This window comes from Streptomyces sp. NPDC001157, from assembly GCF_053598255.1.
In genome coordinates this window covers 57,302-113,731 of sequence record NZ_JBSFJW010000023.1, presented here as the reverse complement: position 1 = coordinate 113,731, position 56,430 = coordinate 57,302, and the positions used below count along the sequence as shown (strand labels likewise).

Annotated in this window: 51 protein-coding genes (1 of these 51 running past the window's edge); 19 read left to right on the top strand and 32 right to left on the bottom strand. The window is 69.9% G+C overall.

What is annotated here, in order from left to right; all coding sequences use genetic code 11:
* Positions 1-402: 402 nt before the first annotated feature.
* Together ACWDAG_RS31915 and ACWDAG_RS31910 are read right to left on the bottom strand one after the other, a co-directional pair.
* Positions 403-1,461 (bottom strand): aspartate-semialdehyde dehydrogenase, encoded by a 1,059-nt coding sequence (locus ACWDAG_RS31915; RefSeq protein ID WP_450699009.1) that lies wholly within the window; start codon positions 1,459-1,461, stop codon positions 403-405.
* Entirely contained in the window at positions 1,461-2,738 is a 1,278-nt protein-coding gene (locus ACWDAG_RS31910; RefSeq protein WP_450699008.1) for an aspartate kinase, read from the bottom strand. Before ACWDAG_RS31910 ends, ACWDAG_RS31915 begins: the two co-directional genes overlap by 1 nt.
* A 304-nt stretch (positions 2,739-3,042) precedes the next feature.
* Between ACWDAG_RS31910 and ACWDAG_RS31905 the strand changes: the two genes are divergently transcribed.
* The 3 genes from ACWDAG_RS31905 (at position 3,043) to ACWDAG_RS31895 (ending at position 5,686) form a co-directional block, all read left to right on the top strand.
* On the top strand, positions 3,043-3,456 hold the full coding sequence (locus ACWDAG_RS31905; protein WP_450699007.1) for a hypothetical protein: 414 nt from the start codon (positions 3,043-3,045) through the stop codon (positions 3,454-3,456).
* Between the two features lie 173 nt (positions 3,457-3,629).
* Positions 3,630-4,319, top strand: coding sequence for a response regulator transcription factor (locus ACWDAG_RS31900; RefSeq protein WP_450699006.1), 690 nt, complete (start codon positions 3,630-3,632; stop codon positions 4,317-4,319).
* Complete coding sequence (locus ACWDAG_RS31895; RefSeq protein WP_450699005.1) at positions 4,316-5,686, top strand: sensor histidine kinase; 1,371 nt, start codon at positions 4,316-4,318, stop codon at positions 5,684-5,686. Before ACWDAG_RS31900 ends, ACWDAG_RS31895 begins: the two co-directional genes overlap by 4 nt.
* On the opposite strand, the gene ACWDAG_RS31890 is transcribed toward ACWDAG_RS31895, so the two are convergent.
* A complete protein-coding gene (locus ACWDAG_RS31890) occupies positions 5,652-6,152 on the bottom strand; it encodes an SgcJ/EcaC family oxidoreductase (RefSeq protein WP_450699004.1) in 501 nt (166 codons plus the stop codon). The two genes, ACWDAG_RS31895 and ACWDAG_RS31890, sit on opposite strands and share 35 nt — an antisense overlap.
* A gap of 148 nt (positions 6,153-6,300) precedes the next feature.
* Between ACWDAG_RS31890 and ACWDAG_RS31885 the strand changes: the two genes are divergently transcribed.
* On the top strand, positions 6,301-7,020 hold the full coding sequence (locus ACWDAG_RS31885) for a TSUP family transporter (protein WP_450699038.1): 720 nt from the start codon (positions 6,301-6,303) through the stop codon (positions 7,018-7,020).
* A gap of 194 nt (positions 7,021-7,214) precedes the next feature.
* On the opposite strand, the gene ACWDAG_RS31880 is transcribed toward ACWDAG_RS31885, so the two are convergent.
* The 9 genes from ACWDAG_RS31880 to ACWDAG_RS31840 form a co-directional block, all read right to left on the bottom strand.
* On the bottom strand, positions 7,215-7,595 hold the full coding sequence (locus ACWDAG_RS31880; protein WP_450699003.1) for a hypothetical protein: 381 nt from the start codon (positions 7,593-7,595) through the stop codon (positions 7,215-7,217).
* Positions 7,592-7,822, bottom strand: a complete 231-nt coding sequence (locus ACWDAG_RS31875) for a plasmid partition protein ParG (protein ID WP_450699002.1) — start codon at positions 7,820-7,822, stop codon at positions 7,592-7,594. The genes ACWDAG_RS31880 and ACWDAG_RS31875 overlap by 4 nt, the downstream gene beginning before the upstream one ends.
* 278 nt (positions 7,823-8,100) lie before the next feature.
* Positions 8,101-9,117: a hypothetical protein gene (locus ACWDAG_RS31870; RefSeq protein ID WP_450699001.1), complete on the bottom strand. Its 1,017-nt coding sequence runs from the start codon at positions 9,115-9,117 to the stop codon at positions 8,101-8,103.
* A 268-nt stretch (positions 9,118-9,385) separates the two neighbouring features.
* Positions 9,386-9,568: a DUF397 domain-containing protein gene (locus tag ACWDAG_RS31865; protein WP_450699000.1), complete on the bottom strand. Its 183-nt coding sequence runs from the start codon at positions 9,566-9,568 to the stop codon at positions 9,386-9,388.
* Positions 9,565-10,383, bottom strand: coding sequence for a helix-turn-helix domain-containing protein (locus tag ACWDAG_RS31860; RefSeq protein WP_450698999.1), 819 nt, complete (start codon positions 10,381-10,383; stop codon positions 9,565-9,567). Before ACWDAG_RS31860 ends, ACWDAG_RS31865 begins: the two co-directional genes overlap by 4 nt.
* A 112-nt stretch (positions 10,384-10,495) precedes the next feature.
* On the bottom strand, positions 10,496-10,864 hold the full coding sequence (locus ACWDAG_RS31855; protein ID WP_450698998.1) for a peptidase inhibitor family I36 protein: 369 nt from the start codon (positions 10,862-10,864) through the stop codon (positions 10,496-10,498).
* A 185-nt stretch (positions 10,865-11,049) separates the two neighbouring features.
* Positions 11,050-11,712, bottom strand: a complete 663-nt coding sequence (locus ACWDAG_RS31850) for a DUF5063 domain-containing protein (RefSeq protein WP_450698997.1) — start codon at positions 11,710-11,712, stop codon at positions 11,050-11,052.
* Entirely contained in the window at positions 11,705-12,304 is a 600-nt protein-coding gene (gene recR, locus ACWDAG_RS31845) for a recombination mediator RecR (protein ID WP_099930378.1), read from the bottom strand. Before recR ends, ACWDAG_RS31850 begins: the two co-directional genes overlap by 8 nt.
* A 60-nt stretch (positions 12,305-12,364) precedes the next feature.
* Entirely contained in the window at positions 12,365-12,709 is a 345-nt protein-coding gene (locus tag ACWDAG_RS31840; RefSeq protein ID WP_232649307.1) for a YbaB/EbfC family nucleoid-associated protein, read from the bottom strand.
* 303 nt (positions 12,710-13,012) lie between these two features.
* On the opposite strand from ACWDAG_RS31840, the gene ACWDAG_RS31835 reads away from it, so the two are divergent.
* Both ACWDAG_RS31835 and ACWDAG_RS31830 read left to right on the top strand, forming a co-directional pair.
* Positions 13,013-13,762, top strand: coding sequence for an SLATT domain-containing protein (locus ACWDAG_RS31835; protein WP_450698996.1), 750 nt, complete (start codon positions 13,013-13,015; stop codon positions 13,760-13,762).
* Between the two features lie 185 nt (positions 13,763-13,947).
* Positions 13,948-16,665, top strand: a complete 2,718-nt coding sequence (locus ACWDAG_RS31830) for an ABC transporter substrate-binding protein (RefSeq protein WP_450698995.1) — start codon at positions 13,948-13,950, stop codon at positions 16,663-16,665.
* Positions 16,666-16,710: 45 nt separating this feature from the next.
* On the opposite strand, the gene ACWDAG_RS31825 is transcribed toward ACWDAG_RS31830, so the two are convergent.
* Together ACWDAG_RS31825 and ACWDAG_RS31820 are read right to left on the bottom strand one after the other, a co-directional pair.
* Positions 16,711-18,114 (bottom strand): M20/M25/M40 family metallo-hydrolase, encoded by a 1,404-nt coding sequence (locus ACWDAG_RS31825; RefSeq protein ID WP_450698994.1) that lies wholly within the window; start codon positions 18,112-18,114, stop codon positions 16,711-16,713.
* A gap of 90 nt (positions 18,115-18,204) precedes the next feature.
* On the bottom strand, positions 18,205-20,091 hold the full coding sequence (locus ACWDAG_RS31820) for a protein kinase domain-containing protein (RefSeq protein ID WP_450698993.1): 1,887 nt from the start codon (positions 20,089-20,091) through the stop codon (positions 18,205-18,207).
* Positions 20,092-20,298: 207 nt separating this feature from the next.
* On the opposite strand from ACWDAG_RS31820, the gene ACWDAG_RS31815 reads away from it, so the two are divergent.
* The 5 genes from ACWDAG_RS31815 (at position 20,299) to ACWDAG_RS31795 (ending at position 26,985) form a co-directional block, all read left to right on the top strand.
* Positions 20,299-21,654: an aminotransferase class III-fold pyridoxal phosphate-dependent enzyme gene (locus tag ACWDAG_RS31815; RefSeq protein ID WP_450698992.1), complete on the top strand. Its 1,356-nt coding sequence runs from the start codon at positions 20,299-20,301 to the stop codon at positions 21,652-21,654.
* Positions 21,655-21,905: 251 nt separating this feature from the next.
* The gene (locus tag ACWDAG_RS31810) at positions 21,906-22,607 is read left to right on the top strand and encodes a GntR family transcriptional regulator (protein ID WP_450698991.1); all 702 of its coding nucleotides are present in this window, start codon (positions 21,906-21,908) and stop codon (positions 22,605-22,607) included.
* Entirely contained in the window at positions 22,604-25,120 is a 2,517-nt protein-coding gene (locus ACWDAG_RS31805; protein WP_450698990.1) for a dolichyl-phosphate beta-glucosyltransferase, read from the top strand. The genes ACWDAG_RS31810 and ACWDAG_RS31805 overlap by 4 nt, the downstream gene beginning before the upstream one ends.
* Positions 25,121-25,292: 172 nt before the next feature.
* On the top strand, positions 25,293-25,943 hold the full coding sequence (locus ACWDAG_RS31800; protein ID WP_450698989.1) for a hypothetical protein: 651 nt from the start codon (positions 25,293-25,295) through the stop codon (positions 25,941-25,943).
* An 88-nt stretch (positions 25,944-26,031) separates the two neighbouring features.
* Positions 26,032-26,985: a hypothetical protein gene (locus tag ACWDAG_RS31795; protein WP_450698988.1), complete on the top strand. Its 954-nt coding sequence runs from the start codon at positions 26,032-26,034 to the stop codon at positions 26,983-26,985.
* Positions 26,986-27,087: 102 nt separating this feature from the next.
* Here the strand turns inward: ACWDAG_RS31795 and ACWDAG_RS31790 are convergent, their stop codons facing one another.
* Positions 27,088-27,378, bottom strand: a complete 291-nt coding sequence (locus ACWDAG_RS31790; RefSeq protein WP_450698987.1) for a hypothetical protein — start codon at positions 27,376-27,378, stop codon at positions 27,088-27,090.
* A gap of 192 nt (positions 27,379-27,570) precedes the next feature.
* Between ACWDAG_RS31790 and ACWDAG_RS31785 the strand changes: the two genes are divergently transcribed.
* Positions 27,571-28,428 (top strand): NmrA family NAD(P)-binding protein, encoded by an 858-nt coding sequence (locus ACWDAG_RS31785; RefSeq protein ID WP_450698986.1) that lies wholly within the window; start codon positions 27,571-27,573, stop codon positions 28,426-28,428.
* Between the two features lie 16 nt (positions 28,429-28,444).
* Here the strand turns inward: ACWDAG_RS31785 and ACWDAG_RS31780 are convergent, their stop codons facing one another.
* Positions 28,445-30,271 carry a bifunctional metallophosphatase/5'-nucleotidase gene (locus ACWDAG_RS31780; RefSeq protein ID WP_450698985.1) on the bottom strand — a complete coding sequence of 609 codons (1,827 nt, stop codon included), beginning with the start codon at positions 30,269-30,271 and terminating at the stop codon, positions 28,445-28,447.
* Between the two features lie 156 nt (positions 30,272-30,427).
* Positions 30,428-31,711 (bottom strand): adenylosuccinate synthase, encoded by a 1,284-nt coding sequence (locus ACWDAG_RS31775; RefSeq protein ID WP_450698984.1) that lies wholly within the window; start codon positions 31,709-31,711, stop codon positions 30,428-30,430.
* 195 nt (positions 31,712-31,906) lie between these two features.
* Between ACWDAG_RS31775 and ACWDAG_RS31770 the strand changes: the two genes are divergently transcribed.
* Positions 31,907-32,734, top strand: a complete 828-nt coding sequence (locus ACWDAG_RS31770) for a diacylglycerol kinase (protein ID WP_450698983.1) — start codon at positions 31,907-31,909, stop codon at positions 32,732-32,734.
* Here the strand turns inward: ACWDAG_RS31770 and ACWDAG_RS31765 are convergent.
* From ACWDAG_RS31765 to ACWDAG_RS31755, 3 genes are read right to left on the bottom strand one after another with little or no spacing between them, the layout of a single operon-like run.
* The gene (locus ACWDAG_RS31765) at positions 32,726-33,328 is read right to left on the bottom strand and encodes a Uma2 family endonuclease (protein WP_450698982.1); all 603 of its coding nucleotides are present in this window, start codon (positions 33,326-33,328) and stop codon (positions 32,726-32,728) included. The genes ACWDAG_RS31770 and ACWDAG_RS31765 overlap by 9 nt on opposite strands.
* Positions 33,329-33,363: 35 nt before the next feature.
* On the bottom strand, positions 33,364-34,134 hold the full coding sequence (eutC, locus tag ACWDAG_RS31760; protein ID WP_450698981.1) for an ethanolamine ammonia-lyase subunit EutC: 771 nt from the start codon (positions 34,132-34,134) through the stop codon (positions 33,364-33,366).
* Complete coding sequence (locus ACWDAG_RS31755) at positions 34,131-35,525, bottom strand: ethanolamine ammonia-lyase subunit EutB (RefSeq protein WP_450698980.1); 1,395 nt, start codon at positions 35,523-35,525, stop codon at positions 34,131-34,133. Before ACWDAG_RS31755 ends, eutC begins: the two co-directional genes overlap by 4 nt.
* 191 nt (positions 35,526-35,716) lie before the next feature.
* Here ACWDAG_RS31755 and ACWDAG_RS31750 point away from each other — a divergent pair, with 191 nt between their 5' ends.
* On the top strand, positions 35,717-37,228 hold the full coding sequence (locus ACWDAG_RS31750) for an APC family permease (RefSeq protein WP_450698979.1): 1,512 nt from the start codon (positions 35,717-35,719) through the stop codon (positions 37,226-37,228).
* On the opposite strand, the gene ACWDAG_RS31745 is transcribed toward ACWDAG_RS31750, so the two are convergent.
* Entirely contained in the window at positions 37,229-37,726 is a 498-nt protein-coding gene (locus ACWDAG_RS31745) for a GbsR/MarR family transcriptional regulator (RefSeq protein WP_450698978.1), read from the bottom strand.
* Between the two features lie 83 nt (positions 37,727-37,809).
* On the opposite strand from ACWDAG_RS31745, the gene ACWDAG_RS31740 reads away from it, so the two are divergent.
* Positions 37,810-38,697 carry an ABC transporter ATP-binding protein gene (locus tag ACWDAG_RS31740; RefSeq protein ID WP_450698977.1) on the top strand — a complete coding sequence of 296 codons (888 nt, stop codon included), beginning with the start codon at positions 37,810-37,812 and terminating at the stop codon, positions 38,695-38,697.
* Positions 38,694-40,262 (top strand): ABC transporter permease, encoded by a 1,569-nt coding sequence (locus ACWDAG_RS31735; RefSeq protein ID WP_450698976.1) that lies wholly within the window; start codon positions 38,694-38,696, stop codon positions 40,260-40,262. The genes ACWDAG_RS31740 and ACWDAG_RS31735 overlap by 4 nt, the downstream gene beginning before the upstream one ends.
* Positions 40,263-40,272: 10 nt before the next feature.
* Here ACWDAG_RS31735 and ACWDAG_RS31730 read toward each other — a convergent pair whose 3' ends face one another.
* The 11 genes from ACWDAG_RS31730 to ACWDAG_RS31680 form a co-directional block, all read right to left on the bottom strand.
* Entirely contained in the window at positions 40,273-40,866 is a 594-nt protein-coding gene (locus ACWDAG_RS31730) for a Uma2 family endonuclease (RefSeq protein WP_450699037.1), read from the bottom strand.
* An 87-nt stretch (positions 40,867-40,953) separates the two neighbouring features.
* A complete protein-coding gene (locus ACWDAG_RS31725; protein ID WP_450698975.1) occupies positions 40,954-42,159 on the bottom strand; it encodes a cytochrome P450 in 1,206 nt (401 codons plus the stop codon).
* A gap of 42 nt (positions 42,160-42,201) precedes the next feature.
* The gene (locus ACWDAG_RS31720; RefSeq protein ID WP_450698974.1) at positions 42,202-42,702 is read right to left on the bottom strand and encodes a GNAT family N-acetyltransferase; all 501 of its coding nucleotides are present in this window, start codon (positions 42,700-42,702) and stop codon (positions 42,202-42,204) included.
* A gap of 88 nt (positions 42,703-42,790) precedes the next feature.
* Positions 42,791-44,368: a hypothetical protein gene (locus ACWDAG_RS31715; protein WP_450698973.1), complete on the bottom strand. Its 1,578-nt coding sequence runs from the start codon at positions 44,366-44,368 to the stop codon at positions 42,791-42,793.
* Positions 44,369-44,959: 591 nt separating this feature from the next.
* The gene (gene hisG / locus ACWDAG_RS31710) at positions 44,960-45,808 is read right to left on the bottom strand and encodes an ATP phosphoribosyltransferase (RefSeq protein WP_450698972.1); all 849 of its coding nucleotides are present in this window, start codon (positions 45,806-45,808) and stop codon (positions 44,960-44,962) included.
* A gap of 44 nt (positions 45,809-45,852) precedes the next feature.
* Complete coding sequence (locus tag ACWDAG_RS31705) at positions 45,853-47,292, bottom strand: hypothetical protein (protein ID WP_450698971.1); 1,440 nt, start codon at positions 47,290-47,292, stop codon at positions 45,853-45,855.
* On the bottom strand, positions 47,289-48,353 hold the full coding sequence (locus ACWDAG_RS31700) for an ATP-grasp domain-containing protein (protein ID WP_450698970.1): 1,065 nt from the start codon (positions 48,351-48,353) through the stop codon (positions 47,289-47,291). The genes ACWDAG_RS31705 and ACWDAG_RS31700 overlap by 4 nt, the downstream gene beginning before the upstream one ends.
* The gene (locus ACWDAG_RS31695) at positions 48,350-49,558 is read right to left on the bottom strand and encodes an ATP-grasp domain-containing protein (protein WP_450698969.1); all 1,209 of its coding nucleotides are present in this window, start codon (positions 49,556-49,558) and stop codon (positions 48,350-48,352) included. The genes ACWDAG_RS31700 and ACWDAG_RS31695 overlap by 4 nt, the downstream gene beginning before the upstream one ends.
* A complete protein-coding gene (locus tag ACWDAG_RS31690; RefSeq protein ID WP_450698968.1) occupies positions 49,551-50,753 on the bottom strand; it encodes an MFS transporter in 1,203 nt (400 codons plus the stop codon). Before ACWDAG_RS31690 ends, ACWDAG_RS31695 begins: the two co-directional genes overlap by 8 nt.
* Positions 50,750-51,952: an ATP-grasp domain-containing protein gene (locus ACWDAG_RS31685; RefSeq protein ID WP_450698967.1), complete on the bottom strand. Its 1,203-nt coding sequence runs from the start codon at positions 51,950-51,952 to the stop codon at positions 50,750-50,752. Before ACWDAG_RS31685 ends, ACWDAG_RS31690 begins: the two co-directional genes overlap by 4 nt.
* Positions 51,949-53,010: a pyridoxal-phosphate dependent enzyme gene (locus ACWDAG_RS31680; protein ID WP_450698966.1), complete on the bottom strand. Its 1,062-nt coding sequence runs from the start codon at positions 53,008-53,010 to the stop codon at positions 51,949-51,951. Before ACWDAG_RS31680 ends, ACWDAG_RS31685 begins: the two co-directional genes overlap by 4 nt.
* Before the next feature lie 121 nt (positions 53,011-53,131).
* Here ACWDAG_RS31680 and ACWDAG_RS31675 point away from each other — a divergent pair, with 121 nt between their 5' ends.
* The 3 genes in view from ACWDAG_RS31675 to ACWDAG_RS31665 are tightly spaced (at most 14 nt apart) and all read left to right on the top strand, a layout consistent with a single transcriptional unit that may run on beyond the window.
* Positions 53,132-54,907, top strand: coding sequence for a non-ribosomal peptide synthetase (locus ACWDAG_RS31675; RefSeq protein WP_450698965.1), 1,776 nt, complete (start codon positions 53,132-53,134; stop codon positions 54,905-54,907).
* A 14-nt stretch (positions 54,908-54,921) separates the two neighbouring features.
* On the top strand, positions 54,922-55,692 hold the full coding sequence (locus ACWDAG_RS31670; RefSeq protein WP_450698964.1) for a thioesterase II family protein: 771 nt from the start codon (positions 54,922-54,924) through the stop codon (positions 55,690-55,692).
* A 13-nt stretch (positions 55,693-55,705) separates the two neighbouring features.
* On the top strand, positions 55,706-56,430 hold the 5' portion of the coding sequence (locus tag ACWDAG_RS31665; RefSeq protein WP_450698963.1) for a cytochrome P450. The gene runs 580 nt beyond the window's last position; only the first 725 of its 1,305 coding nucleotides appear in the window; its start codon is at positions 55,706-55,708; its stop codon lies off the right edge, out of view.

Below are 56,430 nucleotides of genomic sequence, written 5' to 3'. Positions count from 1 at the left end.
TGCCGGGCGTCACTTTTGCGTCATGTGCCGCACTCGGCCGTCCGGTGTCAGGCAGCGCAACTGACCGTGCGTCAAACGCCCTCATGCCTACCCGCTCTTCCCCTATGTCACGAATGTTCGAGGCGTCCCCACGCCTCGCCGCGCATCCCCCGTGCCCCCGAAGGGCGCTCGCAAAGACGCTCCCCGCCCTTCGCGCGGTTGCGGAGAGCGGGGAGGGAAATCTTCGGACGTCTTGGTGGCCTGGGGCAAGTGGTACGAACCATTGACCGGGCCACACGCCGCCCACAGATCCTACAAATCAAACAGGCCACGGCCAGGGCTTTTCCGGCAGAAACCCCTTACTTGTACATGTGTTGCACGCAACACGGCACGTCATGGGAGCGCGACCACCGTCACGGCCCGTCACCTGAACTCGGTCGCCACCAGCTCCGCGATCTGTGCGGTGTTGAGGGCGGCGCCCTTGCGGAGGTTGTCGCCGCAAACGAAGAGTTCGAGCGCCGTGGGGTCGTCGAGCGCGCGCCGCACCCGGCCCACCCAGGTCGGGTCCGTGCCCACGACATCGGCGGGCGTGGGGAACTCGCCCGCGGCCGGGTCGTCGAAGAGGACGACTCCGGGGGCGGTCGCGAGGATCTCCCGAGCCCCGTCGACGGTGACCTCGCCCTGGAAGCGGGCGTGGACGGTGAGGGAGTGCGTGGTGACCACGGGTACCCGTACGCAGGTGACGGCGACGGGCAGCTTGGGCAGGCCGAGGATCTTGCGGGACTCGTCCCGCACCTTCATCTCCTCCGAGGACCAGCCGTCCTCGCGCAGGGATCCGGCCCACGGTACGACGTTCAGCGCGACCGGCTCCGGAAACGGCCCGGTGTTGTCGCCGACGGCCCGCCGCACATCCCCGGGGCTGGTCCCCAGCTCCGTACCGGCGACGAGGGACAGCTGCTGCCGCAGGGTCTCCACCCCGGCACGTCCCGCCCCGCTGACCGCCTGGTAAGAGGAGACCACCAGTTCGCGCAGCCCGAACTCGGCGTGCAGCGCGCCCAGGGCCACGATCATGGAGAGGGTCGTGCAGTTGGGGTTGGCGATGATCCCGCGGGGCCGGCGGCGGGCGCAGTGCGGATTGACCTCCGGGACGACCAGCGGCACCTCCGGGTCCATCCGGAAGGCGCCCGAGTTGTCCACCACCACCGCGCCCTTGGCGGCGGCGATCGGCGCCCAGTGCGCGGACACCTCGTCGGGTACGTCGAACATGGCGACGTCGACCCCGTCGAAGGCCTCCTCGGTGAGGGCCACCACCTCGACCTCCTGACCGCGCACGGCCAGCTTGCGGCCGGCCGAGCGCGGTGAGGCGATCAGGCGGATCTCGCCCCAGATGTCCGCGTGCTGGGACAGGATCTGGAGCATGACCGTGCCGACGGCTCCGGTCGCTCCCACGACCGCGAGCGTCGGCCGTACGGGCCCGGGCATCAGCGTCCGGTGCCGCCGTAGACGACCGCCTCGGCGGTGTCGGAGTCGAGGCCGAAGGCGGTGTGCACGGCGCGCACGGCCTCCGGCACGTCGTCGGCGCGGGTGACGACCGAGATACGGATCTCCGAGGTCGAGATCAGCTCGATGTTCACGCCGGCGTCGGACAGCGCCTCGAAGAAGGACGCCGTGACACCCGGGTTGGTCTTCATACCCGCGCCGACCAGCGAGATCTTGCCGATCTGGTCGTCGTAGCGCAGCGAGTCGAACCCGATGGCCGTCTTCGCCCGCTCCAGGGCGTCGATGGCCTTGCGGCCCTCGGTCTTGGGGAGGGTGAAGGAGATGTCCGTCAGCCCGGTGGAGGCGGCGGACACGTTCTGCACGACCATGTCGATGTTGATCTCGGCGTCGGCGATGGCGCGGAAGATCGAGGCGGCCTCGCCCGGCTTGTCCGGGACGCCGACGACCGTGACCTTGGCCTCCGAGGTGTCGTGCGCGACACCGGAGATGATGGCCTGCTCCACCTTCTTGTCCCCTTGCTCGATCGGCTCACTGCTGACCCAGGTGCCCTGCAGTCCGCTGAAGCTGGACCGGACGTGGATCGGGATGTTGTAGCGGCGGGCGTACTCCACACAGCGGTGGAGCAGCACCTTGGAGCCGGAGGCGGCGAGCTCCAGCATGTCCTCGAAGGCGATCCAGTCAATCTTCTTCGCCTTCTTCACCACACGCGGGTCGGCGGTGAACACGCCGTCGACGTCGGTGTAGATCTCGCACACCTCGGCGTCGAGGGCCGCGGCCAGCGCGACGGCGGTCGTGTCGGAACCACCGCGACCGAGCGTGGTGATGTCCTTCTTGTCCTGGCTGACGCCCTGGAACCCGGCGACGATGGCGATGTTGCCCTCGTCCACCGAGTCACGGATACGGCCGGGCGTGACGTCGATGATGCGGGCTTTGTTGTGAACGGAGTCGGTGATGACGCCTGCCTGGCTGCCGGTGAAGCTCTGGGCCTCGTGACCCAGGTTTTTGATCGCCATGGCCAGCAGTGCCATGGAGATCCGCTCTCCGGCGGTCAGCAGCATGTCGAACTCACGCCCGGCCGGCATCGGAGATACCTGCTCGGCGAGATCGATCAGCTCGTCCGTCGTGTCGCCCATCGCGGAAACGACCACGACCACCTGGTGGCCGTTCTTCTTCGCTTCCACGATCCGCTTGGCGACGCGCTTGATGCCCTCGGCATCGGCTACGGAGGAGCCTCCGTACTTCTGCACGACAAGGCCCACGTGCGCTCCTCGCTCAGTCCGTGTCTTTCCGCACGTACGCATGAGTACGGCGGTCGGTTCAGTCTAACGAGCGTCCGAAAACGACCTTGGGGATACCAGATGGTGAGATTCGGGCGCTCCGGGAGGGCATCTGCCCGGTCGCAGGCCCCGTACGCGGGAAGTGGTGCAGGTCACCTCACCCCTCCCCGCACCTTCGGATCGAACAGAATCCAGCAAACCTGGATCTTGGCCGGAAATTCCCCCGTACTGATGATCGAAATTCTGTATCGTCCGAGCCGACCATCACTGAACGGGGGAGATCTCCATGATTCGTCGTGTCTCGCTGGCCGTCGCCGCCTCTGCGGCCGTCGGTTTCTCGCTTCTCTCGGTTCCGGCTCACGCAGTCGGCACCCAGGCGCCCACCCCGGTGGCGCAGAGGTCGGGAGACCATGTCAAGTGCACCTCGCTGGACAACGGGCAGCTCTGCATCGTCATGCAAAACAGTCCGCAGTCCATCACCACCATCTACACCAAGAAGGACGGCGACTCCATCAAGGCGCACCTGGGGTACCGCATGCGCGGTACGTCGACGTACGACAAGCTGGAGAAGATCGACAAGAACGACCGCGCCACCAGCACCTGGACCATGAGCTGGCCCTGCAATTCGGCCGTCGGCCTGCTCAAGCTCGAGAACGGCAAGGTCTACGAGACCCCGTCGGCGACCTTCCCGGGCTGCTGACGAGGTAACACGGTCGGCCGGGGCCGGCACCCGCCGCCCACCACGCCACCCTTGAGGGGCCCGCCAGGTGCGGGCCCCTTTCGCGTGCCCGCGTCGGCCATGGGCGTCCGACTCTTGATCGACAGGCGGCTCCACGACCATCGTCTTTAAGTTTCAACCACTATCGTTCGGCTGTGCGCGTACTGCTGGTGGAAGACGACGAACCGGTCGCCGAGTCGCTCCGGCGCGGACTGCTGCGTTACGGCTTCGAGGTGGCGTGGGTCACCACGGGCGGCGACGCGCTGCGCCACGAGGCCCCCTACGACGTCGTCCTGCTCGACCTCGGCCTGCCCGACACCGACGGCCTGGACGTCTGCAAGGCGCTGCGCGAACGCGGCGACGTGCCGATCATCGTGATCAGCGCGCGCAGTGACGAGACGGACCGGGTGGTCGGGCTGGAGCTCGGCGCGGACGACTACGTCTCCAAGCCGTTCGGCGTGCGGGAGGTCATCGCCCGGATACGAGCCGTGATGCGCCGTGTCCAGTCCCGCACCCCCGCCGCCGAGGCCGCCGGCCCCGACCGCTACGGCACCCGCCTCACCGTCGACCGCAAGGCGGCCCGCGTCCACCTGGACGGCGAGGAGGTGACCCTCGCCCCCAAGGAGTACGACCTGCTGGCCTTCCTCACCGAGGAGCCGGGCGCGCTGATGTCCCGGGAGCAGATCATGGAAGCCGTCTGGGACGCGAACTGGTTCGGGCCGACCAAGACGCTCGATGTGCATGTGGCGGCGTTGCGGCGGAAGTTCACGGGGATCATCACCATCGAGGCGGTGCGCGGGGTCGGTTTCCGGCTGGAGATCGTCAAGGACGCCGAGGCGCCATGAACCGCCAGCTCATCCGCAGTTACATCCTGCTCGTCGCAGTCGCCATCCTGCTGTTCACCGTGCCGGTGGCGTTCACGCTCACCAAGCAGCTGCGCGACGACACCAAGGCGTCACTCATGCGCGAGGCGACCACCATGGCGCAGCTGCTGGGCAACGGCGACAAGGCGTCGTGCCAGGCACTGACGACGATGGCCAAGGCGTACGCCGAGGAGAACAAGAAAGACGAGGTCCAGGTCACGGCCACCGACCAGTGCGCGGCGGCCGTCCCGCGTCCCGCGGGGGACGCGGCCCTGACGAAGGCGCTGGAGCAGGGGCGGTCGACCACCGACTGGGGCTCGCAGTTCATCTGGGGCCGCAACCTGGTGATCACGGAACCCGCGACGAACGACGACCGGGTCGTCGGCGCCGTACGGATCGTCTACTCCACGTCGAGCCTCACCCACAGGCTGTGGACGATCTGGGCGTTTCGAGCGGGCCTTGCGGTGACGGTGCTCGGTGTGGCGGCACTGATCGGCGCGGTCGCGGCTCGCCGGATCACCGCCCCGCTGCGCGAACTCAACGGCATGGCAAGCAAGTTCAGCGACGGCGACCTGACCGCCCGCTCCCCGGTGACGGGCCCGCCGGAGACGCAGACGCTCGCCCGCACTCTCAATCAGGGCGCGGAACGCCTCGACACCCTGGTGGCGTCCCAGCGGATCTTCGTGGCGGACGCCTCCCACCAACTTCGCACCCCCCTCACGGCGTTGAGGCTCTCGCTGGACAACATCGCGGACGGGGTGGACGACGAGTTCGTACGGGAGGACGTGGAGCAGGCGACCGCCGAAGTGGTCCGGATGAGCCGGCTGGTCAACGGCCTGCTGGTGCTGGCGAGGGCGGAGGCGAAGGTGACCGCGGCCGAACCCCTGCCCCTGGCGGACATCGTGGAAGAACGCCTGTCGGTGTGGAGACCGGCCGCCGACGAGCGCGGAGTCACCATCGCGCTCGGGGGGAGTGGTGTCGACGGCCGGCCGTCTGTGCTGGCCAGTCCCGGTCATCTGGACCAGGTGCTGGACAACGTGCTCTCGAACGCGCTGGAGGTCTCGCCGGACGGCTCCACGATCACCGTCCAGATCGAACCGAAGGGCGCCGAAGTGCTGCTGTCGGTTCTCGACCAGGGCCCCGGCATGACCGACGCGGAGAAGTCCCGCGCCTTCGACCGCTTCTGGCGCGGCCAGGGCCTGACCGGGCGCTCCGGTTCGGGCCTCGGCCTCGCCGTCGTCAAGCAGTTGGTGACCGACGACGGCGGGACCGTGGCCCTGCGGGATGCGCCCGGGGGCGGGCTGGAGGTCAGGATCAGCCTTCGGGCATCTTCGAGGAGTGGTGGTTGACGATCAGCCACTTGCCGTCCCGCTTCTCGTACTCGTACGTGTAGCGGGCCTTGACGACTCTCTTCTCGCCGGTCTCGTGGTCGGTGAGCGTGAACCGGTAGACACCGGTGTCGATGGCGGAGTTGTCGTCGAGGACGTTGACGATGGTCTGGATCTTCTTGCCGACCGGCTTGTTCTCCAGGAAGTGCTGGAAGTAGTCGACGATCCCGGCGCGGTCGGTCCGCACCTTGTTGGAGACGGTGGGCAGCAGGACCGCGTCGTCCGCGTACAGGTCCGCGACCTTCTCCGGGTCGCCGGTCTGCAGCGTCTTGTTCCAGGTGTTGAACAGCCCGGCTATCTGCTTCTTGCTCGCCTTCGGGGCGGGGTCGGAGCCGGCGACGCCGACTCCGGCAGCGAAGGTACCGACGGCGGCGAGGGCGGTGGCGGTGACGATGGCTACGCGCTTGCTGAGGGAACGACGGGTCATAGCTGTCTCCAGTTTCGGTGCGGTTCCGGGTGCTTGACCTCCCTGCCGGGGGAGTGACTCCAGGCTCGCTTTTCACTGGTTAGGGCCCGTGCAACGGTCGTACAGCGCAGATCCAGGACCCATCCAACTCACGTGGAGTGACCACTTGATCACGACGGACGTACTGCTGGCGGGCATCGTGCTGCTCGGGTCCTCCGTGCAGTGGCTGACCGGCATGGGGTTCGCGCTGGTCGCCGTACCCGCACTGGTGCTCCTGCTCGGGCCGGCCGAGGGAGTCGTGCTCGCCAACTGCGCGGCGGGGGCCATCAGCGTCGTGGGCCTGGCGGGCGGCTGGCGGCGGGTGCGGCCGGGGGCGATGGTGCCGCTGTGCGCGGCGGCAGCGTGCACGGTACCGGCGGGGGCCTGGCTGACCCGCCAACTCCCCGAACCCGCACTGATGTTGGTGATGGGCGGGCTGGTGACGGTAGCCGTGCTGCTGGTGATGCGGGGCGCGCGGGTGCCTGCCTTGCGGGGCACGAAGGGGGCCGTCGCGGCGGGCGCGGTAGGCGGGTTCATGAACTCGGCGGCGGGGGTGGGCGGGCCGCCGGTGTCCTTGTACGCGGTCAACGCGGGTTGGACGGTACGGGAGTTCGTGCCGAACGCGCAGTTCTACGGCGTGGTCGTGAACGCGTTCTCGGTGGCGGCGAACGGGGTGCCGGAGCTGGGCGGGGCGCGGTGGGGGTGGGTCATCGCCGCGATGGTTGTGGGGGCGGGGGTCGGCAGGGGGCTCGCGGAGCGGATACCCGAGGGGCGAGCCCGCCTGCTGGTGTTGGGGCTGGCGTTGGCGGGTGGGGTCACGGCTGTGGGCAAGGGGTTGTGGGGGCTGTGAAACGTCCGCCGGTTGTCGCTCGAGTCGTCCGAACCGGCCACGCTCGCCCAGCGTTCAGCCGTGTTGACATCGACCACACCGCTGGACATCAACTCCACCGCACCCATGAGGCACAGCCCAACACCCGCCTGGCTCAACGTCTTTCACCGACTATGTGGAGCGTGATCCCGCTCGGGACATCACAGTGCAGCCAATCAGACCGGCCGCATCGCATTCCGCAGCTCCCGCGCCACGCCGAACACATCGACCCTCCCTGCACCGGAGGCCTCGACCAGATCACCGAGGAGTACCGGCGAGGGCAGCGTCTTCGCCCCCGCCACGCGGAGATACGAGCGCGTGGCCGCAGCCGCGTAGAACTCGTTCATCGGCGACTCCAGTGGCGGGCAGACCGCCAGGGTGTGCAGGAACGCGGCGGCCCTCCAGGCAATGTCCGGCGCGGGCTGTTCCGCGACGAGCACCAGGTCGTTCTGGTGTCGCGCAACGGCGGCGATCAAGCCGGAGGGGTCCCAGACCGCCGGGTCCGAAGGCAGGTGGTGGGCCATCGCCTCCCACGCCCACTCCATGGTGATCTTCACGTGACCGACTCTCTGGGCGGCCCCTGCTTCCCGAACCGCTCCTGAAAGTAGTCCCAGTGCTCGGCGAACTCCTCGACCCCGGCCAGGAACTGGTCGCGGTCCTCGTCGAGTTCCCGCTTGACCACGTCCGTGATCAGCGCCGTGACCGTTGTCCCCTCGGCAGCCGCGCGCGCCTTGAGGCGGTCATGGAATTCCTCGTCCAGACGAATGGTGACGTGTCGCGACATGAAATCACTGTACAGCGGTAACGCTGTACACGCCTCCGCTACCCGGTACATCACGTCTCCTCCTTCCTGCCGGCATCAGGCGGTACCGGCCGTCGACCGGATCGAAGAACACCGTCGCCGAGCGGTCGGCCCGGTCAACCACGAGGTGGACGGGGCAACGGTGACTGCCATCAAGACCCCGCCGGGATCCGCCCATTCATCGCAGTCGACGAAGTAGTCAGCCGGTGCCAGCCGCCGCACAGTTTCCCGTGGCACCCCGACCGGAACACCCAGCGCGCTCACCGCAGCCCCGCCGCACGGCGCAGGGCCTCGACTCGCTCGGTGACGTCGATGACCTCGTCGGCACCCGGCAGTCCGCCATCGCGAGGCCCTGGGAGGAACGTCTGCGGAACGGGCTCGTACAACGGCCCCTCCGCCTCGCACAGGGCGATGCACTCGCGGCACAGCCCGTTCACGATCTCGACGGTGCGTTCGTCCGCGTCGCACAGGCCGCAGGCCATGATCACGCGGCTCACGTAGGAGCGGCGGGCGGCCTTCTGCCGTACCTTTGCCTTCTTCGGGGGCAGCATCGGGGGCATCTTGTCCTCCAGTCGTTTGCGGGCGAACCCGCCTGGGTTGTCGACGACGGGCGGGAGCCCGTCGGTCAGGGCCTTCGTGATGTCGTACGTCGTCGCGCCACGCGCCAGCCATGCCGCGGCCTTGGACTCAAGGGACCGGCACTCGTCGTCGGACAGGGACATACGGGCGTCGAAAGCGCGGAGTTCTGCGAGGGTCAGGTAGGCGGTGCTGGGCTGCTCGGCGGCCTCTTCGTCCGGCTCGGGCTGTCCGGCTTCCGGGGAGGGTTCCGGCTCTTCCTCGACCCGGGCCAGCCCCGGCTGGTAGCGCTCGGTCACGTCCTTGCCGTCGCGGTCCCGCGCGAAGTCGGCCCACCACTCTTCCGACCTGCGAGTACGTGACCAGTACGTACGCGTCACCCACCGCATCGAGGTGTCCTCAAGGACGATGTGTTCCTTGATCCAGCGCAGATGGCCGGCGAGGGTGATGCGGCCGAGTGAGGTGCGTACCGCCTGCTGACCGTAGTGGGGATGCTCCGCCGCGATGGCCTTGTAGCCCATCGCGTGGCCCTCTTCGAGGTGGTCGACGAAGACAGCGATCTCGCGATCGCGGGGGCTCAGGTGTGCGAAGTCCGGGTCGGCGTGCGGGTCTTCGTCACCTACGGCGCGTTTTCCGTAGCCCGATTTGGCCATGGGGTGCGACGGGGACGGCAGCGCAGGACTAGGGTGGGCGTAAGCCACGGTTGGGGCTCCTCGATTGGTAGGAATTGAGGTTTCTCGACCCGTAGGTCAGGCCCCGGAGCCGGTGTTGGCGCACCGACCGGGGCCGAACTATTTGGTCGTTTGCCGCGAACCTAGAGCCGCTTTACGTTCCGCTGCAAGCCGATCACGGAAAGTCACCCATTCGAGGTACGACGCCTCAACTCACGTACAGACTTGGTTGGTTGGGTTGGATTTTCAACCAGACCACAAGCCCAAAAACCCATAGGAGGAGCTCGAAGCCCGCGGCTCAAGCCCCGGGCTGAACTGCGGAAACGAAGGCCGCCCAGGCGGGGGCGGCGACCCGGAGCTCGGGGCTCGCGGGGATCTTGGAGTCACGAACGTGGATGGCGGTGGCGAACGCGACTTCGACGCAGTTGCCGCCCTCGTTGTCGCTGTAGCTCGACTTGAACCACTTCAGCTGGTCGCTCACGACTGATTCACCATCCGCTCGATGAAACGGGCCGACTCATCGGGGTCGAGAGCCCTCGTGCGGATCATGCTAAGCCGCTCGGTCACACGGCTGACAACCCCCGGATCCGCCGAAAGCTCGCTGGCGAACGAGCCTTCTGTGAAGGCGAATCGCTCATGGTCACGTGTCTCCAGCAGAACCATGGGCCCCATGAGCGCGTCGCTGAAGGCCCGCTCGAACGGGAGCACCTGCACCACCGCATTGCGCAGGCCCGCCACCTCCCGTAGGTGGCGCAGCTGTTCGGCGTCCACCAGAGGACTGCACAGCACGGCCTCGTAGAGGACAAAGCTCAGCCCCACGGGCGGCTTCCGCTGGTTGAGGACCGCCTGCCGGTCCATGCGAGCGGCAACGCGCTCCTCCACCGTCTCCTCGTCCAGCGGTGGGATGCGGTTGTCGATGAGCGCCCGCGCGTACCCCTCCGTCTGCAACAAGCCGGGCACGAGGGCGACTTCGTACGACCAGATACTGGTCGCCTCCTTCTCCCGCTCCATGAAGTCCTGCGCCCGCGCAGGGAACCGCTCCCGGTTCATGAACTCCTTGGCGGCGCTCAACATCCCCCGCGCATCGCAGAGTTCGTCCGCCACGTCCAGCACGCGGGAGGTCGGCCTGCGTACCCCGCGCTCCATGGACGTGATGGTGTCCGGGGAGTAGTTGGCGGCGGAGGCGAGTTTCTCGCGCGTGACGTCCGCCTTCGTTCGCCACCGCTTCAGTTGGTCACCGGTGTATCGCCAGGCGACAGGCGGCTGGGAGTTGGAGTTGTTGGACTGCCCCGACACGACGCGCACCTCCGACCGGTACACCTGGAGTGCATCACTCCAGGTGTACCGAGCGTAGCCCCGCGGTGACAGCTATGGGACGGGGTTCAGGGAACGGTCAGCACCAGCTGGACTAGCTGGTGACGCGGTAGGCGCTGACCCAGCCGCCGATGGCGTGGTAGCCGGATCCGTCGATGGTGATCGAGCCCCCGGTGCAGTCGGCGTTGTCCCACAGCTCCACCTTGACGTCGGCGCCGTTGGCGCGGGCGGAGCGGACGTTGTCGTTCCAGTTGTCGCCGACGTAGTGGCACTCCCCGGTGTTTCCGGTGAACGTCGTGTTCGGGCCCTCCCAGTCGGTGTCCGAGTAGGCGGTCCAGCTGCCGGTCGACAGACGGGCGTGGGAGGACGAGGACGTGAGGGCCTGGGCGGATGCCGGGTAGGCGGTGACGGCCGTGGCGGCCAGGACCGCGGCCGTGGCCGCGAACGTGCGCAAGACGGGCATGACGTCTCCTTCGATGACAGGGTTGTGGCCGTGCTCCGCTGCCTGCCAGGCCTCTTCGAAGCCCCCGTTGTACGACCGCAGCGTCGCTGGTCTGTCACCGAAGATCGCAGCCCGGAACATGCCCCGGCAACGCCCTTCGATCCTGCTCGAATCCGCGCCGGATCGGGCTGCTCGACCGGATCGCGCTAGTTGCCCGACCCCATGCCCAGTGGCCCGCCGATCTCCTCCGCCATGACCTTGCCCGCCTCGAACTCCAGCGTCTCGTCGCCCATCGGCGTCTGGTCCGTGTCCAGGCCGTCCAGTTCCTCAAGGGGCTGGTTCAGGCGGACATGGGCCACCACCGACTGCAGGGCGCGCAGGGTTGCCGAGGCCGTCGAGCCCCAGTTGGAGAAGTAGGAGAACTGCCACCACCACAGGGCTTCCGTGGTGCGGCCCGCGCGGTAGTGGGCCATGCCGTGGCGGAGGTCGGTGATGACGTCGGTGAGGTCGTCGGAGATACGGGCCGGGACCGGGGCCTTGCGCGGCTCGTAGGGGTCGAAGACCTCCGAGTAGACGTCGATCGGGTCCAGGAGGCGGGCGAGGTTCTCGCGGAGTTCGTCCACGTCGACGTCCGGGCCCGTGTCGGGCTCGTAGCGCTCGTCGGGGACGATGTCCTCGTGCGCGCCGAGGCGGCCGCCGGCCAGGAGGAGCTGGGAGACCTCCAGGAGAAGGAAGGGGACGGCCGAGTCGGGCTCGTCGCCCTTCGCCACCTCCGTGACGGCCACCAGGAAGCTCTCTACCTGGTCCGCGATCTGGACCGCGAAGTCGTCCGGGTCCTGCGTCGCGTCATGCAGCGTGGCGTCAGACATCTAGGAGTCGTCTCCCCTCGAAGGCGCGGCCGAGGGTCACCTCGTCCGCGTATTCCAGGTCTCCGCCCACCGGGAGGCCGCTGGCCAGGCGGGTGACCTTGAGGCCCATGGGCTTGATCATGCGGGCGAGGTAGGTCGCTGTGGCCTCGCCCTCCAGGTTCGGGTCCGTGGCCAGGATCAGTTCCGTGACCGTCCCGTCGGCCAACCGCGCGAGAAGTTCCCGTATACGGAGGTCGTCGGGACCCACACCCTCGATGGGGCTGATCGCGCCCCCGAGTACGTGGTAACGGCCGCGGAACTCGCGGGTGCGCTCGATGGCCACGACATCCTTGGGTTCCTCGACCACGCAGATCACCGACGGGTCGCGGCGGCTGTCGCGGCAGATGTTGCACAGCTCTTCCTGTGCGACGTTGCCGCAGGTCGCGCAGAAGCGGACCTTCGCCTTGACCTCCATCAGGGCCTGCGCGAGCCGCCGTACATCCGTCGGTTCCGCCTGCAGGATGTGGAAGGCGATCCGCTGGGCGCTCTTGGGACCGACGCCGGGCAGCCGCCCCAGCTCGTCGATCAGGTCCTGCACCACGCCTTCGTACACGGACTGCCGTCCTTCCCGGGGTTCCTTACAAGTACGTACGGTAGTTGGCCCACGCCCCTCTTAGAAAGGCAGGCCCGGGATACCGCTGCCGCCGCCCAGGCCCTGGGCCAGCGGGCCCAGCTTCTGCTGCTGGAGGTTCTGGGCGTTCTCGTTGGCCGCCTGGACCGCCGCGACGATCAGGTCCGCCAGCGTCTCGGTGTCGTCCGGGTCGACCGCCTTCGGGTCGATCTTCAGAGCGCGCAGCTCGCCGGAGCCGGTGACGGTGGCCTTCACCAGGCCGCCGCCCGCCTGTCCGTCCACCTCGGTCTGCGCCAGTTCCTCCTGCGCCCGCTGCAGGTCCTGCTGCATCTTCTGGGCCTGCTGGAGCAGCTGCTGCATATTGGGCTGGCCACCACCGGGAATCACGATCAGCTCCTGGTTTCGTACGGCTGTATGGGCGAGGTCTTCCCGCCTGCCCTGAGCCTACGTGGTCCAGGCAGCCATCGCCCCAGCACTCTTTCGAGTGAGGTGTTGCCGAGTCCTATACCTGATCAAGCCCCTCTTCCGGGCGGAATAGAGGTGAATTCGGGGGCTCAGCCACCCATTGGGCGGTAGGAAGGGTCGGGCACATCAGGATCGGGTGTCACGCAACGTGTTCGGTCGTGGTCAGCCTCGTGATCAGTCTCGTGATCAGCGTCGTGATCAGTCGTGATCAGTAGGGAGTGCCGTGTGGGTCAGCCGGAGATGCAGCCCGAGGGGCCGGCTCAGGACGGGCGGGGCGAGGGAGCGGCCGGACTGCGGCCGGGCGATCTGATCGGGCGGTCGTTCCCGCTGGGGGACTGGGGCGAGCCGGCCGAGCGGCTGCACGAGCTGTATCTGTGGGTGGAGCGAGGGGCGCTGCAGACGGCGGCCTGGTATCTCGCGGACCGCGTGTGGAAGCGGCGGACCGCGCGGGCGCTGCGCACGGGGGCCGCACTGGGGGCAGTGACCGGGGCCGCGCTGCCGCTGCTGGATCTGACCGGGGTGATCGCCGGGCTGGCCGCCTGGGGGTATCTGGCGCTGCTGTTCGCCGTGGCGTGTGTGGCCGTGGACCGGTTCTTCGGTGTGACCTCGGGCTGGATAAGGGATGTGGCGACCGCGCAGGCCGTGCAGCGGCGGCTGCAGGTGCTGCAGTTCGACTGGGCCTCGGAGAGTGTGCGGGAGGTGCTGGGGCCCGCGGAGGGCACGGCGAGCGAGGCCACCGAGCGGTGCCTGTCGGTGCTGCGGCGCTTCTCGGAGGACGTGACGGAGCTGGTGCGCGCGGAGACGGCCGACTGGATGGTGGAGTTCCGGACCGGCTCGGCGCCGATGGGGATCCAGTCCGCGTCGGCCGGGGGCGGTCGGCAGGAGATGAGCAGCGCGCAGGGGCGCTTCCCGCTGCCTCCGGGGGCGGGCTCGCGCCCGAACATGCCGCGCCAGCGGCCGCCCGAGCCTCGGTGACAGCCGGTGCCCCGCTGTTCCGCCGGGGCGTCCGACGCACGCAGGAGGGAGGCGTGAGGAGGAAACGAGGCGCGTGTGAAAGATATCGAAGCGCTTCACATAACGCGTTGTGATCCGACGACACCTGTCGGTATCCTCCAACATCCTTTAAGGAAAGGCCTGTTGGCGACGTTGGGGGCTTTTGCATGGCTGCGGCGCACGACGACCTCGACGGTTTCCCGGACGACAGCAAGGCCGACGTCTTCGTACAGCGGTTCTCGACGGCGGTGGCTCCCGCGAACCGCGCTCACCTGGCCACGAAGCCCCCGATGATCCTGCTGCGCGTCCCGGGCGACCGCGACGCCTACGAGGCAGGTACCCACCGGGTCGTCGAAGCCCTTCGCCGGGCCCTAGACCAAAGGGGACCGCTCGTTCCGTATGCGCATCTCGGCGCCGCGGAGGAGGACGACGTGCTGTTGTCCGAGCGCGCCGGGCTCGTGCTGCAGGACGCGCCGCCGGAGCACATGACGCCCGACCGGTTCCCGCACTTCACCCTGATCTGCGATCTCGTCGACTACATCCGCAGGGACATCCGCGCGAACCCGCAGCTCTGGCCGGGCTCACATGCAAGGCAGCTGCGCGAGTACGCCTGTGACCAGCAGAAGGCCAACAAGCGCGGCCTGTTGGGGGTGCTGCCGAAGAGCGGTCCGCCGCCGGGGAGCCTCAAGGACTGGCTGCTGCTCATCTGCTGGCTGTGGGCTACCAGCAACCTGCCCCGCCGGCTCTGGTCGGACTGGATGTCCCGCCGGGTGATGCGCCGCTGGCTCGGCGACCAGCCGGTGGCAGACGGCGGCAGCAAGCTCTTCCGCGTGGTCGACCACGTCGCCAACCTGCAGTCCACGCGCCTCAAACGGCCCGCCGACGACCCGCGCCACGAGGAGGCGCTGCAGGAACTCGACCAGCTCGTCACCCGCGCCCTCCTGGAGGACCTGCGCACGCCCAAGGTCGGCGGACTGCCCCTGCCCCGGCGCAGGCGCCGCACCGCGCGTCCCGTACTGCTGGTGGAGCTGCCTCCGGCGGGCGCGACGGGCTCCCGCGCGGCCGAGCGCTTCCTGCGCGCCCTGCACCAGGCCCGCGCCACCATGAGGGACCCCAAGGATCCCGGGCCGCTCGTCATCGCCGTGGGGCAGCCGTCCGAGGCGCTGCTGAACGACCTGGGCAATCCGGGCGAGAGTAATTTCTCGCAGGCCGGGATGCATCTCAGCCAGAAGGACGGGCCACCGGTTCTGGTGACCTTCGACGAGAACGCGCTGCGCGGCCCGGGCATCCCCATCCCTCCGGTCGAGATCGACCGCCGTTTCAAGACCAGCTGGCGTACCACGACGTCGCTTCTCGCGGGCGGACTGGCACTGGCACTTGTCGGCGGGGGGCTGGCGGTCGCCGAGGCCCTCGGTCCCACCCCGGACACCTCCTGCGTCGGCGGCAGCGAGTCCGTGGCCGAGTCCGCCCGCCGCTCCCCCATCCCCCTGGACCCCGGTGGCTGGTACAAGGCGGCCCAGAACGCGATCGACAGAGAGAACGCGCGTGTCCTCAACTACGAAAGACAGGGCCGGACCGTACGAAGGGTCGTCGTGTTCGTCTCCAACAGCCCGACGAACGAGAACGACGTCCGCTTCGACGGCACCATCCCCGAACTGCGCGGCATCGCGATGTGGCAGAACACGCTGAACACCAACGCCCAGTCCGACCAGTCCGCGGTCCCCCTGTACGTCGCCGTACGCCGCACCGGCGAGGGGTTCCGCAACGCGGTCGCCGCGGCGCGCGACCTCGTCACCGAGGTCAGGGCCGAGCGACCGGGCACGAAGGGATCCGACAAGGTCGTCGGCGTCCTCGCGTACGCGCAGAGCCGGGAGGAGACCCGCGCCGCCCTCGACGTACTGGGCCAGGCCCGGATCCCCACCATCGGCACCACCGCGACCGCCGACGAGATGCTGTCAGGCGCCGCGGGCCGCAGCTACTGGCCCTTCACTCCGAGCAACAGCCGCGAGGCCAGGATCGAGTCGTCCTTCGCGAGCCGGAAGAACATCGTGGCCCGGGCGGACAACCCGAACGCGTGCACGCCCGCCAAGAACGCCATCGTGATCGAGAGCTCCGCCGACCTCTACAGCGGCAGCCTCGCCTCGAAATTCCTGGCGGACTTCCCCGGCACCCACCAGATCTTCAACTTCAACCAGGACGACGACTTCGACCCCCCGGCGCCCGACGGTGCCGAGAACCAGTCCAACCCCGACGCGCTGGCCCGACGGATCTGCCAGGCGCTGAAGGCCAGGCCCGAGTCGGTGGTGTACTGGTCGGCGCGGGCCAAGGACTTCACTGCGTTCGTCAACTCCATGCACACGGAGGGAACCTGCACCACGAACGCCATCACGGTTCTCGGCGGCAACGAACTGACCAACGTGGCACAGACCGGAGCCTTCAAGGACAAGAACTGGCTGCGCCTCTACTACTCCGCGCACCGGCTGCCCTCCTACGACCCCCGGGCGAGTTCGAAGACCAAGCAGTTCGTGGGCTTGTACGACGACTTCGTGAGTACCACCACGAAGGGCACCGACCCCTGGCGGGAGGACGGCCACTCAGCGGTTTCCTACGACGCCTTCCATGTGCTGTCGCAGGCCGTCACCGACGCCGGGCAGGACGACCCGGCCATCAGCCGCACCTCCGTCCTCCTCACGCTCAGCAGCGGCGTCTCCTTCGACGGTGCCACCGGATTCGTCAGCTACGCCAAGGATGTCCACGCACCGCCCACCGACAAGACACTCGTCCTGCTGCGGCAGCTGGGGGACCAGCCGGAGGCGGTGGTCGCCTGTGGGGCGTACCGCCAGGGGGAGTCGAGCGCGAGCCAGGGGGTGCCGTGTGCGGGCTGAGCCGCGCATCCTGCCGGTGCGCCCCGCTCCTGCGGAACTGCCGGATCAGGACTGCGGGCTCGGGAAGGCCACCGGGCTGCGCAGACCGGCCCGGTTCACGGCCCGTACCCCGAAGAACACGTTGTCCTTCGACAGGTCCACCTCGTACGCGGTGACGTCCCCGGCGGGGACCACCTGGGTCCATTCCGGTGCCGTGGTCTCGCGCCAGACGATCTCGTAGCCCGCCAGGTCGGGTTCCGTGCCCCGCGTCCACACCAGCCGGGTGGAGTTGGTCAGGGCGGAGGTCACGATCTTCGCCCCGCGTGGTGTGCCCGGCGCCTGGGCGAGGGTCCACAGGGCGGCCGCGTTGACCCGTGCGACCCGCTCGACGAAGTCGAAGTCGCAGAACTCGGGCAGGTCGCCGTACTGCTTGCCGGTCTCGTCGACGCGGACGTCCTGGTGCTGGTGGGCGAAGTCCTCGGCCGGCTCGGTGAAGCGGGCGGCCGGGTAGGCACGTTCGAGGAAGGGGATGTGGTCGCCGCCGCGGAGGTAGCGGTCGCGGCGGTACACGACACGGACGTGCATGCCGGTCGCCTCGTTGTCGGCGACGTCCCGCACGAAGCGGGCGAGCTGGCGGGACGGGGAGTCGTTCTCGCCGCCCACCGATCTGCGGATCGCAGCCTGTTCCGGGGTCTCCGAGGTCGGGACACCCTCCGCGAACAGCCGGATGGTGTACGGGTCCTTCGTACCGTCGTCCGCCGTCGAGCTGCCGACGATGTCGTTGGTGAACATCCCCTGCACGTCCGTGCCGGCCGACTTCAACTGCTGGGCCAGATACGTCGATCCGTACAGCCCCTGCTCCTCCCCCGCCACCGCCGCGAACACGATCGTCGAGGCCGGGCGCCGTTTCGCCATCACCCGCGCCAGCTCCAGTACGACGGCCACCCCGGAGGCGTCGTCGTCCGCGCCCGGCGCGTCGGAGGTGGCGTTCATGACGTCCGTGACCCGGGAGTCGTAGTGCCCGGAGACGACATACACGCGCTCCGGCGTCACCGATCCGCGCAGGGTCGCGAGCACGTTCGTGATCTTCGTGGCGGTGGGGATGCGGGACGCCGGTTCCTGGACGTACGACTGGAGTTCGGCCGTCATCCGGCCACCGGAGGCGGCGGCGCAGGAGCGCAGTTCGGCGAGGAGCCAGTCGCGGGCGGCGCCGATGCCGCGGTCCGGGTCGTCCTGGGCGGAGAGGGTGTGGCGGGTGCCGAAGGAGACGAGCTTGCGCACGGTCGCTTCGATGCGGGCGGAGTCCAACTCCCGTAGCAGCGTGCGGAGTTCGCGGCTCGGTGGCTGTGCGGTGGCGGGCGGGCGGTGGCCCGGTGCGGCCGCTTCGGCCGGGCTCGCCGCCGTCCCGAGGGCCGCCGCGCCCGCCGCCGTCGCGGTCAGGACCGTTCTCCTGGTGGGGCTGGGACGCATGTGTTCTCCCGGGGCTGCCGATGCCGACGCTCCGCTCATCGTCATGGACACGCCACTACGGCACAAGGGCGCCCTTCGGCCCCGCCCCCCTCACTGCCTGGTGTACTCCAGCTTCTCGCCGTTGCTGGTGTTCTCACGCTGCAGGCCGCCGTCCGGCAGCAGGCTGAGCTCGGTGGCGTCGCCCGGCTTGCAGTAGCCGGAGTCGCCGGACGTCACGGTGGACGGGCCGATCTCCAGGGGGCCACCGCTGCCGGGTGCCGCGGTCAGATCGGCCTGGAACACGCAGTGGTAGGTACCGCTGCTGGTGGGGCCGTCGGCGACGAGGGAGAGGACGGGGTCGCCCACCTTGCCCTGCCGGATGGTGAGTTCACGGGTGTTCTCGCCGTCGGCGTTGGTGATGGTGGCCGTCCAGGTGCCCAGATAGCCGGTCGGGACCGCACCGTCCGAGGGTGCGGAGGTGGTGGGCTCCGCGCTCGTCGGGGTCGTCGGGCTCGGCTCGGGCTTCGAGGGCGCCGCGCTGGTCGGGGCCGGGCTCGGCTTGTCGTCGGCCTTGTCGCTGCCACCGTTCATGAGGGCGTAGACCGAGCCGCCGGCGCCGAGCGCGACGACCAGCGCGACGGCGATCAGCGCCACGGTGGAACGGCCGCTCCGGCGGGGCGGTTCCTGCGGGGCCTGCGGGACCGGGCCGGTGTAGGACGGGCCGTAGGGCGGGGTGGAGCCGAGGCCTCCGTAGCCGCCGGGCTGTGGGGGGTAGCCGTAGCCGCCGGGCTGCTGCGGCGGGTAGCCGTAGGCGGGCTGCTGCTGGGGGTGCTGCTGCGGATAGCCGTAGGCCGGGGGTGTCTGCGCGTGGGCGGGCGGGGGTGTCGGCGGGGCCTGGCCGGCGACCATGGTGGGGAGGTGGTTCAGCGGGGCGCCGCTGCCCGGCTGCCCGGGCGGGGGCGGCCCGGCGGGCGTGCCGGCTTCCGGTGCCAAGTCGTCGGCGGCGGGGGCGTGCTCGGGCGGGGCCTCGGGCGCCGGCTTCTGCAGCGAGGGACCGGCGGGCGCCGCCGTCCCCTCCTCCGGGTCTTCCGCGTCCAGCAACTGCACCGCGTGACGGCCGAGTTGGGCGACGAGCGCGCTCGGCAGCCAGGGGTCGCGCGAACGGCCGCCGAGCACGGTGTCCTCGGCTCCCGTGCGCTCCAGCACCTGGTCCAGCGTCGGCCGCGCGCCCGGGTCCTTCTTCAGACAGTCCCGTACGAGGTCGGCGATGCCCTCGGGCACCCCCTCCAGGTCGGGTTCCTCCTGGGCGATACGGAACATCAGGGCGTGCACACCGCTGTTGGCGCTGCCGAAGGGGAGGTGACCGGTGGCGGCGTAGGCCAGCACGGAGCCCAGGCAGAAGACGTCGCACGCGGGCGTGATCCGGTCACCGCGCACCTGCTCGGGAGCCATGAAACCGGGCGACCCGACGAGCGCGCCGGTCCGCGTCAGCCCGCCGTCCGTCACCGTCTCCAGCGCCCGCGCGATCCCGAAGTCGATGACCCTCGGCCCGTCGATGGTGACGAGCACATTGGACGGCTTCAGATCCCGGTGGATGATCCCGGCGGCGTGGATGTCCTGCAGCGCGTGCGCGAGCCCGGCCGCGAGGATGTGCACCGAGCGCTCGGGCAGCGCCCCGTGATCCCGCCCGACGACCTGCTGCAGGCTGGGCCCGGCGACGTACCCGGTGGCCACCCACGGCACCGCGGCCTCGGTGTCGGCGTCCAGCACGGGCGCCGTCCAGTGCCCGCCGACCTGCCGCGCGGACTGCACCTCCTGCCTAAACCGCGCCCGGAACTCCTCCTGCGCGGCCAGCTCCTCCCGCACCAGCTTCACGGCGACGGTACGGCCGCGGTCCGAGCGCGCGAGATACACATGCCCCATGCCTCCGGCGCCGAGCCGGGCCAGCAGCCGGTAGGCCCCGATGCGCTGCGGGTCCCCCGCTCCGAGCTTCTCCATGGCCGCGTCGCCTTCCCCCGTAGGTACAACAGACCGAGAATAGTGCGGTCGCGGGGGTAGTCGCCGGGAGCGGTGTCTACGGTTCCGTAACGCCGTGCGCGGCACCCCCGTCGGGCCACCCGGCCCGACAACCTGTCGCGGAAACCCCCACATGCCAGACAGGAAGCCGATACCGAGCAGGCATCGCGGGCTCCTAGGCTCACCGGCATGACCCCTCAGCCAAACCCCCAGGCCGGCGCCGCCGTGAAGGCCGCGGACCGTGCTCATGTGTTCCACTCCTGGTCCGCGCAGGAGCTCATCGACCCGCTCGCCGTCGCCGGTGCGGAGGGGTCGTACTTCTGGGACTACGACGGCAGGCGCTACCTGGACTTCACCAGCGGGCTCGTCTACACCAACATCGGCTACCAGCACCCGAAGGTCGTCGCCGCGATACAGGAGCAGGCCGCGCACCTGACGACGTTCGCGCCCGCCTTCGCCATCGAGGCCCGCTCCGAGGCGGCCCGGCTGATCGCCGAGCGGACGCCCGGCGACCTGGACAAGATCTTCTTCACCAACGGCGGCGCGGACGCCGTCGAGCACGCCGTGCGGATGGCACGGCTGCACACCGGGCGGCCGAAGGTCCTGTCCGCCTACCGCTCCTACCACGGCGGCACCCAGCAGGCGATCAACCTCACCGGCGACCCGCGCCGCTGGGCCTCCGACGGTGCGGCCGCCGGTGTCGTGCACTTCTGGGCGCCGTACCTCTACCGCTCCCGCTTCTACGCCGAGACCGAGGAGCAGGAGTGCGCGCGGGCGCTGGAGCACCTGGAGACCACGATCGCCTTCGAGGGACCGGCCACCGTCGCCGCGATCATCCTGGAGACCATCCCGGGCACCGCCGGGATCATGGTGCCCCCGCCCGGCTACCTCGCCGGGGTGCGCGAGATCTGCGACAAGTACGGGATCGTCTTCATCCTGGACGAGGTCATGGCCGGGTTCGGGCGGACCGGTGAGTGGTTCGCGGCCGACCTGTTCGGTGTCGTACCCGACCTCATGACCTTCGCCAAGGGCGTGAACAGCGGATATGTGCCGCTCGGCGGTGTCGCCATCTCCGGTGAGATCGCGGCGACCTTCGGCAAGCGGGCGTACCCCGGTGGTCTGACGTACTCCGGGCACCCGCTGGCCTGCGCCGCCGCCGTCGCGACGATCAACGTCATGGCTCAGGAGGGCGTCGTCGAGAACGCCCGGCACCTGGGCGCGACCGTCCTCGGTCCGGCGCTGCGCGAGCTCGCCGAGCGGCACCCGAGCGTCGGCGAGGTGCGCGGTGTCGGCATGTTCTGGGCGCTGGACCTGGTGAAGGACAAGGAGACGCGCGAGCCGCTGGTGCCGTACAACGCGGCCGGCGAGGCGAACGCGGCGATGGCCGCCTTCGGCGCCGCCGCGAAGCAGCACGGCATCTGGCCCTTCATCAACATGAACCGCACCCATGTCGTGCCGCCGTGCAACGTGAGCGAGGCCGAGCTGAAGGAGGGCCTCGCGGCGCTGGACGCGGCGCTGTCCGTGGCGGACGAGTACACAAAGTAGCGGCCCACGACCGCTGAGAAACCGCCTCGAACGGCCACTGCTACGCGGGTGCTGCATTTTCCGGGGGCTGTGACATCAGCGGCTTCGCCGCAGGCCCCCGGACCCCCAGCAGAAAGGCAGGTCGGCTGGGATGAACGGCGCGAACAACGCGAGGCAGACCCGATAAACAGCCGGAGGTCGAACGCGTAAGGTGGCGTGCTCGTAGATAGGTACGTGCACGCCACCCGACGCGACGAGGAGACGCCCGACACATGCCCGGCAGCAGCGGCAACGGCTCCGTGACCCGCAGCACCCTGCGGCAGCAGATCGCCGACGCGCTTCGCGACGAGGCCCTCGCGGGGCGGCTTCAGCCGGGTCAGGAGTTCACGGTGAAGGAGATCGCCGAGCAGTACGGGGTCTCCGCGACGCCCGTGCGCGAGGCGCTCGTCGACCTGTCCGCGCAGGGCCTCCTCGACGCCGACCAGCACCGCGGCTTCCACGTCCACGAGTACTCGGTCGCCGACTACCGCGGCATCATCGAGGCCCGCAGCCTGGTCACCGACGGCATGTTCATCGCCCTGGACCTGGACCAGGACCGGTTCCCGCCGCACGACGAGCCCCGTGCCGTCGCCGCCCTCGCCGGGGTCAGGCGGCGTGGCGAGGAGGCGCAGCGTGCCTCCCTGGCCGGCGACCTCACCGTGCTGATCGGCTACGACCTGCGCTTCTGGCACGAGCTCGGCACCCTCTTCGGCAACCCCTATCTGGCCGACTTCCTGCACCGGCTGCGCGTCCAGTCCTGGGTGTGCGCGGTGCAGCATCTGCGCCGGCTGTCCGATCTGCGCGGCGCCCTGTGGTCCGGCCACACCGACCTGGTCGACGCCCTGGCCAAGCGCGACACCAGGACGGCACGGGCGATCGTCGCCTCGTACAACGAGCACTCGCTGGCCCTCATCGAGCGGCTGGCTGACGAATGAGCAAGCCGGCCAGGAGCACTCCTGCCTGGGCCGTGGACCTCACCGTCGTCATCCCCGCCTTCAACGAGGAGCAGCGCCTCGGCCCCACTCTCGACGCCGTCACGCGCTATCTGCGCGAGAACGAGGGCCGCTGGGGCGAGTGGGAGGTCGTCGTCGCCGACGACGGGTCGACGGACGGCACACGGGAGGTCGTCACGGGCCTGAAGGACCCTCGCGTCCAGCTCGTCACCGGCCCTCACCACCGCGGCAAGGGCCATGCCCTGCGCCTGGGGGTCGCCGCCTCCCGGGGGCGGCGCGTGCTGGTCACGGACGCCGATCTCGCGGCCCCGATCGAGGAGCTGGAGCAGCTCGACAAGGCGCTCGGCGAGGGGAACGCGGCGGCGATCGGCTCCCGTTCCGTGCCCGGCGCGACGATCGGGGACCGTCAGCACCCGGTGCGCGAAGTGCTGGGCCGCGCCGGGAACCTACTCATACGCCGTACGACCGTGCCCGGCATCCGCGACACCCAGTGCGGCTTCAAGCTCTTCGAAGGCGACAAGGCCCGCGAGGCCTTCGCCGCCTCCCGGATCAACGGCTGGGGCATCGACGTCGAGGTCCTGTGGCACTTCCACCGCGCCGACTGGCAGGTCGCCGAGGTCCCCATCCGCTGGTCCCACCGGCCCGGCTCGAAGCTGCGCCGTCTCGACTACGTCCGGGTCCTCGCCGAACTGGCCCGCCTCCGGGCCCGCTCCCTGCGCCCCGCCGACGTCTTCGCCGTCACCCTCTTCCTCCTCATGTCGATGGCCCTGTACTCGGGCCGCCTGTTCGACCCGGACCACCGCTACCTCCCCGACTCCCTCCAGGACCAGAACCAGTGGGAGTGGTTCTTCGACGTCACCGCCCACAACCTCGCCCACCTGCACAATCCCCTCTTCTCCGATCTGCAGGGCTTCCCCGACGGCGTGAACCTCATGGCGAACACGGTCATGCTCGGCCTCACCGTCCCGTTCGCCCCGCTCACCCTCCTCGCGGGCCCGGCGGTCTCCCTCAGCGTCATGATGACACTGGGCCTCGCCGCCACCGCGGCCGCCTGGTACTGGCTGATCGTGAAGCGGGTTGTACGGCGGCGGTCCGCGGCCTTCGTCGGTGCCTCGCTGGCGGCGTTTGCGCCGCCCATGGTCAGCCACGCCAACGCGCACCCCAACTTCGTGGTGCTGTTCATGATCCCGCTGATCATTGATCGGGCCTTGCGGTTGTGCTCCGCGGGTTGTGCTGGGGTGGGCCGTCTTTCGTCTGCGGGTCCGTCGGGGCTGGTCGCGCCCCGCGGCGGAGCCGCATATGGATACAGCCCCGCGCCCCTGAAGGACGGGGTTGTGCTCGGGATTATGGCTGCGTACCAAGTCTTCCTGGGCGAAGAACCGCTGCTGCTCACCGCGATCGGGCTCGTGCTGTTCGCGGGTGCCTACGGTGTCGTACGCCCGGATGTGGCCAAGCAGGTCTGGCGACCGCTGCTGCGCGGGCTCGGGATCGCTGCCGCGGTCTGTCTTCCGATCGTCGCGTACCCGTTGGTCTGGCAGTTCGCCGGGCCGCAGAGTTATGCGCACATGCCGCACGCCGCCAGCTCGGGCAACAGCCCCCTCGCGCTGCTCTCCTTCGCCGAACGCTCCCTGATCGCGGGGAACGCCCCGCGCGCGAACGCCCTCTCGTCCAACCCCACCGAGCAGAACGCCTTCTACGGCTGGCCGCTGGTCCTCCTCGCCTTCGCGATCGTCGTACGGCTGTGGGAGCAGGCCCTGGTCAAGGCGCTCGCGGTGACGGCGGTCGGCGCGGCGCTGCTCTCGCTCGGGCCCCAGTTCCGCATCCCGATGACGGACACGGTCTACCCGGGCCCCTGGGCGCTCCTCGCCAGGCTGCCGCTGTTCGAATCGGTCATCGAGGGCAGGGTCGCGATGATCTGCGCCCCCGCGCTCGGCATGCTGCTCGCCGTCGCCCTGGACCGGCTGACGGCCACCCGCACCCCGGGCACCCAGTACCTCGGCCTGCTCGGCGTCTGCCTGGCCCTGCTCCCGCTGGTCCCGGCCCCGCTGAAGACGGTCGAACGCCCCGCGACGCCCGCTTTCTTCACCGACGGGGCGTGGCGGCCGTACGTCCGCAAGGGCGAGTCGCTCGTCACGGTGCCGCTGCCCGACGCCGGCGACGCGGAGGCGCTGCACTGGCAGCAGCAGGCCGGCCTCGGCTTCAGGCTCCCCGGCGGCTACTTCAACGGCCCCTACGGCAAAGACCGCATCGGCATCTACGGGGCCTCACCCCGCTACACCTCCGACCTGCTGAGTGACGTCCGCGACACCGGCGTCGTCCCGAAGCTCGACGCGACCTGGCACGCGCAGGCGCAGCGCGACTTCGCGTACTGGCGGGCAGGAGCGCTGGTCGTGGCCCCCGGCCCGCACGACGAGGCCCTGCGCAGGGCCGTTACCGAACTGGTGGGCCGGCCCGGGAAGTGGGTGGCTGGGGTGTGGGTATGGGACCTGCACTAGGCGCTCCGCTGGGTGTGCGGGGCTGGGCCGTCGCTTGTCCACGGCTTCGTCGTGGCTTGTCGCGCCCACCCGGCGGAGCCGCAAATGAATACAGCCCCGCGCCTCTTCGGGGCGCGGCCGCAGCCGTACCGATTACCCTGCCTTGACCGACTTGCCGTGTGAGGAGCCTTCTTTGGCCTGTGACCTGTGGCTGGTACCGCTCGTCGACGTGTTGTGCCACACCCCCGACAATCCCTTCGCCGAGGAACTCGCGCAGTACAACAACGTGCTCGCCGCCGCCGGGCTGCCGCCGGTGCCGGTGTACCAGTACATGCCGGGCCTGTCCGGCGAGGTCGCCCCGGTGGCCGGCTTCGACTACGACGCGCTGCACTTCCTGCGCCGTGTCTACCTGCTCCAGGTGTGCGGGCTGCCGGTGACCCCGGTCGACGAACTGGGCGGCGACTACGAGCAGCTGCTGGAGATGTTCGAGGCGACGGCCCAGCAGTCGCACCTCGTCTGGCACTACGACCACGCGGGCGCCTACGTCCCGGTCGACTTCCCCCAGCCCCTGTCGAACGAAGAACTTCTCGCCGGCGGCGGCCCGCTGGGCTCCGCCCAGGCGCTGCTGCGCGAACTGGAGTACGTGGCCCCGGCGATCGGCATAGATCCGGCCAACCCTCCGACGCCGCCCGAACCACCGCGCGCGCCCACGGAGCTGGAGGAGCCCGCCGTCCCCGCGCCGTACGACCCCAGCCCCTTCGCCCGCGAACGCCATGTGTGGCTGGGCCTGCACGCGGCGGCGACGCGGAGCCTGGCGCAGGGGTCGATGATCGTCTTCAGCTAGGCCCTGTCGTCGGGATCAGTCGGCGGCGGCCTGTGTGCGGTCGACTCCAGGCCGTTCAGAAGAGGCCGGGGTCTACGCTCGGCGCATCATGCAATTCGCGAGCGCCTTTCAGCCACGCCGCCGCACCCTCCTGATCGCCCTCGCCGCGGTGAGTACGGCGGCCGCGGTGCCGACGACGTACGCCCTGCTGCCCCCGGACTCCCCCGCCGAGGCCCCGGAAGGACTCCGCCTCGCCGACGAACTCCGCGAGTACGTCGATCACTTCCCCCGCAGCGGCGGCTACCGCACGCCCACCCGCAGCGAACGCACGGCCGTGGCCGAGGCCGTGACGGGCACCCTGCGAGGCAGTCGCTCCCTCGCCGCACAGCACCTGCTGCGACAGATCGACTACCGGCTGACGAGGCATCAACTGGCCGACTCCGGCCGCGAGGTGGCCGAGATCGCGGAGCCGACGGAGCACATGGTGGGAACGGGCCGCGGCTGGGGCCGGGTCTACGTGGACCTCGGCGCCCCCCTGCGTTGGAGCGTCCAGATCCCCCACCCCCGCTCCGACCTGCACACCGAACTGATCGGTGCCGAGCTGTTCGCCCGGGTGCCCGGCGGCGTGCTCATCCTCGCCGGCGCGCCCCGGGACGCCGCCGCGGGACGCACGGCCGACATGGCCCATAGCAGCCGTACGGTCTTCAACGCGGTCTGCGACGCCCTTGTCACCCGGCGCATCCCCGCCCTCCAGGTGCACGGCTTCGCCGACGCCGGCTCCCCCGGCCACGACGTGGTGCTCTCGACGGGCCCAGCCGGACGCACCCCGACGGCCCGCGCGGCAGCCGACCGTATCGAGGCGCAGGGCTTCAGGGTCTGCCGGGCCTGGTCCGACGACTGCGACGGACTGGAGGGCCGGACGAACGTCCAGGCCGGCACGGCGGCCGACCTGGGCGTGGACTTCCTGCATGTGGAGAACAGCTACAGCCTGCGCTCCGACCCGGCGGCCCGCTCCCGCCTGGTCACGGCGCTCGGCGAGGTCGCGCGGGCCTGGTCGGGCTGATACTGCGCCTTCCCGGGGGACGCCCCCCGGACCCCCGGCAGAAAAGCACGTCAGCCCGAATCACCGGCGCGGCCGGTACGAGACGAAGCCGAGCAACCGTGGTCAGTGCACCTGGGAGAGGCCCTTCTCGACATCCTCAAGGTTCATCAACGGCGTGTAGTCGATCTTGGCGCCCAGGTTGAGGAAGAACGGCTCGCTGATGACGGGCATCTGGGAGACGTCCTGAAGGTCGAAGACCAGGAAGGCGGTGCGTTCGCCCTCGTCGGCGGTGAAGTAGGCCGCTTCGGGCTTTATCTGCTCCACCGACGACTGGATCATCTTCGCGAGGGTGCCGTTGCGGATGGCCTCGTTCGACTTCTCCGTGTCGAAGTGCGCCCTGAGCAGTACACGCATAGCTCTCACCTTCTCTGGTCGACGCACACACGCGTACAACTCCACCGTATGCCCGACTTGCGCACGCTGCCCTGTTATGCACCAACCGGTGCTTCCCTCTACTCCCCAGGGAGCAGCGGAGCAGCATCCCCGCGTGCGACGCGCCGACCGGCCGGTGCGCACAGGCTGGGGGCACGACGAGAGGAGACGGCGATGATCCTGGTGACCGGCGCGACGGGGCACGTCGGCGGCGAGCTGGTACGACGGCTGACGGCCGCGGGCCACCCGGTACGGGCGATGACCCGCCGCCCGGCCGAGGCACGGCTCCCGGCCGGCGTCGAGGCGGTGTACGGCGACGCGGACGACCCGGCGAGCCTGGACGCGGCGTTCGCGGGGGCGAGCGGGGCCTTCCTGATGTCGGCGCAGGGCGTCGGCACGACCCCCGGCCCGACCCATGACCTCGCCCTCGCCGAGGCGGCGGCAAGGGCGGGTACACAACGCCTGGTGAAGCTGTCGGTCCTGGACGCGGGCGCGGGCTCCGACGTGATCGCCCGCTGGCACGCGGAGGCGGAGGCCGCGGTGACGGACCCGTCCCGGGACTGGGCATGGACCCTGCTGCGCCCCGGCCGCTTCATGTCGAACGCCCTGCAGTGGGCGGGCAGGCTCCGCGCGGGCGACGAGGTGAGCGTCCCCTTCGCGGACCGCCCGGCGGCGAGCATCGACCCGGCGGACGTGGCGGAGATCGCGGCCCTGGCCCTGACCACCGCCGAACACACGGGCGCCGCCTATGAGTTGAGCGGCCCTCAGTCCCTGACCCCCACCGAGGAACTGGCGATCCTCGCCCGCGTCCTCGACCGCGACCTGCGCATCCGCCCACTCCCGGACGACGCGGCCCGCGCGGGCATGTCCGCCTACGGCTTCCCGCCGGAGGTGGTCGACGCGATCATGCAGCGCACACGGGAGAGCGACCGGGGCGCGGAGGTACTGCCGACGGTGGAGAAGGTACTGGGGCGCCGGCCGCGGACGTTCACGGAGTGGGCCGGCGCCCATGTGGCGGCCTTCGGCCGCTGATCTGGACGACAGCCGTCTAGAAGACCGCCGTCCCGTCCTGCGTCAGCTTCCAGTTGGTGACCGCGAAGTCCGCCGGGTTCAGCGTGCCCTTCGCCGTGACGTAGTCGATCATCAGCTGGCGGATCTCGTTGGTCGAGCTGTACGCGATGTCGGCGGTGGCGATGTGCGGGTAGCCGGAGCCGCCGTTCGCACGGTAGTTGTTGACCGCGACGACGAAGACCTGGTCGTCGGCGACCGCCTTGCCGTTGTACGTCAGGTTCTTGATCCGCGAACCCTCGGCCTGCGCGATGTCGATGTCGTACGAGACGCCGGCGGCCGTGTCGTACATGTAGTCCCAGAAGTTGTTGGCGTTGGTCAGCGTCGCGGTGTCGACCTTCGTGCCCGACGGGACCTGGTGGTAGTACTTCGCCGCGAACTCCAGGTAGTCCTTCAACTGCGCACCCGTGAGCTTCTTGCCGTACAGGGTGTTGTCGTAGATGTAGAGCCCGGCGATGTCCTTGATGGTGACGCTCCCGGCCGGGATGTCGGCGGTGCGGCTGAACGGCGCGGCGACCGAGATCAGGGGCAGCGCGGCATCGCTCGCCGACAGGCCCGCCTTCACCGACTGCATCTGGACCTCGTGGATGAAGTCCATGATCGGGACGTCCTTCCAGCAGGACTCCGCCGCCGAGAGGTCCTGGGTGCACTTGCCCACGGCCGTGTTGACGTACTTCACCACGAGGTCGTGGTCGGCCTTGAGGAGCTTGGTGATCTCCGGGTCCTCCTCGACGCCCTTCGGGTCGAGGGTCTGGGCCGTCTTCTTCGTCACCTTCCACTGCCCGCAGTGCAGTTCGAGCTCGAAGTCGAAGACGGTGAGACGGTAGCCCCAGCAGTACGGCTCGGAGAGCAGGACATCCTCGCCGGTCTCATCGTTCTTGACGATGTACGAGGACACCTCCTTGTGCGTGTGGCCGACCAGGATCGCGTCGATGCCGGGGACCTGCTCGGCGACGAGGTTGGAGGCGTTCTCGACGTAGGGCAGGGAGTCACCCCACGACGTCGAGCCGTCGAGGCCCGAGTGGTCCGTCAGGAAGACGACGTCACAACCCAGCGCCCGCAGCCGCGGCACGTACTTCTTCGCCTGCTCGACCAGCCCCGGGAAGACCATCTTCCCGCTGACGTTGTCCTTGTCCCACAGCGCGATACCGGGGTTGGTCAGACCGAGGATGCCGACCTTGATGTCGGGGGCGCCGGGGACGCGGATGCGCTTCACGGTGTACGGGTGGAAGGCCGGCCGAAGGGTCTTCGCGTCGAGGGCGTTGGCGCCGAGCAGCGGGAAGTGACACTGCTTCTCGAACTTGCGCAGCGTTTCTATGCCGTAGTTGAACTCGTGGTTGCCGAGGGCGGCGGCGTCGTAGCGCATGTGGTTCATGGCGACGGCCATGGGGTGCTTGGGCCCCTTCTTGCCGTCCTTGCCGGTGATCGGGTCGACCCGCGCGAAATAGTACGCGAGCGAGGTCCCCTGGATGATGTCACCGGCGTCGACGAGCAGCACGTGCTCCTCGCCCTTGGCCGCGCGCTGCTGCTTGATGAGGGTGGCGACACGGGCGACACCGACGGAGTTGCCGGCCTTGTCGCTGTAGGCGGCGTCCTTGTAGTAGTCCCAGTCGAAGACGTGACTGTGCAGGTCGGTGGTGCCCAGGATGGAGAACGTCCAGGTCTTGGAGGGCTTGGAGGCGTTCTCGGTCGTGCGGTCGGCGGCCTGGGCGGTGCCGGTGCCCACCGCTCCCGCTGCGGCGACGGCCGCACCGGTGACGGCCGACTTCTTCACGAACTCCCGGCGGTTCAGGGGACTGGCGGGCATACGGGGCTCCTGGTCATGGAGGGGAAGTGGAGGAGGGCGCGGCGGGACTACCCGCGTAGATAGTTGCGCCCCTTAGTTACATCCGGAACCAGGAACAAGCCATGGACCGGTCAAGGAAGTCCATGACCGGCCCAACAGCTAGCGGACATATGGGATTTACAGGAACGAGTTGATCTCGATCGTCTCGTCCCGGCCCGGACCCACGCCGATCGCGGAGATCGGTGCGCCCGACATCTCCTCCAGCGCCTTCACGTAGTTCTGCGCGTTCTTCGGCAGATCGGAGAAGGACTTCGCCTTGGTGATGTCCTCCGACCAGCCGGGCAGGGTCTCGTAGACCGGCTTCGCGTGGTGGAAGTCCGACTGCGAGTACGGGAGCTCCTCGACGCGCTTGCCGTCGATCTCGTACGCCACGCAGACCGGGATCTCCTCCCAGCCGGTCAGGACGTCCAGCTTGGTGAGGAAGAAGTCGGTCAGGCCGTTCACGCGGGTCGCGTAGCGGGCGATCACTGCGTCGAACCAGCCGCAGCGGCGGTCACGGCCGGTCGTCACGCCCCGCTCGCCGCCGATGCGGCGCAGCGCCTCGCCGTCCTCGTCGAAGAGTTCGGTCGGGAAGGGGCCGGAGCCGACGCGGGTCGTGTAGGCCTTGAGGATGCCGATGACCCGGCTGATCTTGGTGGGGCCCACGCCTGCGCCCGTGCACGCGCCACCGGCGGTGGGGTTGCTGGACGTGACGAAGGGATAGGTCCCGTGGTCGATGTCGAGGAGCGTGCCCTGACCGCCCTCGAAGAGCACGACCTTGTCGTCGTCCAGGGCCTGGTTGAGCACGAGGACCGTGTCGGCGACGTACGGCTTGAGCTTGTCCGCGTAGCCCAGCAGCTCCTCGACCACCTGGTCGATGGCGATCGCGCGGCGGTTGTAGAGCTTGGTGAGGATCTGGTTCTTGACGTCGAGAGCCGCCTCCACCTTCTGGGTGAGGATGGACTCGTCGTAGAGATCCTGTACGCGGATGCCGACACGGTTGATCTTGTCCGCGTAGGTCGGGCCGATGCCGCGCCCGGTGGTCCCGATCTTCCGCTTGCCGAGGAAGCGCTCGGTCACCTTGTCCACCGTCACGTTGTACGGCGTGATGATGTGAGCGTTACCGCTGATCAGGAGCTTGGACGTGTCGACGCCGCGCTCGTTCAGCCCGTTCAGCTCGGAGAACAGGACCGACGGGTCGACGACGACACCGTTGCCGATGACCGGCGTGCAGCCGGGGGAGAGAATCCCGGAAGGGAGCAGGTGAAGGGCGTACTTCTGGTCGCCCACGACTACCGTGTGGCCGGCGTTGTTGCCGCCCTGGTATCGCACCACGTAGTCGACGGATCCGCCTAGCAGGTCCGTCGCCTTTCCCTTGCCTTCGTCACCCCACTGAGCACCGAGCAGCACAAGTGCGGGCACGCGCGTACACCCCTTCCGGGCGGGGCATGTCCAAGGTCAGGGGCGTACGCGTAAGGTTCACCGCCGCGTGCACCGCGGCCGTCGTTGGCCGCAAACCGTCGGACCGGATGCCCCGGAATAGACGAAGCCCCTGGCGCAATAGCGCAAGGGGCTCTTGCACAAAGATGCTACCCGAGGAAGCGAGGCAGGACCGAGGTGGTGACTTCCGCGACTTCCGATCAGCTGTTGGTGGTCATCGATCCGGTCGCCCGGCGGACGGACGGGGAGTCGGTACGCATCGCAAAAGACGTGCTCAGCGCGGGTGCGCACGCGAAGGTGTGCCTGCCGGAGGGCCCGGAGGAATTCGCCCGGGCACTTTCCCGGCGGGGGTCCCGACGGCCGGTGGTCATCGGCGACGACCGCGCCCTGGTCCGCGCGGTGTCCCTTTTGCACCGGCAGCGGGAGCTGGCCGGATGTGCCCTGTCGGTGGTGCCGGTGGGCGGTGCGCTGTCGGTGGCCCGTTCCCTGGGGGTGCCCACGGGGGCGGTGGCGGCGGCGCGGGCGGTCCTCGACGGGGTCGTACGGCGGCGGGACCTGCTGGTGGACGAGAGCGACGGGGTGGTGCTCGGCGCGCTCCACATCCCGCCGGTGACCGTGCAGACCCCTGCGCTGGAGGCGGGGCGCCCCTGGCTGCGCACGGCCCAGTCGCTCGTACGCACCCTGGTACCGGCCCGCGAGACCTCGATCCCGGCGCCCCGGCCGGCCCGGCTGCGGGTGGAGGTCGACGGGGTGACGCTGCTGGACCTGGACCAGCCGGTGGAGGCGGTGTCGGTGACGCCGGGTGACTGCGGTCTGGCCGAGGTGGAGGTACGGCCGCTGTCGGTGGGCGCGGAGGCCTCGCCCGTACGGGCCCAGGGCCGGACGGTGAGCGTGTCCGGGGCGGACTTCCGGTACCGGGCGGATGCGGGGGTGTGGGGGCCGGTGCGGAGGCGGACGTGGACGGTTTGGGAGGGGGCTTGGGGGTTGACGGTGCCGTCAGCGTGAGCCGGGCCGTTGGAAGCCGGCGGTGTCGAGCATGCAGTCAAACGGGGCCGGGATGTAGATCTTCTCGCCGAACGGCTTGATGGAGCGATCCTCATAGCCCTTTGCCGAGGGGGACCCATACACAACGGCCCGCTCCTCCTGCATGTCGAGGATCAGATACACAGGGATGCCTGCCTTGGCGTAGACGTCGACCTTGTCGGTCAGGTCGTCTTTCCTCGTGGAGCGAGAGGTCAGTTCGGCGACGAAACACAGGCCTTCGCCGTCCAGGTGATTGCTCTCCGTCTCGAGAACTTGCTCGTGCACCGCGTGAATGTCCGGCCCGTACGCACACTCGTCCCCTGGGAAGACGAACAACGTCGGCGCCCGGTCGATCTCGTGTCCCGCGGGCAGATGCGGTTCCAGCTGTTTGCACACCAGCTTCATCACACGGTTGTAGTAGCCCTTGGACCACGGCGACACAACGACGCTCCCCCTGATGATCTCGGCCTTGTAGCCGTCGGGCACATGCAGCTCTTCGAGGAGGTCCAGGAGTTCCTCGAAGCTGCCTCCGGGCTCAGTGCCGCTTATCGTTGGTTGCTCCGCCACGAGTGTCATGATGCGCCCTCCCCTTGATGCGGACCAGCCACAACTCAGAGTAGCTGGTCGCTCACCCGGACGTGATCGGATTCGTCCTTGAGATCCACCCCGGTCCGCCCCAGCTCCCGCCCCCTCCCCATCAACCCCGCCAACTTCCCCGCCGCCACCTCATACGTCAGCCCAAGCGGCGGCCGGATGTTGCTCAGGCAGTTCCGGTCGGCGTCCGTCGTCACGCCCGGCACGGGCCGGTACGTCAGGTATGCGCCCAGCGAGTCCGCCGCCGACATCCCGGGCCGCTCCCCCACCAGGACGACCACCATCGTCGCGCCCATCGCGTGGGCGATGTCGTCGCCGAGGGCCACTCGGGCCTGTTCGGCCAGCACCACCGGGGCGATCGACCAGGAAGGCAGCCGCGCCGCCGTCTCCCGCACCACCGCCGCCGCATGCTCGTGCACCGCCCGGCTGGACAGCCCGTCCGCGACCACGAACACCACGTCCCAGTCCCCGGCGGGGAGGTGCGCACGGTCCGTCGGATGCAACCGGCGGCCCAGGTCGGGGCGCTGGAGGTACGTGAGCCGGTCACCGGCGGCGCTGCGGACCCGTACCGTCGGCATCCCGCCCAGCCCGGCCGCGACCGCGTCAGGCTCGAACGGCGAGTGCACCGCGTCGCGGGCGGCCGCGTGCGCGGTCTGGAGTTCCAGGCGGTGGCGGGTCGGGAGGGCCGAGCCCGCGCGGCCGAGGCCGATCCGGGCCTGGGTGTGCCGGCGCATGGCCGCCCACAGCGCCAAGTCGTCTGTAGGCACTGCTACTTGACGATCCGTCATGCCGCCAGCTCCCTTCCGATCGCCGTCAGGGGATGGGCCCCCGACGCGCCCGACACGTCCTTGATGGACCCGCTCTCGTCCAGCAGCCCGATCGACCCCAGCCATGCCTCGAACTCCGGTGCCGGGCGCAGCCCCAGCACCTCGCGCAGGTACAACGCGTCGTGGTACGAGGCCGATTGGTAGTTGAGCATGATGTCGTCGCCGCCCGGTGTGCAGATCACGAAGGACGCGCCCGCGACGCCGAGCATCGTCAGCATGGTGGCGACGTCGTCGTCATCGGCGTCCGCGTGGTTCGTGTAGCAGATGTCCAGGCCCATGGGCAGGCCGAGGAGTTTGCCGCAGAAGTGGTCCTCCAGGGCGGCGCGGAGGATCTGCCGGCCGTCGTAGAGGTACTCCGGGCCGATGAAGCCCACCACCGTGTTCACCAGCAGGGGGTCGTAGCGGCGGGCGACCGCGTACGCCCGTGCCTCCACCGTCTGCTGGTCGACGCCGTGGTGCGCGTCCGCCGAGAGGGCGCTGCCCTGGCCGGTCTCGAAGTACATGACGTTGTCGCCGACCGTCCCCCGGCCCAGTCCGCGTGCCGCCTCGTACGCCTCGTCCAGCAGGCCCAGCGTCACGCCGAAGGAGGCGTTCGCGGCCTGGGTGCCCGCGATGGACTGGAAGACCAGGTCCACCGGTGCGCCGCGCTCCATCAGGTCCACGCTCGTCGTGACATGGCACAGGACGCAGGACTGGGTGGGGATGGAGTAGCGGTCGATCACTCCGTCCAGCAGTTCCAGCAGCTCCCGTACCGCCTTCGGGCTGTCCGTCGCCGGGTTGATGCCGATCACCGCGTCGCCGGAGCCCAGCAGCAGACCGTCGAGGAGCGCGGCCGCGACGCCCGCCGGGTCGTCGGTGGGGTGGTTGGGCTGCAGGCGCGTGGCGAGGCGGCCCGGCAGGCCGATCGTCGAACGGAAGGCGGTGACGACCTGCACCTTGCGGGCGACGGCGACCAGGTCCGCGTTGCCCATCAGCTTCGAGACCGCGGCGACCATCTCAGGCGTCAGCCCGGGCGCCACCGCGGCCAGGGCCGCCGTGTCCGCCGCAAGCAGCCACTCCCTCAGCTCCCCGACCGTCATCCCGGCGACCGGCGCGAAGGCGCCCGCGTCATGGGTGTCCACGATCAGCCGGGTCACGTCGTCGGTCTCGTACGGGATCACCGGCTCGGCCAGGAAGGTCGCGAGCGGCACCTCCGTCAGGGCCCAGCGCGCCGCGACCCGCTCCTGGGCGCTCGCGGCGGCGAGGCCCGCCAGCCGGTCGCCGGAGCGTTCCGGGCTCGCGGCGGCCAGCAGGCGCGCGAGGGAGTCGAAGCGGTACCGGTGGCCGCCGAGGGTGGAGGAGTACGAGCTCATGGCGGCGACCGTACGAGCCGCGTGTTGCCGACAGATTGCATCAGATTGCGTCGGAGTTCTAAAGGTCTGGTTGACAAACATTTAACGCCCCGACACCCTTGACCGACTCATTCGGGCTACAGAGTTCCGGTCCAGTGCACCAACAGATCAGGGCGCATCACAGCGGATCACCAGGAGAGGGGCCAACCCCGATGGCAGTGGATGAGGGCGTCGCCCCGGCGACGAAGACGGACGGCGAGGGCACGGTCCACCGGCTCAAGCCCAACGCCGTGGGCCTGCTGGGGGTGGTCTTCATGGCCGTCGCCACCGCGGCCCCGATCACCGCGATGACGGGCAACGTGCCCTTCATGGTGTCGTCCGGCAATGGCATCGGCGCCCCGGCGAGCTATCTCGTCGCAATGGTCGTCCTGGCAATCTTTTCCATCGGCTTCACCTCGATGGCGAAGCACATCACGTCCACCGGCGCCTTCTACGGCTTCATCTCCTACGGCCTGGGACGCACCGCGGGTCTCGCGTCGGGCCTCCTCGCGACCTTCGCGTACGCCGTGTTCGAGCCCGCGCTGATCGGCATCTTCTCGACCTTCGCCACCGGGACCCTCAAGGACCAGACGGGACTCGACATCCCGTGGTGGGCCTTCGCGCTGCTGATGCTCGCCGTCAACGCGACGGGCACCTGGTTCGGCGTCTCGGTCGCCGAGAAGCTCCTGGTGGTCCTGCTCGGCACCGAGGTGACGGTCCTCGCGGCGATGGCGATCTCGGTCGCCCTGCACGGCGGCGGCCCGCACGGCTTCACCTTCGGCCCGGTCAACCCCGTCAACGCCTTCAAGGGCACGTCCGCCGGCCTCGGCCTCTTCTTCGCCTTCTGGTCCTGGGTCGGCTTCGAGTCGACGGCGATGTACGGCGAGGAGTCCCGCGACCCGAAGCGGATCATCCCCAAGGCCACGATGATCAGCGTCCTGGGCGTCGGCGTCTTCTACGTCTTCGTCTCCTGGATGGCCATCATCGGCAACGGCGAGACCGAGGCCGTCAAGGTCGCCTCGTCGGCGAACCCCCTCGCCCTGTTCTTCAACCCCACCGAGCACTACGTCGGCCACTGGGCGGTCGACCTCATGCAGTGGCTGATGATCACCGGCTCGCTCGCCTGCGGCATGGCCTTCCACAACTGCGCCGCCCGCTACATGTACGCACTGGGCCGCGAGGGAGTCCTCCCCTCCCTGAAGAACACCATCGGCCGCACCCACCCCCGGCACGGCTCCCCGCACATCGCGGGCCTGGTGCAGACGGTGGTGAGCGCCGTACTGATCCTCGCGTTCTGGGCCACCAGCAAGGACCCGGCGAACGCCCTCTACGTCCTGCTCGCCATCCTCGGCACGATGGCGATCCTGATCGTGCAGGCGGTCTGTTCCTTCGCGGTCCTCGTCTACTTCCGCAAGAACCACCCCGAGAGCCGGCACTGGTTCAAGACGTTCACCGCGCCGCTGGTCGGCGGCATCGCGATGCTCGCAGTGGTGCTGCTCCTGGTGTCCAACATGAGCGTCGCGGCCGGCTCGGAGTCCGGCTCGCTGCTGCTGAAGGCGACGCCGTGGCTGGTGGCCCTGGTCGCGGCGACGGGCATCGGGTACGCGCAGTACCTCAAGCGCCGGTCGCCCGAGCGGTACGCCCTGCTCGGGCGGACGGTGCTTGAGGAGACCAAGGAGCGGTAACTACCGGTCCCCGAAGGTCCGTTGGCGGTGCACCCGCCACCGCTCCATCATGGCCGAGACCTCGCCCTCGACGAACTCGAAGAAGGCGAGCGTCTCGGCCATGCGGCGTCCTGCAGGGGTCTCGGCGCCCAGGCTGCTCACGCCGTCGCGCAGGGCGACCTCCCACCGCTTGATGATGGCCTCGCGGTTGGTGAGGGCCTCGTACCACTGGTCGCCGTGCACCCGGTAGCGCTCCCGGCGCGAACCGGGTTCCCGCTCGCGCGAGACCATGTGCGTCATGGTCAGATAGCGCACCGCGCCGGAGACCGCCGCCGGGCTGATCTGCAGCTGCTCCCCCAGCTCGGCCGAGGTCATCGAGCCCTCGTCGGAGGCGAGCAGCGCGGCGAAGACACGGGCGGGCATCCGCTGCATCCCGGCCTCGACAAGCTGCGCCGCGAAACTCTCCACGAACTTCGAGACCGCCTCCGGGTCCCGCCCCACCGCCTTCGACTCCGCCATGGTCACCACCCTAACCGGGCTTCATAGGCTTTATACGCTTCCTTAACTTCACAAATTTCTGAAAGAAGCGTACGTTCTGAAGCATGACGAAGGCAATCAGCGTCTCTGGCCTCCACAAGTCGTTCGGCCGCACGCACGCCCTGGACGGCCTCGACCTGGACGTCGAGACCGGCGAGGTGCACGGCTTCCTCGGCCCGAACGGCGCGGGCAAGTCCACCACCATCCGTGTCCTGCTCGGCCTGCTGCGCGCCGACTCCGGCGCCGCGCAGGTGCTGGGCCGCGACCCGTGGCGGGACGCGGTGGAGGTGCACCGCCGGATCGCCTACGTCCCCGGGGACGTCACCCTGTGGCGGAACCTGTCGGGCGGCGAGGTCATCGACCTCTACGGCCGTCTGCGCGGCGGCCTCGACGCCGGGCGCCGGGCCGAGCTGATCGAGCGCTTCGAGCTGGACCCCACCAAGAAGGGCCGTACGTACTCGAAGGGCAACCGTCAGAAGGTCGCTCTGGTGGCCGCCTTCGCGTCGGACGTGGACCTGCTGATCCTGGACGAGCCGACGTCCGGCCTGGACCCGCTGATGGAGGAGGTCTTCCAGCGCTGTGTGGAGGAGGAACGTGAGCGAGGACGTACCGTGTTGTTGTCGTCCCACATCCTCAGCGAGGTCGAGGAGCTCTGCGACCGCGTGAGCATCATCCGCAAGGGCCGGACGGTGGAGAGCGGTTCGCTGGCCGAGCTGCGCCATCTGACGCGGACGAGCGTGACCGCCGAACTCGCCGGTCCGCCCAACGGGTTGGCGCAGCTGCCAGGCGTCCACGACCTCGATGTACAGGGAAGGAGGGTGCGGCTGCAGGTCGACACGGACAAACTCGACGCCGTACTACGGCAGTTGAGCGAGTCGGGCGTACGGTCGCTGACCTCGACCCCGCCCACGCTGGAGGAGCTGTTCCTGCGCCACTACCAGGAGGCGTCATGACCTCTCTCGCGGGCACGCGGGTGCTGCTCCGCTTCAACCTGCGCCGCGACCGGCTGATGATCCCGGTGTGGGTGGCGGTCAACGCCCTGATGGTCCTCTCCATGCCGAACACCCTCAAGGGCCTCTACGGCACCGAGGCCGAGCGCACCGATCTGCTGCACCAGGTCGCCACCAACGCCTCCTTCCGCGCCCTGATCGGTCCCGTCTTCGACGACTCCCTGGGCGCGCTCACGGCCTGGCGCGTCGGTGTCTACGCGGGCGCGCTCGCCGCCGCCACCAGCCTCCTGGTGGTCGTACGCCACACCCGTGACGAGGAGGAGAGCGGTCGGCACGAGCTGATCGCCTCCGGCGCGGTGGGGCGTCGGGCCTCGCTGACGGCCGCCCTGCTGGCGGCGGGGGTCGCAAATGCCGTACTGGCGCTGCTCGTCGGTGCCGGACTGGCGGGGCAGGGAGCCACGGGGTCGGTGGTCTTCGCCCTCGGCCTGGCGGCGGTCGGCATGGTCTTCGCCACGATGGCGGCGATCGTCGCCCAGCTGACGGAGAGCGCCCGGCTGGCGCGGGGCCTGACGGCGGCGGTGCTCGGCGCGGCCTTCGTGCTGCGCGCGGCGGGCGACTCGGCGAGGAACGACGGTTCGTCGGTGTTGACCTGGCTGTCCCCGCTCGGCTGGCTGGAGAACCTGCGCCCGTACGCCGGTGAACGCTGGTGGGTGCTGCTGCTGTTCGCGGCGGCGGTGGGACTACAGGCTGTCGTCGCCTACGAGTTGGCGGGCCGCCGGGACGTCGGCATGAGCTTCCTGCCGACCCGCCCCGGGCCGGCGACCGGCCGCCTCCGCACGGCGGGCGCACTGGCGTGGCGACTCCAGCGGGGCAGCGTCCTGGGCTGGTCGATCGGCTTCTTCCTGGCCGGTGTCGTCTACGGCGGCCTCACGAACGGAGTGGCCGACCTGGTCGGCGACAACAAGAACGCCCGCGAGATCTTCGAGCGGATGGGCGGCCACAGCGGGCTGACGAACGCCTTCCTGTCCTCGATGGTCGGCATGCTGGGCCTGATCGCCGCGCTGTACGTGGTGGCGTCCGTGCTGCGGTTGAACGGCGAGGAGACCTCGGGCCGGGCGGAACCGGTGCTGGCGAACGCGGTGGGGCGGCTGCGCTGGGCCGCCGGCCATCTGGTCGTGGCCTTCGGCGGATCGGTCCTGATCATGCTGCTCGCGGGGCTCGGATTCGCCGTCGGCTACGGCAAGGAGGTCGGCCCGATCCTGGGTGCGTGCCTGGTGCAGGTGGCCGCGGTGTGGGTGATCGGCGGGCTGGCGGTGCTGCTGTACGGCGTGCTGCCGCGGGCGGCGATGGCGGCGTGGGGTGTCGCGGGGGCGGTGCTGCTGATCGGCTGGGTGGGCCCGGCACTGGATGCTCCGCAGGCGGTACTCGACCTGTCCCCCTTCGGGCATCTGCCGAAGCTGCCGGGTGGGGGGATGGAGTGGGGGCCGGTGGCGCTGCTGACCGTGCTGGCGGTGGTGATGGTGGGTGCGGGACTTACGGGGTTGCGGCGGCGGGACATGACGGCCTGACGCGAACCGCTCAGTCGACGTACTGCTTGAGTTCATCGGTGTCGAGCTCGATGCCCACCGGATCGGGGAGGCTGACCTTGTCACCGAGCCGGGACACGTGGATGTCGCGGTAGCCGACCTCAGGATGCGGGTTGCTGTGCACGAGAACCGAAAGGTTGTCACGGTCGATCAGCAGGTAGACGGGGATACCCGCCTCCGCATACGCCCGCGGCTTCTCCACGCGGTCGCGGTTGTGGGTGTCCGAGTCGTACGACGTGATCTCGACTGCCATCAGAACGCCGTGAGGTTCAGCCCAGTCGCCCTGCCCCACGAAGTGGTCGACTGGTGCCAGCACACCGTCGGGCCGCGCCCGGCCCTTGCGGTAAGCCTCCACCTTCAGGCCCTGCAACGGATTGAGATCGAGCTCGGGCCGAGCACGCATGCACTGACGGATCAGCCACATCGTGATCGTCCCGTGGTTGCCGTTCGTCACCTTCTTGAGTCCGATCCGTCCGTCGATGAATTCGAACCTGACGGTCTCGTCCTCCCGCTCGGCGAATTCGGAGATCCGCTCGAACATGTCGACCGACAACTGAGACGACGCGAGTTCTGCCATAACCGTCATGGTGCCTCCCTTCGCAGGCAGGCACCAGCTTGACGAGTCGTTCGCGACCATCGCTCGGAATCGGTCGGTGATCAGCCAAACAGGTGATCACCTCATTGCGACACTCAGCCCCTCCAACCCCCGGATCACGAAGTTCGGCTTCCGCTCGGGTTCCGCCGCCAGGCTGAGTGTGGGGGCCTGCTTCAGCAGCGCGGTCATCGATGCCGCCAGCTCGATCCTCGCGAGCGGGGCGCCGATGCAGTAGTGGATGCCGGCGGAGAAGGAGATGTGCGGGTTGTCCTTGCGGGTGAGGTCGAGCGACCCGGGGTTCTGGAACACCTCCGGGTCGTGGTTGGCGGACCCGAAGAGCATGGCGATCTCCGCGCCCCGGGGGATGGTGGTCCCGTCGATCTCGATCTCGTCCAGCACCCAGCGCTCGAAGAGCTGGAGCGGGGTGTCGTAGCGCATCAGCTCCTCGATGGCGGAGGGGATGAGGCTGTGGTCGGCGCGCAGGGCGGCCAGCTGGTCCGGGTTGCGGAAGAGGGCGTACCAGCCGTTGACGGTGGCGTTGACCGTGGCTTCGTGCCCCGCGTTCAGCAGGAGCACGCAGGTCGAGATCATCTCCTGCTCGGTGAGGCGGTCGCCCTCGTCGTGGGCGGCGATGAGGCCCGAGATCAGATCCTCGCCGGGTTCTTCGCGGCGGGCCGCGATCAGCTCCCGCAGGTACTCCGAGAACTCGACCGAGGCCCGCACCGCCTTGGCCGCGACGTCCTCCGGCGGGTTCAGCTCGTACATCCCGCAGATGTCGGCCGACCAGGGGCGCAGCGGCGCCCTATCGGCCTCGGGGATGCCCAGCATCTCGGCGATGACGGCCACGGGGAGCGGCTCGGCGACATCGGTGAGCAGGTCGCCGCCGCCCTTCTCGACGAGCCGGTCCACGAGCTCCCCGGCGAGGTTGCCGACGTATGGCTTGAGCTGCTCGACCGTCCGCGGCGTGAACGCCTTCGACACCAGGCGCCGGATGCGGGTGTGGTCCGGGGGCTCCAGGTCCAGCATCCCGTGGTCGTTGAGGGTGTGGAACGGCTCGTGTTCGGCAGGGGGTGCGGTGCGGCCGAAGTCCTCGTGCGAGAACCGGTGCTGGTACGTCCGCCCGAGCCGCCGGTCGCGCAGCAGCGCGGAGACGTCCGCGTGGTGCGGGACGAGCCACTGGTCGGTGGGCTCGTAGAAGTGCACGCGGCCCTTGGCGCGCAGCTCGGCATAGGCGGGGTAGGGATCGGCAAGGAACTCCGGGTCCCACGGGTCGAAGGCGGTCATGGACGGACGCTAACCCGCTATCCGCCCGCCTGACCAGGGATGTCAGTGCTCCGGCACGAGGTGGCGCTGGTACCAGGTGCCCGGCTTGCCGCCGAGGTGGGCCGGGTCGGCCGGGCCCACCGGGACGAACCCGGCCTTGGTCAGCACCTTCTGGGACGCCACGTTCTGGTGGGTGGTGGCCGCCCGCAGGGTGCGCAGCCCGTGCCGGTCCGCCGCCAGCCGGCACAGCTCCAGCACGGTCGAGGTCGCCACGCCCCGGCCTGCGACATGCTGCGCGACCCGGTAGCCGAGTTCGGCACCGTGGTCCTCGATGTCGACCAGATTGAACCGGCCGAGCACCGAACCGTCCTCCGCGACGAGCACGTGGAAGGCGCAGATGCCGGCCTCCTGCTCGGCCAGCAAGGCGTCGTACCGCTCGGTGAACCGCTCGAAGTAGTCGTCGCCCCGGTCGGAGATCGAGGCGGCGAAGTAGGCGCGGTTCGCGAGCTCGAAGGCCAGGACCGCCGGGGCATGACCGGCACACAGCCGCTTCAGCTCGGGCATTCGCCCGACTTTACTCAGGTGGTACGCCGAGGCCACCTGGTTTTCCACAGGCGGCCCACGACGGCACCGTGCGACGACACCGACTGCGTCAGGCGACGGAGTACGCCCTGTACACCGTCTCCACCGAGCGGTCTCCGGCGGAGTCGGTCACCTCGGAGCGCAGGGCGACGGCGCCGGAGGCGGGGTTGTGGACGGACGCCTGCCAGGTGGAGCCGACGTGCCTGACGGTGGCCGCCTGCCAGGTCCTGCCGCCGTCCGCGGACGACCAGACCCGGAGGGACTTGGCGGTCACCTCGGTGAACCTCACGTCCGGCCCCTGGGAACCGCGCCCGGCGCTCACGTCGACCGTCGTGGTGCTGTTCGCCGCGGCCTGGTTGTTGCTGTTCAGCCCGGTGGGCAGGAAGCGGGTCAGGAAGACGGGGGCGACGATCGCCTTGTTCGGGTCGGCCACCTTGAAGTGCCAGTCGAGGGTGGCGCGGGACGACAGCATGCCGGCGGGGAAGGTGATGCCCGGACGGTAGCGCTGGGCGTCGACCGTCAGGCGGTACCAGCCGGCCGAGCGGATTCCGGCGGAGAACTCGGCGTCGGGGCTGGCCCAGTTGGTCAGGGTCTTCTTCTTGATGGTGGTGCTGCCCTTGGACAGGACCACCGTCTCCTTCGTCGGGTCGGCGCCGCTGGTGCCGACGTCCGGGTCGCCGATCAGGGCCTGCGGAATGAAGGTGACGGACTTCCGCCCGAGCAGCGGAAGATAGTGCATCGGACTCCACACGGCCCGCCCGAAGGACTGGGTGAAGCTCTGCCCCGCCTTCAGCGTCCTGACCTTCGGGAAGCCGCCGCCGACGTCGTCGCCGTTGCTCGCGAAGATGTCGTCGCGCGGCTGCCAGGTCCCGGGCGTCACATGGACGGTGGCGCTGTACGGTGCGTAGTCTTCGCGGACCGTGGCCATCAGGTCGGTCGTGCAGTCGTCGGTCTTCGGCTGTGCCTGGAGTGCGATGGCGTGCTGACGGGCCATCTGTGTACCGCTGCGTACCGAGAAGCGCATCGTCGCCAGCTTCGACCGCTTGAACGACCCACCGGGGGCGGCCGGGATACCCGTGGTGTTCTTCACGGCGACATAGCTGTCGTTGCCCGACCACTGCGCCAGATACCCGAACTGCAGCAGCCTGGAGGAGTTCGGGATGGCGTAGAGAGCCCCCTCGTCGTTCCAGCCGCCGGTGCCGAAGGCGGAGGGCATGTTGCTGACGGCGGCACACACCTGCGCGCTGATCCGCGGCGGAGCCGTCACGTCGGCGGGGGTGTCGAGCGACACCTTGACCGCCTTGCCCTTGCGCGCGTCGAGCGTCACGGACTTGCTGCCCGAGACCTGTACGACCTGCGCGCCGATGGTGTCGGTGCCCAGCCCCTCCGTGCCGTGCTCCCAGATGTCGGTCATCGCGATGTAGCGCCCCGCCGGCAGGCTGATCCGCTTGCCGGACTTGACGCTGTACGACTGCCCGGACGGCACGGCGACGACGGTGACCGTCGTCGAGACCTTGGCGCCGTGCCGCCCCAGCGTGGTGACGGCCAGCGAGGCCGACGCCGCCTGCGCGGAAGCGGCGAAAACACCGGAAGCGACCAGCGGCACCAGCGCGGCCACACCGACGAGGCCGAGCGATCTCCGTCGCACCTTCATCCTCAAGTCCCCCTCCAGTCCCCGAAGTCGGCCAATCGTAGTTCAGCGAGGGTCGCTGTCCCGTGACGGGTGGACCTTCAGGTGGTCGATGAGGGCGGTGAAGGCGGCGGGCGGGAAGGAACAGGGTGGCGCGGGCCGGGGCCTTGGAGTCGCGGACGGCTATGGAAAAGCGTTCGAAGCTGTGCCGGCTGGGACTGCGCATCGATGAACGCGGTGCCCCTAGGGGCGTCCCGTTGCCCTGTGTCCCACTGGGGCACTGGACCTCCCAGGTACATCATCGAGGCTCCGGCACCAGCGAAGCCTTCGCGCTCGACAGGGATGACGCGCACGGTGACCTGTCCTGAGCGCGACACCTGGCGGTCAGCCACGTCGCGTACCCCGCTCCCCCGGGGTGCCGTGCAGAAGAACCGCTGACGAGTAACGAGCAGGTCCCCAACGCCCGGCATCTGGAGGAGCCCGGTGCTGCGGTCGCGCTCACCGGTGAGATGACAGCGGCCCGGTCACAGGCTCGTGGACGAGATCCTGTCCCCCGCCCCGGGTCAGCCCGTCACCGGTCAGGCCGGCCGACGTGGACACGCGTGGGCGTCACAGTCGACAAGCGTGCATGGCGGTCGTCAGGATCGCCCGTGCCCCCAGCTCGTACAGGCCGTCCATGATCCGTTGTGCCTCCTTTCCCGGGACCATCGCGCGGACGGCCACCCAGCCGTCCGTGTGGAGCGGGGAGACGGTCGGTGACTCCAGTCCTGGGGTGAGGGCGATCGCCTGCTCCAGCTGCCCGGCGCGGCAGTGGTAGTCCATCATCACGTAGGTGCGGGCGATGAGGACGCCCTGGAGGCGGCGGACGAACTGCCGTACGGACGGGTCGGAGGCGTCCGCGCCGGTGCGGCGGACGACGATCGCCTCCGATGTCGCGATCGGCTCGCCGACGACTTCCAGGCCCGCGTTGCGCAGGCTGGCACCGGTCTCGACGACGTCGGCGATCACCTGGGCGACACCGAGTTCGATCGCCGTCTCGACCGCTCCGTCGAGATGGACGACGGAGGCGACGACTCCCTGGTCGGCCAGGTGCTTGGCGACGATGCCCTCGTACGACGTGGCGATGGTCAGGCCGTCGAAGTCGGCGATCTCCCGCGCGGTGCCCGGCCGGGCGGCGTACCGGAAGGTCGAGCGGGCGAAGCCGAGGGGGAGGATCTCCTCGGCGTTGGTGCCCGAGTCCAGCAGCAGGTCGCGGCCGGTGATGCCGAGGTCCAGCCGGCCGGACGAGACGTAGACCGCGATGTCCCGGGGGCGGAGGTAGAAGAACTCGACGTCGTTCTCGGGGTCGACGAAGACCAGCTGTTTGGCGTCCTTGCGCTGTCGGTAACCGGCCTCGTGCAGGATCTGGGCGGCGGGCCCGGACAGGGAGCCCTTGTTGGGGACGGCGATGCGCAGCATGGGCCGGTCTCCTTCACATGGCAAAGAGGGGGGTGGGGGCACGCTCAGTCGCCGAGGGTCAGTACCGCCGACGACTCCGCGCCGCTCGACGCGTTGATCGCCGATCCGGGGCGTACGGGGGCCTGGCGCATGAAGACGCCGGCGTAACTGCCGCCGAACACCAGGGGGGCGAGGACGACTTCACGCCCGCCGGAGGGCCGGACGCCGGGCACGCCGACCACGGACGGCTGTACTCGCTCCTGCAGTACATGACGCTCGCGCGGGTCGGCGAGTCGTTCCCGCAGCTCCGCGGCCCAGGCCCCGTCGTCCGCCGCCAGGAAGCCGAAGGCCAGGTCCTTGCCGCCGTATGCCGAGGCGGGTTTGCAGAGCAGCCGCTCGCGTTCCTCGATCGCGCGGTCCAGGCTCTCGGGCGTGAGCCGGAAGGTCACCGGGACGTGTGCCTGGACGAGGGCCTGTTCCTCGTCGGTCAGCAGGTGCTGGTACTCGGGGTCGTGGAGCAGGGCCAGGTTCGCCTTGTTGTCGTGGAGCGCGGCGGCGGGGGAGCCGATGAAGTCCAGCTTGCCGGCGGTGTCGAGGTCCATCAGCGCACGGGTCAGTGCGGGCGGCACGAAGTTCTTCGTCTCGTGCCAGGTGTAGGCGGTGAAGACGGCGTCCACTCGCCTGCCCCGGAAGTGGGCCCCGTCGTCGGTGAGGTCCAGTTCGCTGATCAGCCCGCAGCTGATGTCGTGGCCGGCGGAGCGGATCATGTCGACGAAGAAGCGGCGGCCGCCGTCGAGGTCCGCCGGGTTGGCGGTGGCCTCGAAGACGTGCAGCGGCCCGTCGCCGCGGGCCCGGGTGAGTCCGGCGAAGACGTCCAGCCACACCCGTGCCGTGTCGGGGCCGTCGAGCCGTAGGCCACGCTCGGCCAGGAAGGCGGCGTAGCGCGAGTCGCCGGTCGCGGCGGTGTAGGGGGCGAGGGTGCTGAGTCCGCCGAGCGAGGCGGCCACGTTCAGCTCGACGAGTTTGAGTCCCGCGTCGGTGACGACCAGGTCGGGCCGCATGAAGGCGGTGGCGACCCGGCGCAGGCGGGGTCGGCCCAGCGCCTCGGTCATCAGGGCCGCGTCCTCGTCCGGCAGGCCGAGGTAGGCGGCCCAGGCCGCCAGGTCGTCGCCGAAGACGCGGCGCGGGAAGCCCGAGATCAGTTCGGCGAGCCGTACCCCGATCGTCTCGACCTCGTGTGCCGCTTCGGCGGTGAAGGGGTGCGGTGGGTACTGATGCCGCCAGACGGGCCGGTGCAGCCGCTCGGTGAACCACTCCCGGTCGGTCTCGGCTGCGGGCGTCGCCGCAAAACCGTCCCAGACCGCGAGGGCGCGCGGGTCCAGCCAGGACCACGCGTCGGGCTCGGCCGCGCTGCTGGAGTCCGCCCCGCCCGCGTCCGCGCCGTCCAAGGTGCCCGCGCCCGTCCTGTCCGCACGTGCCCCGGCCTGCATGCCGACCCCGCTCATGACAGCTTCCCGGCGGTCCGCAGCGCCGCGAGCACGGTGTTGACGGCCTCCGAGGACCGGTCCTCACCGGTCGCCCGGTAGTGGTAGCTCAGCCCGCCCGGGTTGACCATGTTGATCTCGATGACGTACGGGAACGCCAGGTCGATGCCGGAGTAGAAGATCCCCAGGTCCATCATCCGCTTGCCCAGCGTGCGTACGAACTCGTCCTCCTCCGGGGTGAGTTCGAGCGCGGCGAAGCGGGCGCCCAGGGTGGCGTTGGAGCGGTGGTCGTTCTCCGGGTGGAAGCGCAGGAACCCGGAGACGGGGACGTCGCCCGCGAGGATGACCCGCTTCTCGTTGGTGCGGACGTTGGGGATGTACTCCTGGACCGCGGTGTGCCGTTTGGCCATGCCGATGACGTCACGGCCGTAACGCCCGTAGCGGGAGGCCGCGTTGCCGGTGGCGCCTGAGAGCAGGGCCGAGCGGTTGCGGTCGTGCTTGTTGACGACGAACACGTCCGCCCCGCAGCCGCCGTTGGTCGGCTTGACCACCCAGGAGCGGTCGCCGTCGGCCTCGACGAGCGCGTTGAGCCGGTCGAAGTCGTTGGAGACGTACGAGACCGGTAGGTGTTCAGCGGGGACCACGGCACCCAGGTTGATCTTGGTGTTCAGGTAGAACAGCGCCGAGGCGTCGTTGACGAACGGCACGCGCTGGTTGAGCAGCCACAGCAGCTGGAAGGAGTCGGTGCCCGACTCCGGGTGCGTGCCGGCGAGGACCCACACGAGGTCGAACTCCTCGGCGGACGCGTACGGCAGACTCAGCTCGGGGAAGCTGCCGCCGCTGGTGAACTCCTCGCTGAGCCGTACCCGGTCGCAGACGACGACGGAGTCGTGCACACACAGGGTGTCGATGTCACCGATGTGCACCTCGTGGCCCTCGCGGTGGAGGGCGCTGGGAATGATCGAGTGGTTGTTCAGCTCGAAGGTGGAGGCCCCGGAGACCAGGACCAGGATCTTGTACGGCAACGGATGCACCTCGTTGTGTGAGTCGTGGGTGGGGTGGTGCGGGGGGCGTGCGGTCACGCGGGCTTCGACCCGGCCGTGAGTGTCCGGACCGCTCGGGCGAGGTTGTGCTCCAGTTCCTCGCGGGTGTCTCCGGTGCCGAGCACGAACGCGTGCCGGTCGCCCGACCTGCGGATCTCCGGCGGGGTCGCGCCCGCGGGGACACTGATGTGCACCTCCGCGACGCCGGGGAGTGAGGCAACGAGTGCGGTACTGATGCCGTGCAGCGGGACCATCCGGTCGAAGGTGACGTACCGGATGCCGGCGACCCGCCTGTGGGGAGGGGTCGGGAGCGGTTCGAGGCCGAGGACGGCGGCGATCGTCTGGGCGAAGACGTCCTCGCCGAGGGCCAGGTCGAGCATGTCGCTGATGCGGTCTCCGCCTGGCCGCCCGTGCGACTCGATGAGCCTGGGTCCGGCGGCGGTCAGCATGACCTCGGTGTGCGAGGGCCCGTAGCGGTAGTCCACGGCGTCCAGGACGGCGGTGACCAGCTCGGTGATCGCCTCCTCGGCGGCCGGGCCGAGTGTCACGGGCAGGGTGTGTCCGGTCTCCACGAAGTGCGGGGCGCCCGTGGTCGCCTTCTCGGTGACGGCCAGGACGCGGTGGCCCTCGGCCGAGCTGACCGCCTCGACGGAGTACTCGGTGCCGGCCAGGAACTCCTCCACCAGGTGGGGTGTGGTGAACTCCGCCGAGCCGGCCACGAAGTCCTCGGCCGCCGCGCGGTCCGCCAGATACCGCACGCCCGAACTGCCCGTGCCGTCCACCGGTTTGACCACGCAGGGGAAGCCGATCCGTTCGGTCGCGGACAGGATCTGGTCCCTGCCGGTGCACAGGGCATGGGCGACGGGCCGCCCGGCCCGGTCGCCGACCACGGCCCGCAGCCGCGCCTTGTCCTTGAAGGCGGCCAGCGCGCCTGGGGGGTTGCCGGGCCAGCCCAGCCGCTCGTTGACGATCGCGGCCGCCGCGCAGCCGAGTTCACCGAAGCCGAAACAGCTCACCGGCGCTTGCAGGTCCATCGCCCGCAGCAGTTCGACGAGTTCACCGGGGTCCTCGGTCCAGGCGCTGCGCAGTGGCTCGCCGGGCGCGTTGTCCGGCAGTGGTGCGGTGGGGTCGGCTACGACGATCATCGCGCAGCCGAGCTTCACGGCCGCGTCGATGACCCGGTCGCGGGGGTTGAGCAGTACAGCCGTCGGGGTGCGGAGGTCGGTGTCCGGTGCGTCAGCCATGCTGGCCCGCTTTCGGTAGGAGGGAACTGGTGAGCGCCGCGCAGAGGGAGAGGGAGACGAGCACCAGCCAGATGCCGCTGCCGCCGCTGAGGGACTGGAGCAGATAGCCGCCCATGGTGGAGCCGAGCAGGCTGCCCACCGCGCCGGCGGCGCTCATCGTGCCGAGGGCGAGTCCGGTGCGCAGTGGTGAACTCGCCCTGACCGCCTGCTCGTCCAGGCTGGGCGAGATCAGCATTTCCGCGAAGGTGACCGGCAGGACGAAGACGAACAGGGAGAACCAGCCGGTGAGCGGGATGAACACCGCGTAGGCGAGGGCGAAGGCGAGGAAGCCGACGATGAGGAGGGTCCGTGCCTGGGCGCGGTGGAACACATGGCGCAGCAGGGTGTACTGACACAGCACCACCAGTGCGCCGTTGACGACGAAGACGACGGAGATCGCGGTCGTGCTGCCGGTCGTCCGCTCGGCGGTGATGGGCATGACGACGTTGAGCTGGCTGTAGATCGCCCAGTACGCCACGCCGAGCAGACCCAGCGGCAGCCACTGCCACGGCCCCCATGCCTCACCGGCCGCGCGCGCCGTCGAGTCCTTGCCCGCGGTTCGTGGTCCGGGTGCCGCCCGCCGCACCGGGCGCGCGGTCAGCCGGATGCCGAGCAGCAGATGGGAGAGGACGCAGGCACCCAGGATCCAGCCGAAGCCGAGCGGGTACACGAGGGCGCCCAGGGCGGGTCCGGCGACCACGCCGATGTTCACGAAGGTCGAGCGCAGTGCGAGCATCTCGCGGGGTTCGACGCCGTCCTCGCTCACCAGCAGGGTCTTGACGGACAGGCCGAGCAGCGAGCCGCCGACGCCGATCGCCGCGATACCGGCGACGAGCGGCACGAGCCGGGCACCGTCCGGGCCACCCACGCCGAGTCCGACGCCGAGCAGCAGATATCCCGCGATCCGCAGGGCGAAGCCCGCCGTCAGCACCGTACGGGTGCCGAACCTGTCCACGATCAGCCCGGACACCAGCGAGAAGCCCTGGCCGCAGAAGGAGAGCAGTCCGACGAGAAATCCCGTCCGGGCGGCCGGCACGCCCTGGGCTACGAACTCCAGCGCCAGCAGCGGCAGGAACATGAACGTCGTCAGACCGGTGAGCAGCACCGTCGCGAGCAGGACGCGTCCGGCCGACGACATCCGGCGCCAGGTGTTCATGCCGCCTCGTCTCCTGCGGCGCCGCCGTCCAGGTACTCCAGGTTGGCCATCAGCCAGGCCTCGGTCTTCAGCAGCCGCTCCTCCACCTGTTCGGCGTCGGCGCCGGCGACGATCACGAAGCACAGGTGGGAGGTGCTGTTCTGGGCCACGGCGCCGGGTGCGAGCCCCTCGTTGACCTGGTACTCCCGCACCCAGGGGAAGGGCGGTCGGCCGGGGGCGCGGACCGGCCGGCCCTGCGGCAGCACGGAGACCGAGCCGTGCACCTCGGCGGGCGGGCCGGCGGGCGGCGCCTCGACGGGCAGTCCGAGCGAGTGGCGCAGCCAGGCCGAGTGCAGGTCGACGCCGTAGGTGGCACGGGTGAGCGCGGGGATGCGGTTGCCGCCGACCCGGGAGGCGATCTCGCAGAGCACCAGCTCGTCGTCCGGGGTGTGGAACACCTCCAGGTGGTAGGCGCCGACCTCCGGTGTGTCGAAGGCCGCCAGCACCCGGTCGAGGAACTCCTCGAGGCGCCGGGCGAGCGGATCGGCGGGGAGCAGCTGCACCGAACCGTTGTTGTGCCCCGAGAAGACCCCGAGGCAGCTGCGCAGATAGCGGGAGGCGGCCACGAACCGGTAGCCGGGGGCCAGCACCGCGTCGACGTGGCACATCCGGCCCTCGACGAACTCCTCGGCCAGCAGGTCGTCCCGCCAGTGCCGGCGGCTGAACGCGGTCAGGTCGTCCTCGTCGTACAGGACGACGATGTCACGCGAGCCACCCTGCTTCACGGGCTTGACGACCACCGGGTAGCCGTTCTCCTCGATGAACCCGGTGAGGTCGGTGAACGTCTCCAGGCGGGCGAAGCGCGGGACGCGCACGGCGGCGCCGGCGACCCGCTTCATCACCTCCTTGTCCCGGAAGGACAGGGCGCTCGCCGCCGACTGGCCCGGGATGCCCAGGTCCGCTCGGATCCGGGCGACGCGCTCCAGGTCGTACTCGTTGTCCGTGACGAGGTGGGTGAACGGCTGCTCGGCGGCGAGCCGGCGGATCGTCAGTTCCGGGTAGGGGACGAACTCGCAGTCGGGTACGTACTCGTAGTGCGCGAAGCCCTCGGTGTTCTTCAGTTCGTTGTGGCTGAACACGTGGAGCCGGTCCGCCACTTCGGGGAGCATGGCGGCGTAGTCGTGCTGAGGGCCGTAGTTGATGACGGCGATGCGGCTCATGCGGCCTTCCCCGGGGAGCTCTGGCCGATCGGGAAGACCGGCAGGTCGTCCTGGACGTCGTACGGCCTGCGGGCCCAGTGCATCGTGGACCAGGGGCCCGTCATCCGGGACAGTTCGGTGATGGTGTGCGGCCGGTACTCGGGGTCCGGGACGAGCGGGCCGTCGGGCGGGAAGACCCGCTCGACATAGCGGTGTCCGGGGTCGGCCGCGAGGAAGACGACGGGGCCGCCGTCCGGTTCCTGCCGGCGGATGTGCCGGGCGACCTGCCATCCGGCGCCCGCGGAGAGCCCGGCGAAGACACCGGTGGTGGACAGCAGATGGCGGCAGCCGGCCGCCGAGACGTCGAAGTTGATCCAGTGGATGTCGTCGTAGGCGGTGTAGTCGATGTTGCCGAAGCGGATTCCGCTGCCGATCCCGGCGATGATGAAGCCGTCCAGCGGTATGGCCTCCGAGCCGAAGGAGCGGCTGCCGAAGGGCTGGATGCCGGCCACCCGTACATCGTTGCCGGACGCCCGCAGATACCGGCTCATCGCGCTGGTCGACGCTCCGGTGCCGACCCCGCCGACCAGCGTGACCCCGTCCGACCCCAACTCCTTGACCAGGGTGTTCGCGACGCTCTCGTAGCCGATGTAGTGAACGTCGTCGTGGTACTGCTGCATCCAGTACGCGTCCGGGTTCTTCCTCAGATACGCGTGGACCAGCCGGACCCGGGTCTCCTGGTCGTGCTGGAGGCCGTCGTCACCGGAGGAGGGGACCTGGGTGTAGGTGGCCCCGAGGTACTTGAGCTGGGTGCGGATGGCCGCGTCGACCGCCACGGAGGCGAAGACATGGCACTTCAGGCCGTACTCACGGCAGACGAGGGCGAGCGCGTGCCCGTAGATGCCGCTGGAGCTGTCCACCAGGGTCTGTCCCGGGCGGACGACCCCGCGGTCCAGCAGGTCCCGGACCGCGGCGCGGACCGAGGTGACCTTCATGACCTCGAACCGCAGCACATGGATGCCGTTCCCCAGGTCGATGAGGTCGGGTTCCGCCAGCTTCTCTGCGAATGATCGGTACATGTGAAGAGGTCTAGGGGAGCTGGGTCCCGGCTGCTTACCGGCCCGTTCCCGTTCCGGTCCCGGAGTGTTTCGGGACCGGGCCGGAACGGTTCCCGGAAGGGCCCTGCCGACGATCTCCGGCATGACGACATCCGAAGCCGGCGTGCTGACCGACGCGATATCAGGTCCCGACCTGCCCGAATCCGTGCCTCTTGTCTCGGAGGCGGTGCTGGAACACGCCCGCCGACATCCGGACCGCACAGCGCTGATATGCGGCGAAGAGCGGGTCAGTTACGGCGAGTTGGCGGCCGGGGCCGCCGCCGTCGCGCGCGCGATCGCCGCGGACGAGAAGCGCGCGGCCTCCCGCAGGATCGGTGTCGTCTCGCACCGGACGGTGGGAGCCGCGGTACACGCCCTGGGCATCTGGCTGTCCGGACGCTCGTTCGTCTTCCTCGATCCGGCGGCCCCGCCGAGCTCCGCCGAGCACATCCGGCGCACCGCCGGGCTGTCGGTGGTCGTCGACCCGCGCGAGTGGCCGGCCGAGCCCGCGGAGCCCGCGCCGGCCCCGGCCGTGTCGCCGTCGCCGGACGCGGAGGCGTACGTCCTGTTCACCTCCGGCAGCAGCGGCCGCCCCAAAGGCGTCTCCGTCTCGCTGCGGAACCTGGCGCATTCCAACGCCGCCCGGCTCGCGCTGTACGAGGGTTTCGGCACCCCGGTCTTCCTGCTGCTGTCCCCGTTCCACTTCGACTCCTCGGTCGCCGGGCTGTGGGGCACCCTCGCGGCGGGCGGCACCCTCGTCATCGCCGACGAGGAGGAACGCCGTATGCCCCAGGCCGTCCTCGGCCTGGTCGCGCGGCACCGGGTCACCCACACCCTGACCGTCCCCGGCTTCCACCGGGAGCTGCTGCACACGCTGCGCGAGGACGGGCGGCACCCGGACGGGGCGGCCTCGCTGCGGCTTGTGACCAGCGCCGGGGAGGCGCTGCCGCAGAGCGTCCTCGACCTGCACTTCGCACTGCTGCCCGGCGTGGCCCTCAGCAACGAGTACGGCCCCACCGAGTGCACCGTCTGGTCCACCGCCCGGATCTACGACAAACCCGGACCCACCGGCATCGGCTTCCCGATCCCCGGCACCTCGCTGCGGCTGCTCGACGACCGGCTGCGGCCGGTACCGGCCGGCGCGGTGGGGCAGATCGCCGTCTCCGGCCCGGGGGTCGCCCTGGGCTACGTCGGCGACGAACAGCAGACGGCGGCGAAGTTCGTTGACCTTTCCGCCGGGACCACGGCAGGCCCTCCCGTACGCGCCTACCTCACCGGGGATCTCGGCCGCTGGTCGGACGAGGACGGCCTCGAGTTCGTCGGCAGGCTGGACAACGAGGTGAAGATCCGCGGTGTGCGCGTGCACCTGGAGACGCTGGAGGAGGCACTGACGGCGCATCCCGACGTCCGGGCCGCCGCGGTGGTGTACGACGCGGAGAGCGCCGTCTGCCACGCCTTCGTGGTCGCGGAACCCGGCGCCGAACCGGCCGCCGCCTCGATCCGCGGCTTCCTGCAGACGGAACTCGGCGCCGCCGTGGTCCCCGACCGGATCGTCTTCACCACCACCCTGCCGCGCACCGCCCACGACAAGACCGACCGGGCCGCGCTGCTGGCGTCCACGGCCCCGCCTGCGGAGCGGGAGCGGGCACTGGAGGACGGCGCCCTCGCCGACCACATCGCCCGCGTCTGGGGGCAGGTCCTCGGCGTACCGGTGGCCCCTTCCGAGCAGGACACGTTCTTCTCGCTCGGCGGCAACTCGCTGACCGTGATCAGGCTCTCCCGGGCACTGGGCGAGCTGGCCGGCCGCCCGGTGGGGGTCAAGAACGTCTATCGCTGCGGCACGATCCCCCAGCAGGTGGATCTGTTGTCGCGGCTGTGAGCGGCGGGGTTGCCATGTCTGCGTACATCAGACCCATCAGGCCCCTGCCCGGCGGCCCCGCCCACGCCGGTGCCGATTCCGGCTCCGTGCTCTGCTTCCCGCACGCGGGCGGCTGCGCCTCGTTCTTCCGGTCGTGGCAGCCGCTGCTGCCCACGGCCCGGGTGCACGCCGTGCAGTACCCAGGCCGCGAGGACCGGTTCGCGGAGCCCGCGCCGGAGAGCCTGTCGTCCCTCGCCCGCGCGGTGACGGAGGAGATCCTGGCCGGCGACGAACGGTACTCCCTGCTGTTCGGGCACAGCATGGGCGCGTACGTCGCCTTCGAGGTGGACCATCTGCTGCGCGAGGCCGGAGTGCCGACGCCCACCCTGGTGCTCTCCTCGGCGGCGTCCCCCGCCCTGCGGCCACCGGTCCCCTACGAGAAGGACGCCGACGTACTGGCGTATCTCGAGCGCTACGAACCGCTGAGCGCGGAACTCCGGCAGGACGAGGAACTGCTCGGGCTCCTCCTGGAGTACGTCAAGGACGATCTCAGGCTCGTGTCCGGATACCGGGAGCACACCGGGAAGCGCACCGGCGCTCGGCTGGTCAGCGTGGTCGGTGACCGTGACATCCCGGAGATCCGGTCGCGGGCCGGGCGGTGGCGGGACCACGCGGACGGCGAGTTCGCCCAGGTGGTCAAGGACGGCGGGCACTTCTACCTGCGTTCCGATCCGCCCGTCGCCCTGATCACCGCCGAGCTGGCCCGCGCCGGGAGTATCAGCTCCCGTTCCACACGGACTTCCTGAGGGGGAATGCGGCATGCCGTACACACACACCGGCTCGACCGGACAACCGGGGAACCCGTCGGACCTCGACGGACTGCTCCGCGAGGCCGGTCGGCTCGTCGACGGGCGGACCTACCGGCAGGGCAACCCCTTCGACCTGTGGCGGCGGATGCGCCGGGCCGCCCCCGTGCTGTGGCACGAGCCCGGTGACTTCCCCGGCTTCTGGTCGCTGACCCGCCACGACGACATCAAGGAAGTGCTCAGGGACGCGGGCGCGTTCAGCTCCGCCTCCGGCATCCTGCTGCGCCCGCTGTCCCAGGGCGAGGACCCGGGCGGCAACCGCACCCTGGCGCTGTCCGACCCACCGCGCCACCACGTGCTGCGCTCGGCCGTCGCCGGCTGGTTCGCGCCCAGGAACCTGCGGCTGCTGCGGTCCGAACTGGACGCGTCGGCGCGGCGGATCGTCGAGACGGCCGTGGCGAAGGGCCGGTTCGACTTCGTGACCGAGGTCGCCGCACAGCTGCCGGTGGAGGTCGTCTGCGCGTTCCTCGGCATCCCGGACGAGGACCGGCCGCGGATCGTCCAGTGGTCGACGGACGCCTTCTGCGCCGCCACGCCCGAGGACCGCAGCTTGGCCCACCTGGAGATCCTGGACTACTTCGGCGGCCTCGCGGAGCGCCGCCGGGCCGATCCGGGCGAGGACCTGGTCAGCGTGCTGGCCGGGGTGCGCCACGAGGGCGAATTGCTCCCGCTCGACGA

Excerpts from the sequence above, each read along its gene's own strand:
- ACWDAG_RS31915 (WP_450699009.1), bottom strand. The coding sequence starts at position 1,461 with ATGCCCGGGCCCGTACGGCCGACGCTCGCGGTCGTGGGAGCGACCGGA.
- ACWDAG_RS31905 (WP_450699007.1), top strand. The coding sequence starts at position 3,043 with ATGATTCGTCGTGTCTCGCTGGCCGTCGCCGCCTCTGCGGCCGTCGGT.
- ACWDAG_RS31895 (WP_450699005.1), top strand. The coding sequence starts at position 4,316 with ATGAACCGCCAGCTCATCCGCAGTTACATCCTGCTCGTCGCAGTCGCC.
- ACWDAG_RS31890 (WP_450699004.1), bottom strand. The coding sequence starts at position 6,152 with ATGACCCGTCGTTCCCTCAGCAAGCGCGTAGCCATCGTCACCGCCACC.
- ACWDAG_RS31875 (WP_450699002.1), bottom strand. The coding sequence starts at position 7,822 with ATGTCGCGACACGTCACCATTCGTCTGGACGAGGAATTCCATGACCGC.
- ACWDAG_RS31855 (WP_450698998.1), bottom strand. The coding sequence starts at position 10,864 with ATGCCCGTCTTGCGCACGTTCGCGGCCACGGCCGCGGTCCTGGCCGCC.
- ACWDAG_RS31850 (WP_450698997.1), bottom strand. The coding sequence starts at position 11,712 with ATGTCTGACGCCACGCTGCATGACGCGACGCAGGACCCGGACGACTTC.
- ACWDAG_RS31830 (WP_450698995.1), top strand. The coding sequence starts at position 13,948 with ATGGCTGCGGCGCACGACGACCTCGACGGTTTCCCGGACGACAGCAAG.
- ACWDAG_RS31825 (WP_450698994.1), bottom strand. The coding sequence starts at position 18,114 with ATGCGTCCCAGCCCCACCAGGAGAACGGTCCTGACCGCGACGGCGGCG.
- ACWDAG_RS31820 (WP_450698993.1), bottom strand. The coding sequence starts at position 20,091 with ATGGAGAAGCTCGGAGCGGGGGACCCGCAGCGCATCGGGGCCTACCGG.
- ACWDAG_RS31815 (WP_450698992.1), top strand. The coding sequence starts at position 20,299 with ATGACCCCTCAGCCAAACCCCCAGGCCGGCGCCGCCGTGAAGGCCGCG.
- ACWDAG_RS31810 (WP_450698991.1), top strand. The coding sequence starts at position 21,906 with ATGCCCGGCAGCAGCGGCAACGGCTCCGTGACCCGCAGCACCCTGCGG.
- ACWDAG_RS31805 (WP_450698990.1), top strand. The coding sequence starts at position 22,604 with ATGAGCAAGCCGGCCAGGAGCACTCCTGCCTGGGCCGTGGACCTCACC.
- ACWDAG_RS31795 (WP_450698988.1), top strand. The coding sequence starts at position 26,032 with ATGCAATTCGCGAGCGCCTTTCAGCCACGCCGCCGCACCCTCCTGATC.
- ACWDAG_RS31790 (WP_450698987.1), bottom strand. The coding sequence starts at position 27,378 with ATGCGTGTACTGCTCAGGGCGCACTTCGACACGGAGAAGTCGAACGAG.
- ACWDAG_RS31785 (WP_450698986.1), top strand. The coding sequence starts at position 27,571 with ATGATCCTGGTGACCGGCGCGACGGGGCACGTCGGCGGCGAGCTGGTA.
- ACWDAG_RS31780 (WP_450698985.1), bottom strand. The coding sequence starts at position 30,271 with ATGCCCGCCAGTCCCCTGAACCGCCGGGAGTTCGTGAAGAAGTCGGCC.
- ACWDAG_RS31765 (WP_450698982.1), bottom strand. The coding sequence starts at position 33,328 with ATGACACTCGTGGCGGAGCAACCAACGATAAGCGGCACTGAGCCCGGA.
- eutC (WP_450698981.1), bottom strand. The coding sequence starts at position 34,134 with ATGACGGATCGTCAAGTAGCAGTGCCTACAGACGACTTGGCGCTGTGG.
- ACWDAG_RS31755 (WP_450698980.1), bottom strand. The coding sequence starts at position 35,525 with ATGAGCTCGTACTCCTCCACCCTCGGCGGCCACCGGTACCGCTTCGAC.
- ACWDAG_RS31750 (WP_450698979.1), top strand. The coding sequence starts at position 35,717 with ATGGCAGTGGATGAGGGCGTCGCCCCGGCGACGAAGACGGACGGCGAG.
- ACWDAG_RS31745 (WP_450698978.1), bottom strand. The coding sequence starts at position 37,726 with ATGGCGGAGTCGAAGGCGGTGGGGCGGGACCCGGAGGCGGTCTCGAAG.
- ACWDAG_RS31740 (WP_450698977.1), top strand. The coding sequence starts at position 37,810 with ATGACGAAGGCAATCAGCGTCTCTGGCCTCCACAAGTCGTTCGGCCGC.
- ACWDAG_RS31735 (WP_450698976.1), top strand. The coding sequence starts at position 38,694 with ATGACCTCTCTCGCGGGCACGCGGGTGCTGCTCCGCTTCAACCTGCGC.
- ACWDAG_RS31730 (WP_450699037.1), bottom strand. The coding sequence starts at position 40,866 with ATGACGGTTATGGCAGAACTCGCGTCGTCTCAGTTGTCGGTCGACATG.
- ACWDAG_RS31725 (WP_450698975.1), bottom strand. The coding sequence starts at position 42,159 with ATGACCGCCTTCGACCCGTGGGACCCGGAGTTCCTTGCCGATCCCTAC.
- ACWDAG_RS31720 (WP_450698974.1), bottom strand. The coding sequence starts at position 42,702 with ATGCCCGAGCTGAAGCGGCTGTGTGCCGGTCATGCCCCGGCGGTCCTG.
- hisG (WP_450698972.1), bottom strand. The coding sequence starts at position 45,808 with ATGCTGCGCATCGCCGTCCCCAACAAGGGCTCCCTGTCCGGGCCCGCC.
- ACWDAG_RS31705 (WP_450698971.1), bottom strand. The coding sequence starts at position 47,292 with ATGAGCGGGGTCGGCATGCAGGCCGGGGCACGTGCGGACAGGACGGGC.
- ACWDAG_RS31695 (WP_450698969.1), bottom strand. The coding sequence starts at position 49,558 with ATGGCTGACGCACCGGACACCGACCTCCGCACCCCGACGGCTGTACTG.
- ACWDAG_RS31690 (WP_450698968.1), bottom strand. The coding sequence starts at position 50,753 with ATGAACACCTGGCGCCGGATGTCGTCGGCCGGACGCGTCCTGCTCGCG.
- ACWDAG_RS31685 (WP_450698967.1), bottom strand. The coding sequence starts at position 51,952 with ATGAGCCGCATCGCCGTCATCAACTACGGCCCTCAGCACGACTACGCC.
- ACWDAG_RS31680 (WP_450698966.1), bottom strand. The coding sequence starts at position 53,010 with ATGTACCGATCATTCGCAGAGAAGCTGGCGGAACCCGACCTCATCGAC.
- ACWDAG_RS31675 (WP_450698965.1), top strand. The coding sequence starts at position 53,132 with ATGACGACATCCGAAGCCGGCGTGCTGACCGACGCGATATCAGGTCCC.
- ACWDAG_RS31670 (WP_450698964.1), top strand. The coding sequence starts at position 54,922 with ATGTCTGCGTACATCAGACCCATCAGGCCCCTGCCCGGCGGCCCCGCC.